56 protein-coding genes and 1 riboswitch (2 of these 57 cut by a window edge) are annotated in these 57671 nt (G+C 52.7%); of the genes, 8 read left to right on the top strand and 48 right to left on the bottom strand.

Annotated elements, in window-relative coordinates; genetic code table 11:
- The 10 genes from BCV73_RS09880 to BCV73_RS09835 form a co-directional block, all read right to left on the bottom strand.
- Window positions 1–86, bottom strand: partial view of an alpha/beta fold hydrolase gene (locus BCV73_RS09880; protein WP_256992799.1) — the 5' end (the start) only. 958 nt of this gene lie to the left of the window's left edge; the window shows 86 of its 1044 coding nt (coding positions 1–86); it begins with the start codon at window positions 84–86; the stop codon falls past the left edge of the window.
- Window positions 87–258: 172 nt separating this feature from the next.
- Window positions 259–2328 carry a GxGYxYP domain-containing protein gene (locus BCV73_RS09875; protein WP_089546951.1) on the bottom strand — a complete coding sequence of 690 codons (2070 nt, stop codon included), beginning with the start codon at window positions 2326–2328 and terminating at the stop codon, window positions 259–261.
- Window positions 2329–2640: 312 nt separating this feature from the next.
- Window positions 2641–3528: a Vgb family protein gene (locus tag BCV73_RS09870; RefSeq protein ID WP_089546950.1), complete on the bottom strand. Its 888-nt coding sequence runs from the start codon at window positions 3526–3528 to the stop codon at window positions 2641–2643.
- Complete coding sequence (locus BCV73_RS09865) at window positions 3518–4183, bottom strand: Vat family streptogramin A O-acetyltransferase (protein ID WP_089546949.1); 666 nt, start codon at window positions 4181–4183, stop codon at window positions 3518–3520. Before BCV73_RS09865 ends, BCV73_RS09870 begins: the two co-directional genes overlap by 11 nt.
- Before the next feature lie 369 nt (window positions 4184–4552).
- Window positions 4553–5212 (bottom strand): spermidine synthase, encoded by a 660-nt coding sequence (locus tag BCV73_RS09860; RefSeq protein WP_244169170.1) that lies wholly within the window; start codon window positions 5210–5212, stop codon window positions 4553–4555.
- A gap of 12 nt (window positions 5213–5224) precedes the next feature.
- Window positions 5225–5830 (bottom strand): DUF2087 domain-containing protein, encoded by a 606-nt coding sequence (locus BCV73_RS09855; RefSeq protein WP_076169394.1) that lies wholly within the window; start codon window positions 5828–5830, stop codon window positions 5225–5227.
- Window positions 5831–6075: 245 nt separating this feature from the next.
- Window positions 6076–6909, bottom strand: a complete 834-nt coding sequence (locus BCV73_RS09850; protein WP_089546948.1) for an alpha/beta fold hydrolase — start codon at window positions 6907–6909, stop codon at window positions 6076–6078.
- Window positions 6910–7000: 91 nt separating this feature from the next.
- Window positions 7001–7420, bottom strand: a complete 420-nt coding sequence (locus tag BCV73_RS09845; protein ID WP_089546947.1) for a MarR family winged helix-turn-helix transcriptional regulator — start codon at window positions 7418–7420, stop codon at window positions 7001–7003.
- A gap of 76 nt (window positions 7421–7496) precedes the next feature.
- A complete protein-coding gene (locus tag BCV73_RS09840; RefSeq protein WP_089546946.1) occupies window positions 7497–8513 on the bottom strand; it encodes a sensor histidine kinase in 1017 nt (338 codons plus the stop codon).
- Window positions 8510–9181: a response regulator transcription factor gene (locus BCV73_RS09835; protein WP_076169397.1), complete on the bottom strand. Its 672-nt coding sequence runs from the start codon at window positions 9179–9181 to the stop codon at window positions 8510–8512. The genes BCV73_RS09840 and BCV73_RS09835 overlap by 4 nt, the downstream gene beginning before the upstream one ends.
- 198 nt (window positions 9182–9379) lie before the next feature.
- Here BCV73_RS09835 and BCV73_RS09830 point away from each other — a divergent pair, with 198 nt between their 5' ends.
- The 3 genes from BCV73_RS09830 to BCV73_RS09820 are packed head-to-tail and all read left to right on the top strand — an operon-like array spanning window position 9380 to window position 12860.
- Complete coding sequence (locus BCV73_RS09830; RefSeq protein ID WP_089546945.1) at window positions 9380–10123, top strand: hypothetical protein; 744 nt, start codon at window positions 9380–9382, stop codon at window positions 10121–10123.
- Window positions 10124–10165: 42 nt separating this feature from the next.
- Window positions 10166–10933 carry an ABC transporter ATP-binding protein gene (locus BCV73_RS09825; RefSeq protein WP_089546944.1) on the top strand — a complete coding sequence of 256 codons (768 nt, stop codon included), beginning with the start codon at window positions 10166–10168 and terminating at the stop codon, window positions 10931–10933.
- Window positions 10920–12860, top strand: a complete 1941-nt coding sequence (locus tag BCV73_RS09820) for an ABC transporter permease (protein ID WP_179231942.1) — start codon at window positions 10920–10922, stop codon at window positions 12858–12860. Before BCV73_RS09825 ends, BCV73_RS09820 begins: the two co-directional genes overlap by 14 nt.
- A gap of 77 nt (window positions 12861–12937) precedes the next feature.
- Here BCV73_RS09820 and BCV73_RS09815 read toward each other — a convergent pair whose 3' ends face one another.
- The 5 genes from BCV73_RS09815 to BCV73_RS09795 form a co-directional block, all read right to left on the bottom strand.
- Entirely contained in the window at window positions 12938–14746 is a 1809-nt protein-coding gene (locus BCV73_RS09815; RefSeq protein WP_143811844.1) for an LTA synthase family protein, read from the bottom strand.
- A 178-nt stretch (window positions 14747–14924) separates the two neighbouring features.
- Window positions 14925–15905 (bottom strand): aldo/keto reductase, encoded by a 981-nt coding sequence (locus BCV73_RS09810; protein WP_089546941.1) that lies wholly within the window; start codon window positions 15903–15905, stop codon window positions 14925–14927.
- 150 nt (window positions 15906–16055) lie between these two features.
- A complete protein-coding gene (locus BCV73_RS09805) occupies window positions 16056–16970 on the bottom strand; it encodes an SDR family oxidoreductase (protein ID WP_089546940.1) in 915 nt (304 codons plus the stop codon).
- A gap of 213 nt (window positions 16971–17183) precedes the next feature.
- Window positions 17184–18134 carry an AraC family transcriptional regulator gene (locus BCV73_RS09800; RefSeq protein ID WP_089550184.1) on the bottom strand — a complete coding sequence of 317 codons (951 nt, stop codon included), beginning with the start codon at window positions 18132–18134 and terminating at the stop codon, window positions 17184–17186.
- A gap of 81 nt (window positions 18135–18215) precedes the next feature.
- Window positions 18216–19226, bottom strand: coding sequence for an oxidoreductase (locus BCV73_RS09795; protein WP_089546939.1), 1011 nt, complete (start codon window positions 19224–19226; stop codon window positions 18216–18218).
- Window positions 19227–19447: 221 nt separating this feature from the next.
- Here BCV73_RS09795 and BCV73_RS09790 point away from each other — a divergent pair, with 221 nt between their 5' ends.
- Window positions 19448–19882, top strand: coding sequence for an Lrp/AsnC family transcriptional regulator (locus tag BCV73_RS09790; RefSeq protein WP_076166974.1), 435 nt, complete (start codon window positions 19448–19450; stop codon window positions 19880–19882).
- A gap of 69 nt (window positions 19883–19951) precedes the next feature.
- Window positions 19952–20323 (top strand): hypothetical protein, encoded by a 372-nt coding sequence (locus tag BCV73_RS09785; RefSeq protein WP_089546938.1) that lies wholly within the window; start codon window positions 19952–19954, stop codon window positions 20321–20323.
- On the opposite strand, the gene BCV73_RS09780 is transcribed toward BCV73_RS09785, so the two are convergent.
- The 9 genes from BCV73_RS09780 to BCV73_RS09740 form a co-directional block, all read right to left on the bottom strand.
- Entirely contained in the window at window positions 20320–20802 is a 483-nt protein-coding gene (locus BCV73_RS09780) for an NUDIX hydrolase (protein ID WP_089546937.1), read from the bottom strand. The two genes, BCV73_RS09785 and BCV73_RS09780, sit on opposite strands and share 4 nt — an antisense overlap.
- Before the next feature lie 87 nt (window positions 20803–20889).
- On the bottom strand, window positions 20890–21762 hold the full coding sequence (locus tag BCV73_RS09775; protein ID WP_089546936.1) for a sugar phosphate isomerase/epimerase family protein: 873 nt from the start codon (window positions 21760–21762) through the stop codon (window positions 20890–20892).
- A gap of 24 nt (window positions 21763–21786) precedes the next feature.
- Window positions 21787–23070: an alpha-L-fucosidase gene (locus BCV73_RS09770; RefSeq protein ID WP_089546935.1), complete on the bottom strand. Its 1284-nt coding sequence runs from the start codon at window positions 23068–23070 to the stop codon at window positions 21787–21789.
- A 235-nt stretch (window positions 23071–23305) separates the two neighbouring features.
- On the bottom strand, window positions 23306–24808 hold the full coding sequence (locus BCV73_RS09765; RefSeq protein ID WP_089546934.1) for a carboxylesterase/lipase family protein: 1503 nt from the start codon (window positions 24806–24808) through the stop codon (window positions 23306–23308).
- 191 nt (window positions 24809–24999) lie between these two features.
- On the bottom strand, window positions 25000–25815 hold the full coding sequence (gene thiD, locus BCV73_RS09760; protein ID WP_089546933.1) for a bifunctional hydroxymethylpyrimidine kinase/phosphomethylpyrimidine kinase: 816 nt from the start codon (window positions 25813–25815) through the stop codon (window positions 25000–25002).
- A complete protein-coding gene (thiM, locus tag BCV73_RS09755; RefSeq protein WP_481855789.1) occupies window positions 25812–26660 on the bottom strand; it encodes a hydroxyethylthiazole kinase in 849 nt (282 codons plus the stop codon). Before thiM ends, thiD begins: the two co-directional genes overlap by 4 nt.
- A complete protein-coding gene (gene tenA / locus BCV73_RS09750) occupies window positions 26657–27355 on the bottom strand; it encodes a thiaminase II (protein ID WP_089546932.1) in 699 nt (232 codons plus the stop codon). Before tenA ends, thiM begins: the two co-directional genes overlap by 4 nt.
- 139 nt (window positions 27356–27494) lie before the next feature.
- A riboswitch (TPP riboswitch) is annotated at window positions 27495–27599 on the bottom strand.
- 134 nt (window positions 27600–27733) lie between these two features.
- Window positions 27734–28060: a YrdB family protein gene (locus BCV73_RS09745; RefSeq protein WP_089546931.1), complete on the bottom strand. Its 327-nt coding sequence runs from the start codon at window positions 28058–28060 to the stop codon at window positions 27734–27736.
- A 105-nt stretch (window positions 28061–28165) separates the two neighbouring features.
- Complete coding sequence (locus BCV73_RS09740; protein WP_089546930.1) at window positions 28166–28888, bottom strand: class I SAM-dependent methyltransferase; 723 nt, start codon at window positions 28886–28888, stop codon at window positions 28166–28168.
- Window positions 28889–29045: 157 nt separating this feature from the next.
- Here BCV73_RS09740 and BCV73_RS09735 point away from each other — a divergent pair, with 157 nt between their 5' ends.
- Complete coding sequence (locus tag BCV73_RS09735) at window positions 29046–29366, top strand: hypothetical protein (protein WP_076167006.1); 321 nt, start codon at window positions 29046–29048, stop codon at window positions 29364–29366.
- Between the two features lie 141 nt (window positions 29367–29507).
- Here BCV73_RS09735 and BCV73_RS09730 read toward each other — a convergent pair whose 3' ends face one another.
- From BCV73_RS09730 to BCV73_RS09690, 8 genes are all read right to left on the bottom strand, one after another.
- Entirely contained in the window at window positions 29508–30437 is a 930-nt protein-coding gene (locus BCV73_RS09730) for a serine hydrolase domain-containing protein (RefSeq protein ID WP_179231941.1), read from the bottom strand.
- Window positions 30438–30591: 154 nt separating this feature from the next.
- Window positions 30592–32151, bottom strand: coding sequence for a response regulator transcription factor (locus BCV73_RS09725; RefSeq protein WP_089546928.1), 1560 nt, complete (start codon window positions 32149–32151; stop codon window positions 30592–30594).
- Window positions 32129–34033 (bottom strand): sensor histidine kinase, encoded by a 1905-nt coding sequence (locus BCV73_RS09720; protein WP_256992798.1) that lies wholly within the window; start codon window positions 34031–34033, stop codon window positions 32129–32131. Before BCV73_RS09720 ends, BCV73_RS09725 begins: the two co-directional genes overlap by 23 nt.
- A 91-nt stretch (window positions 34034–34124) precedes the next feature.
- Window positions 34125–35831 (bottom strand): type 2 periplasmic-binding domain-containing protein, encoded by a 1707-nt coding sequence (locus BCV73_RS09715; protein ID WP_089546927.1) that lies wholly within the window; start codon window positions 35829–35831, stop codon window positions 34125–34127.
- Between the two features lie 84 nt (window positions 35832–35915).
- Window positions 35916–36740, bottom strand: a complete 825-nt coding sequence (locus BCV73_RS09710) for a carbohydrate ABC transporter permease (RefSeq protein ID WP_084203839.1) — start codon at window positions 36738–36740, stop codon at window positions 35916–35918.
- Window positions 36741–36823: 83 nt separating this feature from the next.
- Window positions 36824–37789, bottom strand: a complete 966-nt coding sequence (locus BCV73_RS09705; RefSeq protein WP_089546926.1) for an ABC transporter permease — start codon at window positions 37787–37789, stop codon at window positions 36824–36826.
- Between the two features lie 230 nt (window positions 37790–38019).
- Window positions 38020–39006: an iron-hydroxamate ABC transporter substrate-binding protein gene (locus BCV73_RS09700; protein WP_089546925.1), complete on the bottom strand. Its 987-nt coding sequence runs from the start codon at window positions 39004–39006 to the stop codon at window positions 38020–38022.
- Window positions 39007–39588: 582 nt separating this feature from the next.
- Window positions 39589–41022, bottom strand: a complete 1434-nt coding sequence (locus BCV73_RS09690; protein ID WP_089546923.1) for an MFS transporter — start codon at window positions 41020–41022, stop codon at window positions 39589–39591.
- A gap of 128 nt (window positions 41023–41150) precedes the next feature.
- On the opposite strand from BCV73_RS09690, the gene BCV73_RS09685 reads away from it, so the two are divergent.
- On the top strand, window positions 41151–41528 hold the full coding sequence (locus BCV73_RS09685; protein ID WP_234489216.1) for a winged helix-turn-helix transcriptional regulator: 378 nt from the start codon (window positions 41151–41153) through the stop codon (window positions 41526–41528).
- Between the two features lie 74 nt (window positions 41529–41602).
- Here the strand turns inward: BCV73_RS09685 and BCV73_RS09680 are convergent, their stop codons facing one another.
- The 13 genes from BCV73_RS09680 to BCV73_RS09620 all read right to left on the bottom strand — a co-directional run bounded on the left by BCV73_RS09680 (window position 41603) and on the right by BCV73_RS09620 (window position 52298).
- A complete protein-coding gene (locus BCV73_RS09680; RefSeq protein WP_089546922.1) occupies window positions 41603–42001 on the bottom strand; it encodes a hypothetical protein in 399 nt (132 codons plus the stop codon).
- Between the two features lie 39 nt (window positions 42002–42040).
- Window positions 42041–43225 carry an MFS transporter gene (locus BCV73_RS09675; RefSeq protein ID WP_076167037.1) on the bottom strand — a complete coding sequence of 395 codons (1185 nt, stop codon included), beginning with the start codon at window positions 43223–43225 and terminating at the stop codon, window positions 42041–42043.
- 155 nt (window positions 43226–43380) lie between these two features.
- Complete coding sequence (locus BCV73_RS09670; protein WP_076167041.1) at window positions 43381–44139, bottom strand: TrmB family transcriptional regulator; 759 nt, start codon at window positions 44137–44139, stop codon at window positions 43381–43383.
- Window positions 44140–44182: 43 nt separating this feature from the next.
- Complete coding sequence (locus BCV73_RS09665; RefSeq protein ID WP_076167044.1) at window positions 44183–44971, bottom strand: alpha/beta fold hydrolase; 789 nt, start codon at window positions 44969–44971, stop codon at window positions 44183–44185.
- 66 nt (window positions 44972–45037) lie between these two features.
- Window positions 45038–47044 carry a Na+/H+ antiporter gene (locus BCV73_RS09660; protein ID WP_076167048.1) on the bottom strand — a complete coding sequence of 669 codons (2007 nt, stop codon included), beginning with the start codon at window positions 47042–47044 and terminating at the stop codon, window positions 45038–45040.
- 191 nt (window positions 47045–47235) lie between these two features.
- Entirely contained in the window at window positions 47236–47541 is a 306-nt protein-coding gene (locus tag BCV73_RS09655) for a spore coat protein (protein ID WP_076167052.1), read from the bottom strand.
- Entirely contained in the window at window positions 47538–47729 is a 192-nt protein-coding gene (locus tag BCV73_RS09650) for a hypothetical protein (RefSeq protein ID WP_076169411.1), read from the bottom strand. The genes BCV73_RS09655 and BCV73_RS09650 overlap by 4 nt, the downstream gene beginning before the upstream one ends.
- Before the next feature lie 51 nt (window positions 47730–47780).
- Window positions 47781–48917 carry a zinc-dependent alcohol dehydrogenase gene (locus BCV73_RS09645; RefSeq protein WP_089550180.1) on the bottom strand — a complete coding sequence of 379 codons (1137 nt, stop codon included), beginning with the start codon at window positions 48915–48917 and terminating at the stop codon, window positions 47781–47783.
- The gene (locus tag BCV73_RS09640) at window positions 48917–49303 is read right to left on the bottom strand and encodes a spore coat protein (RefSeq protein WP_076167055.1); all 387 of its coding nucleotides are present in this window, start codon (window positions 49301–49303) and stop codon (window positions 48917–48919) included. The genes BCV73_RS09645 and BCV73_RS09640 overlap by 1 nt, the downstream gene beginning before the upstream one ends.
- 13 nt (window positions 49304–49316) lie before the next feature.
- On the bottom strand, window positions 49317–49562 hold the full coding sequence (locus BCV73_RS09635) for a spore gernimation protein GerQ (RefSeq protein WP_076167058.1): 246 nt from the start codon (window positions 49560–49562) through the stop codon (window positions 49317–49319).
- A 166-nt stretch (window positions 49563–49728) separates the two neighbouring features.
- Window positions 49729–50712: an aminoglycoside phosphotransferase family protein gene (locus BCV73_RS09630; protein WP_089546921.1), complete on the bottom strand. Its 984-nt coding sequence runs from the start codon at window positions 50710–50712 to the stop codon at window positions 49729–49731.
- A gap of 193 nt (window positions 50713–50905) precedes the next feature.
- Window positions 50906–51802, bottom strand: coding sequence for a class I SAM-dependent methyltransferase (locus tag BCV73_RS09625; protein WP_256992797.1), 897 nt, complete (start codon window positions 51800–51802; stop codon window positions 50906–50908).
- A 211-nt stretch (window positions 51803–52013) separates the two neighbouring features.
- The gene (locus BCV73_RS09620; RefSeq protein WP_089546919.1) at window positions 52014–52298 is read right to left on the bottom strand and encodes a hypothetical protein; all 285 of its coding nucleotides are present in this window, start codon (window positions 52296–52298) and stop codon (window positions 52014–52016) included.
- A gap of 238 nt (window positions 52299–52536) precedes the next feature.
- On the opposite strand from BCV73_RS09620, the gene BCV73_RS09615 reads away from it, so the two are divergent.
- Entirely contained in the window at window positions 52537–54123 is a 1587-nt protein-coding gene (locus tag BCV73_RS09615) for an ATP-binding protein (protein ID WP_076167073.1), read from the top strand.
- A 125-nt stretch (window positions 54124–54248) separates the two neighbouring features.
- Here the strand turns inward: BCV73_RS09615 and BCV73_RS09610 are convergent, their stop codons facing one another.
- The 3 genes from BCV73_RS09610 to BCV73_RS09600 form a co-directional block, all read right to left on the bottom strand.
- Complete coding sequence (locus tag BCV73_RS09610; RefSeq protein WP_084203727.1) at window positions 54249–55097, bottom strand: carbohydrate ABC transporter permease; 849 nt, start codon at window positions 55095–55097, stop codon at window positions 54249–54251.
- A gap of 84 nt (window positions 55098–55181) precedes the next feature.
- Window positions 55182–56039, bottom strand: a complete 858-nt coding sequence (locus tag BCV73_RS09605; protein WP_373319022.1) for an ABC transporter permease — start codon at window positions 56037–56039, stop codon at window positions 55182–55184.
- A gap of 189 nt (window positions 56040–56228) precedes the next feature.
- Window positions 56229–57671, bottom strand: the 3' portion of a protein-coding gene (locus tag BCV73_RS09600) for an extracellular solute-binding protein (protein ID WP_089546917.1). The gene runs 171 nt beyond the window's last position; only the last 1443 of its 1614 coding nucleotides appear in the window; its start codon lies off the right edge, out of view — the gene reads right to left on this strand; its stop codon occupies window positions 56229–56231.

Here is a 57671-nt window from a genome sequence, read left to right as displayed (position 1 = left end):
CCTTCGGAAGCTGTTATACGAAGCAGCCTCGCATTTTTTTGTTGATTTCTTTTCCGCATCACGATTTGAACCAAAGCATTGCTCATATGAATTCCCCGCTTTCGTTTTATAATGAGTGAGTAACTCACTCATCTTTAATCATAAAGATAATGGATTCCCGGATCCATTGTCAATAGGTATATGAAATATTATCCTTGATGAAATGCCAAAAGCGGCCAACGCCATTTCGCGTCGACCGCTTTTATTATTGTCATTGGTTTACGGCTTTTTCGGCAGATGATTCGCCTCCCGAATGAGGGAGAAGTATTGATCCGCCAGCACCGGCTGGTATTCCGGTCCGAGCGAATCCGTCAGCTTCACCACATCGGTCGGCGTCATATTCCAGGCCAGCAGCCCGAGGGATACGAACAACGGAGATTTGCCATCCCACTTTGCTTTGGCGTCCGCCAGAATCTTTTGTCCGTCCTGTACGGTACTAATGCCCTGGATCGTCGATACCGGCAGGTTTCCATTCAGGATCTCCACGCCGAAATGATCTTCCCAGCTCAGGAGCAGTCCGTTTGGACGATAATTGTCCTCATAAGCTTTGACGACCGAGTCGCTGAGCGGAACGTTTTGGTTCGCAACGCGGTTCAGTACGTAGGGTACGGTCATTCCGGTCTTTTTCAGGTAGGAGGACGTCTTCTTTAGGAATGCAGGCAGCGTATTCTCCGGCCAAGCGTTCGGGTAGAAGTACCCGCCGCCGGAAGGTCCGGCGATCAGCTGGTCATTCGCCGTTGCCGTGCTTCTGTAGTAGTTCAGCATAGCCGGTGCCCCGTCGTACAGCATCGGACTGGACGTCCAGTTGATCGGCACTTTGCCGCGGTTCGGATCATCCCACAAATTGCGCATCCGGTGCTGGTTATACTGGAAGTTGTCGCCTTCGCTGAAGGTGTACGTCACATAAATTTTATTTTCGAGCTTTGGTGTCTTGACCTTGTCGGACGGAAGCGGCCCTTGGCCTTTGTTCTCCGTACCGGAAAATACGGTCAGATTACTGAACCAGTCGGCAGCAAGAACGTAGATGCTGTGGTTCGATAACAGCTCTACCCCGTTGAACTCGCCTTCAGTATCGTTGCTAAACCAGCCGAGGTATGGTGTTCCTGCAGGAACATCGGCAAGGATCTTATCAAACAATGCCTTTTGCTCAGGCGTATTGGTGCCCAGCCAGAATACCATCGCCTTGTTGGCGACCGCATAATCGCGGAGATAGCCGTACGGCTCTTTCTGTTCCGATGAAGGCGGAGCTTCGTTGCCCGCAAGCACCTTAAATTGGTTCCACATGTCCACCGAAGCGGTCAACGACTTCGTACCAGCAGGTACTTTAAATTCGTAGACAAAGTACCGCCCGTTGTCTGCGAACCGGTGTCCACCGCTTCCCTCGGAAAGCTGCGAGCTTTGAGCGTCGTACAGGAACGGCTTCTCATCGTCGGTTCCGGGCACGAACTGGGCGATCGTCTGGCCATCAGCCTTCACGGTCACTTCATGAACGGCCGATCCCCATCCGTCCTGCTGGAACGCATCCTCAAAGCGGAGGTATACCGCATCCGTACCCAGGAAAGACGTCAAATCCAGGTCATAGATCTTGCGGTTCTTCGCATCCCGCTCCTGCGTCTTCTCTTCAGCCACCACTTTGAACGACTGCGGGAGTCCCGGAGGCAGCTTCACCGACACATCCGGGCTCAGCCCGATCAGCATCCGGTGCGTCGTCTGCTTCCACAAATTTTCGTACTGCCAGGTGTAGGCATCCAATTTATCCTTAAACTTGCCCTGCAAATCATCGAGCACTTTCAAGCCGTAAGGAGCTGCGGTCAGCTTGGCGCTGAGCTCCGGGCTGGCGACCACCGCATCCTTCAGCCCGGCAAGCGTTGTCGCCACATTAATGCTGTCCGGCACTTTCGGATCATAGACGATGATTCCCTTCACTTCTTTTTTAAAATCGCTTACCAGTTCCCAAGGATCGTCATGCACCGTATAAGGCACCTTGAGATCGTTCAGCCAAGTCATTTTGCCTTCTTCCTGGCTCTCCAGCAAATAAATTCGAGGCTGGTTTCGGTTGACGATGCCCTGGAGGGTCGCCAGCATGATCTTGACGTCTCCGGGGGCGTCATAAACGTCCGCAACGTCCAGATGCTTCACCTTAGCAAAGCTTGGAAGCGCTTGCGATTCCGGCCATTTGATGCCGCTGGATGAGGATGAGGGGTTTGCCGCCGGTTCGGCGGACGCGCCCATGGAGATGGACAGTGCACAGACCGCAGCGAGACAAACCGTGGTGAACTTTCGAAGCATGAACAATACACCTCAACTTTACGCTGATTTGGTTGGCAATTGAAAGAAACACCCTACTCCCGGCCCGTATTCGAAACCTCGCCATGCTGAACGCCGAACGGAATCGAGGTTCTCCATTGCTGTTATACAATCTATATTTAATATATCTAATATTGCTTTACAAGGCTTTCGACAAAAATAGTTAAAAAATTAGTACTCGTGGAGCATCCACTTAGTCCATTATTCCGAATAAACGGACAGAAAAAGATATGTCATTTTCATACCAAAAAGCCTCAGGTCACGGATGATCCTGAGACTTTTGCTTCGCACTCTTTACTTGATCGTCAATCGTCCAAGACGATTGCATTCTTCGGCAAACCACACCGTGCCGTCCGCGGCCACAGTGATGCCATGCGGTTCCGACCCCTGTGTCGGAATGTCATATTCGGTCAGTTTACCGTCCACGGTGATGCGGCCGATCCGGTTCGCACCCCATTCCGTGAACCAAAGGTCCTGGCCGATTCCGGACGTGATCGCGTGAGGCTTCGCCCCTTCGGTAGACAGCGAATACTCGCTTATCTCACCGTCCGTCGTGATTCTGCCGACCCGATTCCCGGCGATCTCCACAAACCACAGCGCGCCGTCTGGGCCCGCCGTAATCCCCACCGGTGCGGAACCTGGCGTTGGAAGCGCATAGTGAGTCACTGAACCGTCTGTGTCGATGGTGCCGATCCGATTCCCTTGGTTTTCCGTAAACCACAGCTTCCCGTCACTGCCTGTGGTGATGAACGATGGAAAAGCACCCTCATGAGGAAGCTTGTACTCGGTCACTTCACCCCCAGAGCTGAGCCTGCCGATCCGGCCGGTCATCATCTCGGTGAACCAGATCGCCCCGTCAGGCCCTTCAGCGAGACCAAACGGCGCACAGCCCGGGTCGGGCAGCTTATACTCCTTGAACGCTCCACCTGGCGTCATCCGGCCGATTTGCCCGGCATGATATTCATTAAACCAAAGATCCCCGTTTCGGTCGCACAGGATCGACATCACCCCCGCATTGGGTGTCGGCACGTCAAACGCGGTAAACTCGCCATGCTCATTCCGGGCTCCGATCCGGTTCCTTTTCTGCTCCGTAAACCACACAGTCCCATCTCTGCCGGCCGCAATACCGTACGGCCCCGAGTCCGGCAAAGGCAAGGCGAATTCCACCAATTCAATTCTCATTTGACATGCCTCCTTCCTGCAGCATTGGCTTGCCCATCTGCCGCAGCAGATCCATGTCGCCGCTGGCAATGGCGCCCATGAACCGCTCGATTTCTTCGATGTCGTGATCCCACCAGCGGATCTCCAGCAGCTCGGCGATCACCTCGGGTGCGTAGCGCTTGTGGATTTCCTTCGCCGGGTTGCCGCCGACGATGGTGTAAGGCTCGACGTCCCTTGTCACAACGGCTTCGGCCGCGATGATCGCTCCGTTGCCAATCTTCACGCCTGGCAGGATCGTTGCCCTTCGTCCGATCCAGACGTCGTTTCCCACAATGGTATCCCCCTTGATCGGGAGCTGATCCAGTGTTGGCGTGTGGGCTTCCCAGCCGTTTCCGAAAATATTAAAAGGAAACGTAGAGCCGTCCATCCGATGGCTGCCTCCATCCATCATAAAACGCGCCTCACCGGCAATCGAGCAAAACTTGCCGATCATTAGCTTGGTTCCGAGAAATTCGTAATGATATAGCACCTGATCTTCAAACGACTCTCCATTGATCGCATAGTAGTAAGAATAATCTCCCGCGATCAGGTTCGGCATCGTGATCACGTTTTTGATAAACTGCATATTGTTATCCCCGGGTATCGGATACTTCGCGTTCGGATTAGGACCTGGCATGCAAGTCACTCCTTTCGATTGTTCAGCAGATTGGATAGCGTGTTCGGTCGCCTCATTGCCACACAAAAAAGCCCCCTGTCCCGATGTTCAGGACAGGAGGCTGTATACGCATGGAAATCCGCTGAATCCTCTCGTCAAGAGGGTGCGCCATGATCCCGCATTTAAGAAGCACATGCCCAACCAGCATGACTACTTAAAAAAGCCCGCACGAATCCTATCCTAAACATCGTTTCAAACGATTGTTTTGTGTGGATAGGATTAGTAGATCATTGGCCTAAGGTCACCCTTTCATGACTTGAATGCCCTTAATCTACCATATCGCAGTCACATGTTCAACCCTTTTTCCATAAAGCGCTGCACGATTGCAGTTTAAGTTTTGGCTATGTACACCACATCAGGCTCGACGTTCCGCGGCTGCTCGATGCGAATTTCTTCCACGCCGGCAAAACGGGACTCGAGGAGCGCCTTAAATGCCGGAGACGCCGAAGCACTCCAGAAAGACATGACGCCTCCGGGATTCAGCAGGCGGGTAAGCGCCTTAAGTCCCTCCGGAGAGTACAAGCTTTCGTTGTTCTGAAACACCGTCCAATCCGGCCCGTTATCGATGTCAAAACATAGCGCATCGAACGTCTCGTCGGTCTCGGATATCCATTTCAGCAGGTCGGCGCATACGACCCTCGTCTTTGGGTGGGACAGCGCGTTTCCGGAAAATGGCGCTAAATAAGTCCGGTTCCAGGTGATGACCTGGTCTTCGATTTCCACGACAGTGACTTGACCGGTTTGCGGATGATGCACCGCCTCTCCCAAAGAATAGCCGACACCTAAGCCTCCGATCAGCAGAGTCATCCCGTCTTTGGCGCAGGCATCGATGGCCGAACGGACAAGCCTTTTTTCCGACTCGCCGTTATAGGTGGCCATGAGAAACGTACCGTTACTGATCAATTCGTATTCGCAGCCCCGGCGCTGGAGCTGAATTTCGCCGCGCGGGGTATCGCAGCGTTCCACAACTTCCAATGGGTCTACTAGCACGTAACCGCCTCCCTAGAGATACTCCCATTTCTCCCACATTTCCACCGGATTCAACTCATAGATTTCTTTTTCACGATACAGGTAGTGATGCATAATGAATTCCCTGCGGATCGTGGCAAAATCGGGATGATACGTTTTAATGAACTCGTTGATTTCCTTCTCCGTATATTTTCGTCCCATATCCAGGTTTCGCACCATAAACTCAAGCACAATCAGCTTTTTCTTGAGCTGTGCCGGGATGTTCTTCAGCCGGCCGTCATCCATGATGAAGCTTTTGAGCACGGTGTCCCGAAGCTTCTCGTTCTTAGCGGACAACTGCGGCCCGGGCTGATCCTCCTGGGGCTCATAATTGCGGATCAGCTTCAGCAGCTGTCCTTCCGTACGCTCGATCATGTCCTGCGAAATCCGGTAGTACGACACGTTCTTTTCCCGGCGCTCCATGACAACCCCGACTTCCTTTAATTTGGCGATATGATGCGTGATCGTCGCAGGGGTGACACCCAGCTTCTCCGCAAGGGTCATTCCGTTGATTTCTTCTTGAGACAGGAGCACCAGAATCCGAATCCGGTTCCGGTCGGCTAAAGCCTTATAATAATTGACCAGTTTATCGAGCTGCAGAAAAACCACCCTTTATATGCGTATTAAATTTAATGTTTATTAAATATAAGGATAATCAATATTTTCGCTTCCGTCAAGAAAAGCGCTGGGGAAGCTCCTCTGTCCATAAAGCTTGCAACGGTTATTTATCAGGATCGGGCTATTGCTGGAAAAGGTACCTTCCAGAAAAAAAGACCCCCTATCGGGAGTTTGGTCATTGTGAAAATATGCTGTGTTGAAAAAAATCTAGTTTGAACGCATCCTGGTTACGCTCTTCTGTGCTTGGCTTCCTGCTCTTCGGTTACCCGATCAAGCCATTCTTCCACCAGGACGTGGAATAACCTGCTTTGTTCGATCTGCAGATTATGGCCAGCCCGATCAAGCATGACGAAGCTTGCCCGCGGATACTCGTTCGCAAACGCCCACTGATTCCGGTAACCGACGATATGATCCTGCCGGCCGGCCAGAATAAGCACGGGCTTCACATAAGGGGTGTCCAGCTTCTCCATTTCAGGCGAGAAATCATAACGCTGGCGTAAACGCTCCAGAAACGGCCGATTAGCTTTTTTGAGCCCGGTCACAATTTCCCGTTCAAACCGGCTCCAATTGTACTCGTCCTGTACCGTATGCATTCCGCTAAATTCACCCGCGTACGGATGGTTCAACTGCGACATAAACTCTTCATCCTGGGCAATGAGCTGAAATGCCGGCGCGTCGTGCTTCGCCTGTCCCGCTGTTGGACAGATCAGGAGCAGACCCTCGATTTGATGCTGACGCTTCTTGAGCAGTCCTCTGGACAAATAGCCGCCGTAAGATTCTCCAGCCAAAATAAAAGGCTCATCCCCCAAAATTTCTCCAACAAACTCATCGAGCGCCTCCAGCATATCATCCGTACTCTGGATACCGTCTGTAACGGTGCTGTCCCCCATTCCCGGCAAATCCGGATATACCCTTTTCCAGCCGGATTGGCTCTTGAACACCGGTTCCATACATCCCGTCATGAGGTGATGATCACAGGAAAACCCATGCAGCAGCAAAACCGGCTTGCCGTTGCCGTGAATCTCGTAGTGAATCGTCGTATGTTTTTGCTCGCATTTCATAAAGAATACCTCCTCACTATTTACATAGATATCTATATATTACAGTGTACCGAATAATTACATAGATGTCTATATATTTGCGGACGAAGCATTAGAACCTCTTGAATATTTGCTCCAACAGGGATTCAAGCTGAACCTGCTCCTTGTCGGAAAGTCCGCCGTATATGGTCTCGTTGAGACGGGCGGATACTTCCTGGAACACCGGCTCCAATTCTTTTCCTTTTGGCGTCAGCGAAACCAGCGTCATGCGGCTGTCTCCCTTGCTCTTTACTTTACGGACGTATCCCAGCTTCTCCAGTTTGTTTACGAGCACAGTGACCGTCGGCTGCGTCCGGTCGATTTTTTCGCTCAACACGGTTATGGGCTGCATGTCTTGGATATACAGCGCCCACAAAATATCCCCGTGTGAGGAGACAATGCCCTCGATGCCGCGCTGTTCCAGTTCCGATATGATCATGGCGTTAATGGCGTTGCGGATTTTGCTGAACATCGTGGCTGCGTTTTTTTTCATCCTAATCCCATCCTGTTTCTCAAATTATATTAAAGCTCTACGAGAAAACTTATGAATAACCGGCTATATATGTCCGCTATTCCTGCTTAAATTTATGAAAATGCAGCGTAAACGCAGTCGACTCGCCTTCGGCCGAATCAACCGTCAGGCGGTGGCTGAGCTTCAGGGCCATCTGACGGGCCAAATAGAGCCCCATACCCGTGGATTTGGCTTCGGTTCTGCCCGTTCCGCCCGTAAAGCCTCTATCAAAAACACGCGGCAGATCCTCCGCCTTGATACCCATCCCCGTGTCTTCAATAACCAGCCGCTTCTCGGCGGCATCCTCCTCATAACGGAACAGGATGCGGCCGTTCTCGCCGGTATATTTGAGCGCGTTAGATACGATCTGGTCGATCATATAACCCAGCCATTTGCCGTCGGTATGAACGAAAAGCGGCTTGCCGGCCATCAGAAACTGGATTCGCTTGTTTATGAACAGCTTGGCGTATTTCTTGACGCTTGCTTTAATCAGAGGCTCCAGCGCGGTTTCGGTAATCAAGTAATCCCGGTTGAACGAGTCGATCCGTGAATAATAGAGTGCTTGCTCCACATAATGATCGATTTTGTCGATCTCGTCCTCCAGCTTGTCCATGACAGCTTCCGCATTGTGAGTCATACCGTTCTCCAATAGGAGCCTGGACGCGGTAATCGGCAGCTTTACTTCATGAATCCATGACATGATAAAGTCTTGATGATCCTTCTTCTCATGAAGCTGCTGCTGCAGCTGGTCAGAGTGCAGGCGTTGAAGCCGCCTGGCCCATTCATTAACGATTGCTTGCTGCGGATGCTGCGGTTCGGGAAGGAGGGCTGTTACTTCCTCCATTTTACTGATCTTCATTTGCTGAAGCATCTGATAGTAAGGTCTCCGGTAATAGTAGCCGATCACCACGTACAGCGCGGCACCGGCAAAACAGATAACATTCAAATATACCATGTTTCCTATTCCGGAAGAGCCGTCCGAATCCAAATACATAAACAGCGTCACAACAGTCATCAGCAGGATGTAGAACGCGATAAACCCGCTTTTGACCTTTACATAGTCCACAAATTTCATGGTATCAGATACCCTTGTCCCTTCTTGGTCACAATATAATCCTTCTTCCCGAGGTCAGCCAGCTTCTTCCGGATTCGGACAATATTCACGGTAAGCGTATTATCGTCAATAAAACTTTCGTCTGCCCACAGGCTCCGCATCATCTTCGTTCGTCCGACGATCGTGCCTGCATGCCGCATCAGCATGTTCAGGATGATAAATTCGGTTTTGGTCAGCTCGGCCCGATGCTCTCCGACGGACACATCCCCATCGTTCAGGTTCAGCAGTACGCCTTGATGCTCGATAACATGGGTTTGTACATCAAGGTAGGAGTACACTCTTCGCAGCATTGCGTTGATCTTGGCCATCAGCACGTCCATATGAAAGGGCTTCTGGATAAAATCGTCCCCTCCCATGTTCATTGCCATCACCATATCCATCGGCGTCGTCCGCGAGGACAAAAAGAGGATCGGTACCTTGGACACCTCCCTGATCCGGCTGCACCAATAGTAACCGTCGAACTTTGGAAGGTTGATATCCAGAATGACCAGTCCAGGGGCCTGTTCACTGAACAAAGACATCACTTGTTCGAAATCGCTGACCAGGATCGGTTCGAATCCCCATTTCGCAAGCGAGTCCCCGATCATCTCCCGGATTACGGGTTCGTCTTCCACGACTAAAATTTTCATGTTCATCCGGTTCATCCTTTGCTCACGCACTTATATCGTATCCTTATTGTAAACGACATCTTCCCCTGCCTCCAGCTTTTCCGCCCAATGTGACAAAATCGTTAGGTTCTTCCTAATACCGTAAGCTTTGATGCATTTTGACTCCTTTATAATGAACACTACCGGGCTTGGTAACAGCAAAGAACAAGGAGAGATTTTATGCAAGGACATGGTAAAATAGCGCTGACCTCAGCAGTGTCGAAGCAGAGATTTCCCGGAACGTGGGCCGGGGGAATCGCCTTGATCGTTTCGCCTATACTGCTTCTGGCAGGCATCCTGCTCCGCTCACCGTATCACTTTTTCTTTCCCGACCAGTTGGCAGCTTATGACGAGCATCCGCTGCAGATGACGGCTTCGTACAGCCTGTTCGGGGCCGGGATTATCATGCTCTGGCCGGCAGTCCTGCTGCTGGTCCAGTCGATCGGCGTTTCGAAACCGCGCTTCGCGCTTTGGGGCGGATTATTCGTCATTTCAGGCCTGTTTGCCCGCACCTTCCATGCAGGAGTCGACCATCTGGCTTTTCAGCTGGTGAAAACGGGCGGCGTTGGTCAGGCGGTGAACACGGTCGGAGATGCGTACGGTGCCTTCCACATCTACAGCACTTTTAATCTGGCTATCATCTTAGGATGGATCGTGCTGGCCATCGGCTCTTACCGTTCCGGAACGCTCGGCTTGTTCCAATCCGCAGCACTGGCACTGGCCAGCGCACTCCCGCTCGGCGTTTTGAAAGGAACGACGCCATGGTCCATCGCGGCAGCCGGAGGGCTTGCCGTCGCTTTTATTCCGTTCGGATGGACCATACTGCGCAGCATCCCTTTTCCCGGATGGTTGAAAATAGGAGCCTGGACGCTGATCGTTTGTGTCGGGATTTCCCTGTTCACTTTGTTCGGCCGCATGGGTTAATGAAGTCTAATAGAGAACCCCATTAAGGAGGAGACACAATCAATGAATGTTGTCATCGAAGGCAAACAAATCTCCAAAGTATACGGCTCGGGAGACAGCGTCATATCCGCCCTGCAACACATCGACCTAACCGTCAAGGAAGGCGAAAGCGTGGCTGTTATGGGACCGTCAGGTTCAGGAAAGACGACGCTGCTCAATATTTTGGCCACCATCGATTCCCCGACCTCGGGCGAGGTGGTGATCGACGGATACAACATTCTGAACATGAACGAAGAGCAGCTGTCTTCGTTTCGCCGAGACCGGCTGGGCTTCGTGTTTCAGGATTACAACCTGCTCGACACGCTGACAGTTAAGGAAAATATCGTGCTTCCGCTGGCCATTGCCAAAATGAATGTCGGACAGCTGGAGCAGCGGGCAAGCGAGGTTGCGGTCCGGTTCGGGATCCAGTCGATTCTGGACAAATATCCGTACCAGATATCGGGTGGGCAGAAGCAGCGCACCGCCGCTTCCCGGGCGATCGTGACGAAACCCGCGCTGCTGCTGGCCGACGAGCCTACCGGGGCGCTCGATTCCAAATCGGCGACGGACTTTCTGGAGAGCTTGAAGGAACTGAACGAACAGGAAGGAACTACAGTTCTGATGGTTACCCATGACGCCTATGCCGCCAGCTACTGCAAGCGGGTGATTTTCATCAAGGATGGAAGCCTGTTCACCGAATTGGTCAAGGGAAGCCAGTCGCGCAGGGACATGTTCAAAAAAGTGCTGGATGTACTGGCCGTACTGGGAGGCGGAGCCATTGACGCTGTTTGACGTAGCGAAGAAAAATATTCAGGGGAACGTCAAAAATTATTTAATCTACCTGCTGTCCATGATTTTCAGTGTCATGATTTACTATATTTTCGTGTCGCTTCAATATAGCCAGGCCATTGCTGAAGGACTGCAGTCCTCCGAAAGCCTCCGGGCCATTCTGTCCCAGGCATCCGTCATCCTGATCTTGTTCACAGCCGTATTCGTATGGGGCTCGAACGCCTTCTTTACCCGAAAAAGAAAGAAGGAGGTTGGTTTATATGCTCTGCTCGGAATGCGGAGACAAACGATCGCCCGGATGCTGTTCTATGAAAACCTGATCATGAGTCTGGTTGCCTTGATCTTAGGCGTCTCTCTCGGCACCCTTTTATCAAAGCTGTTCACAATGATTTTACTGAAGCTGCTGGATAACCCGGTCCGAGCCGGGTTTGAAATTCACATCGGGGCCATTGGTCAAGTAACATTGGTATTTGCGGTCCTGATTCTGATCACTTCCATGCAGGGGTACCGGCTGATCTATAAGTTCAAGCTCGTGGAGCTATTTCAAGCCGAGCGAAAAGGTGAGCATGCACCCCGAATTTCTCGGCTCGCTGCAGGGCTGTCCGTCATCCTCATTGCTCTGGGTTACTGGACTGCTTTTAAACCTGTAAGTACGACCCAAGGTATTCTTGTCAACTTCTCCATCATTTTTATTGGACTAGGCGCAGGCACCTATCTGTTGTTCCGCTCCCTTGTCATTGCGCTCTTACAGCTGTCATCACATCATAAAAAAAGGTATTACCGCGGCATCAACATGATCGGCACTTCCCACCTGCTCTACCGGATCCGCAGCAATACAGTCATGCTGACCACGATCGCGCTGCTCAGTTCCTTGACCTTGTGCGCGGTAAGCGTTGGCTACAGCTTTTTTTATACCCAAAAGCAGAGTGCCGAACAAGAGAGACCGTTCAGTTACACCTATGCAGCTTCTGCAGCTTCGGAAAACGGGCTTGATGCCGCGGCCAGACAGCTCATTCTCTCGGACGCCAAACATCCGGTTATCGCTGAAATCGATCTTCCTGCGATTGCGACCGATGCCGATCTGACCCAGTTTGCCTATCAGCCGGGAAATTACGAGCCAAATGAGGTTCCCGTAAAGCTGATATCTGCATCAACGTATAATCAGGCCGCTTCGGCACTGGGCTATAAAGAACGCCTTCAGCCCACTGGTCGGGATGTTGTCCTCGTTCGCCCATTGTACACGAACCTATCGGCTGATGAGGTACAAGGAAATCGAATATCCATCACCGCTGGGAATGAACAAGAGAGCTTAGAGGTGACTGGGGTTGCTGAAGGACGCATCCTTCCTTGGGGCTATCCGGATCTGTGCATCGTCATGAGCGACGGCCTGTTCAGCCAGTTGAGCAAGAGCCTCAAGGGCAGCACCTATAAAGCCTTTAAAGTCAGGGGCCAGGAAACGACGAAGGAAACCGCAACGGCGCTCATCAAGCTTTCTGGAGACGAAAGCAAAATGGCAACATTCTATCGGCAGTACCGCCAGAATGTGGAGAACGCCGGCATCAACGTCTTTACGCTCGGATTTCTCGGGCTGGTCTTTCTGGCAGCCACCGGGAGTATCATCTACTTTAATCAGTTGACCGAAGCGGAAGCCAGCAAAGGAAGCTACGGCATTTTGCGCAAAATCGGCGTAAGCCGTAAAGATATCCGGCGGTCGGTCGCCAAGCAGGTGCTGTTCGTGTTTGGACTCCCGCTGATTGTCGGACTGGTCCACAGCATCATGATGCTAAAGGCACTTGCCGGCATTAACCTGATCAGCGGCCTGTTCGCCGTTCCGATCCTCCTCTCCGGCGGGGCTTATCTTCTGATCTATCTCGCCTATTATGCGTTTACGGTCAAAACCTATTATCGGACCGTATCGGCACAGCAATAAATATAGCAAAGGGGGATGCCCGTGGTGTATACCATGGGACATCCCCTTCTTCAATCGGTAGGGGCAGCACGCAATCCCTAGTACAGCAAATCCTTGCCGTACTGCTCTCCCTCCAGCATATCGTAAACCACAAGCTTGTAATCGTTCAGCAGCGACTGCTGCTCCGGCGTCAAGGCAGAAATCACGGCGTTATCCTTGCCGATTAACACGCTTTTGTTCAAGCCGGGAATTTCGGACTTCACCTTCTCCAGCAGCTTGTAATACGCCGGCATACTCTGGCCGGACAGCTCGAACACGGTCGGCCCGATAAAAGCGGGACTCATCGTGCCCGGAGACTTGCTGCCGATATCAAAGTTGGCCAAGTAAATCAGCTTCGTCTCATGCTTCAGGCGCGGGTTGTCGTTAAATCCGGCCTGGGCATACACCCCGGAGGACAATGCCGGCAGGTGATCGCCCCAGAACGCGACGATCGTCGGCCGCTGAATCGTCTTCAGCTGTTGGCTCAAGTAAGCCACCGCCTCATCCGTCAGCTTGGTATCATGCGTGTACGTTTCCAGCTCGTCTTTGTATTCCGGTTTGACGCCGGAAACCGTAATCGTGTTCGAACCGTTCAGTCCCTTGGTAAACGGAAAATGGTTTTGCATCGTCACCAGATGCAGGAACGTCGGCTTGCTCGCCGACTTCAGCTCACGGACGGCTTCCTGCACGGCGGCCATGTCGGAAATGTAGCCATTCGGCGTATACCGCTTGGCGTTCGGCAGGTCCTTCTCGCTCGTGAATTGGTCGAAGCCGAGAATCGGATACACCCGATTGCGGTTGTAGAACGTGTCATCGAACGGATGCAGCGCCAGCGCCTCGTATCCCCGGTCCTTCAGAATGCTGACGATGGAAGGCAGTGAGGACATTTTGACAATTCGCTGCTGGTACGGAATCGACCCGTCCTTCAAAAAATACATCGACAGGCCGGTCAGCGCCTCAAATTCCACATTGGCCGTGTTGCCTCCGAACTCAGGGGACAGCAGAAAACCATCCAGCGTCGATTGGGCATTCTGGTGAATAAACTTCAGCGGATCCTCGCTGAACGTATAGGACGGCATCCGGGTCGGATCAAAAAAGGCCTCGTCCATCATATACATAATATTCGGCTGCTCTACCGCTTTGGTTGGCGGCGTATCGGTAGATGTTCCGTATTTTTGCGCGATGGCTTCGATCGCTTCTTTGCTGTAACCCTCCGGTTTTTCGATCAGGTTCTGCATCAGGTTCCCGGCGAAGGCATACACAAACCCATTTTGGGCGTAGTTGACCTTCTGGTTCCATGGAATGTTCTGATACTTCAGCGACGTGGCCAGCGCGTGTTGGCCTCCAACCATTTGAATAAATCCGCCGACCGCAACCAGCGAGATGATGCCGAGCGTGATCCGCAGCGGAAGACGGATCTTGACCTTTGGCAGCTTCAGCATCAGATAGATCAGTGCCGCAACGAGCAGCACCGAGACGATGACCGCTGTAGGCGAAATCATGCCCTTCGTAATTTTCGTCATTTCCTGGGCGTTCTTGATCTGCATCAAATCCCATGGGAATAAAGGCTCGCCCGTTGTGGACAGCTTCTCATAATTGGCGATCCCGAGGACAACGCATACGATAAAAGCGATCAACGCCCCCGTATAGACATTCGGAATGATCATGGCACAGACCAGCAGTACGAAAAAGAAAAACAAACTGCCGGACAAATACAGCCAGTAATATTGGGAAATCCAGTTCAGCACGCTTCCGATATTCATCCCGAGCGAAGCCGCCTGCATGAAGAAGTTTAAAATAAAACCGCCGAGCAGCAAGGAGAAAAGGGTTATCCCCACCCGCCTGGACGGCACAAATAATTGGCGCACGGTATCACTCCCATCTGTTCTCAAGCGAACAGTATACGCCAATTATCTTAAAAAAACATTAAAATCATACGAAAATTTAACATTCTCTTCATACTGACATTACAATTCTGTGAATTAACAAACCCCCACGGAAATACCGTGAGGGTCCATTCATACATATATCTGCTTGCTAACTTTGCTAGAAGCTGTTCACCATCGCATCGATTTCTTGCATTTGTTTAGCAGATAATGGGCCAAGGGATACAGCACCTGCCAGTTCCTCCACCTGCCGTCTCGTTTTAAAGCCCGGAATCGGGATCGCGGCATCGCTTCTTGCCCACAACCAGGCAAGGGCTCCCTGCACCAGCGTCCGCTCGCCGCTCGTCAAAATTTCTTTGATGGCGTCAAGCTTCTCAATGAACTCGGGAAGGGGGCTGCCGTCTTTAAAGTACCTCACCCAGTCATGCCCGCTGCCTCTGACATCCGTATTCGGCAGGCTTGTCTCCGGCCGGAATTTGCCGCTCAAAAGACCCATCGCCAGCGGCGTGTTGTTAATGCTTGCAAGACCCAACCGCTCGCATACGGCCACGACGTCGCGGTTGTCATGGAAAACATTTTGCTCATGCTGAATGGCGGCTGCATGCGACCGGCTGGCGAAAAATTCGGCGTTCTCCGCATCACCCGTGCTCCACCCGTATGCTCGGATAAGCCCCTCCCCACGCAGACGTTCCAGCGGATCGATCACGGACTCCATCTCTTCGCGGGTCAATGAACCCGGGTGAATTTGCAGCAAATCGATGTAATCGGTCCCCAGCCGCCGGAGCGAACGCTCGCAGGCAAAGCGGACATAGGAGGGCGAGACGTCGTAACGCAAATGCACTTCCCTGTTCGCGGCGTCCTGCAGAAATCCGAATTTGGTAGCGATGACCACTTGATCGCGGCGCCCCTTGACCGCACGCCCCAGCACCTCTTCACTATGTCCGGTTCCATAAGCGTCGGCCGTATCAAAGAAGGTAACTCCCATATCCAGCGCCGTATGGATGGCCACCTCCGATTCCGTATCGTCCACCTCGCCCCATCCGTCAGGCAGGCCGCCGAGCGTAAAGTTTCCGCCAATCGCCCAGCAGCCGAGCCCCAGCGGACTTACAGGAATACCGGATGATCCCAAGGTTCTGTTCATCAACATTTCCTCCCTTTCGCTTGTGCATGGCTTCATTATAATAAGCAGAATGGCTTATGATCAGAGCCAATACAGGCGATTTTGGAAGAACCAATTCACATGCAAACTGCCGACAAGGTTTGTCGACAGTCTGAGCCGGGAATGTCCGAGTCATTCGTTTGTAAAGTAGTTCTGATCGATGTCAGCAATCAATCCAGGCTGCACAGGAGACCATCCCAATTGCTCTTGAGTCTGGGTGCTTGAGGCCGGGTTGTCCATCTTTACCATGGCCGCAAGAAAACCAAAATGTTCATCAGCCTTCTCGGGGGAAATGGCTTTTACTGGCACTTCAAGGCGTTGGCCAATGACATTGGCGATATTTTGAAACGGGATTGCTTCTTCGCCGACACCGTGCAGCCGTGCGCCGGCAGGAGCCTTTTCCAAGGCCAACCGGAACAGATGCGAGAGGTCAAGAAGGTGCACAGCCGACCATCGATTAGAACCATTACCTAAGTATGCCGAGAAACCTTTGGTCTTGGCTAGATGGATGAGTGCCGGGATGAATCCATGATCCCCTTGGCCGTGTACGGACAACGGGGGCCGCACCACCGATACGCGCACACCTCGTTGGGCGAATGACAGTGCCGTCTCTTCGGATGGGATCCGAAGCGCTGCGAACGACTGTGAATCCAGCGGGTCCTCTTCCATCGCGAGACGCCCCGGTCTAAGAAGGGCCGTACCGGATGTGACAACGAGGGATCGATTCGTTCCCGCGAGCGCTTCGCCCAACGTCTCGATCGCTCGCCGGTCCGCTTCGGCGGTGTCTATAAAGTTCGTGGTTTCGTCAAAGTTGTTAAAATCCGTGTTAAAAGCCGTGTGAATGACACCTTCCGATGCCTCCGCGCCAGCTTTAAGGCTGTCGAGATCGTGGAGGTTGCCCCGATGCACCTCAACCCCGGCGGCAGCCAATGCTTCAGCCGATTTGTCTGAGCGGGCAAGCCCCACCACATGATGTCCGGCACCCAAGAGTTCTCGGACGACAGCGGAACCGATAAAGCCGGTTGCTCCTGTAACAAAAACACGCATAGTAAAGTCCTCCTAAAGCTGTAAAGTAGTTTAGCTGCTTGCATCTCTTGCGGCGGGGATCTCTTATCCCCTTGCCGCTGATCCAGCGCTAAACCTAGCATACTCCACAGCTCACCCCGATCTTTGCCTGATTCTCGCCACTCTTTGCCTGATATTCTGGTATGCTTCCCGAATCTGATCGAACCCTGGCCTCACCCACACCATACCGTTCGGTCAGTCCGTGATTCGTTCTCTTTGACGCAATCTGGAAACGTCCCTTCTTGGCGGGTGTCCGAAATAAGCGCTGTAATCCCGGCTGAACTGGGAGTCGCTTACATACCCTACAAGCCGGCATGCAGTGGTCGCGTCCATTTGGCGAGATAACATCAGATGCCGGGCTTCTTGAAGGCGCAGCGCCTTTTGGTATTGCAGCGGGCTCATCGACGTGACTGACTTAAAATGCTTGTAAAAAGTGGACACACTCATATGCTCCAATTCCGCTAAGTTTTCAACCTTTATTTGCTGAGAAAAATGGTCGCGGAGCCAAGCAATGGCCTTCACCACAGGCTGCATTTCCGAGTCAGCAAAACCCATTTCGGCAACATGAACGCCGACGGGGCTGCGCAGAAGCCGTATTAAAATCTCATCCACTGCGAGTGGAGCCAGCAATTCGGCATCGCCGGGGTGAAATAGATACTCTATCAGTCTTGACATCGTCCTTACTATGCCTAAGTCTGCGTTAGTGACGTAGCATGCGCTCCGTTCATGAATTGGAGGCAGTCCCTGGGGATACACTTTCAGGACCAACTCGGCGATTCTTTGCGGATCCAGATCCAGTCTGACACCGAGCAGCGGCTCGGAATGACTTGCTTGTGTGGTCTGAACAGCAACCGGCAGGGCCGCGGGTGTCACAAACATATCCGATTGGCCGATTCGATGAACCTCCTTCCCGACCGTGATGTCCTTGGCTCCTTGCACAACGATTCCCAAAGAAGGCGAGTAAAAGGTTTTAACGTTGTCCATATCTACTCTTGAATAGCGTCCGATGAACAAACCAGGGATGCGCTGATCAAAGGCACCGTCATGCGGAGCATACAGGTAGATCAGCTGTATCAGCCGGGCTGTTTCGGCTTCAAGTGTCCCCCTGGCGTCAGGATATGCCGATGGAACCGCATGTTCATTCATTAGCTGCACCGTTTTTAACAACTCCTCATATCATATACTTCCTCCCTTAAAGATAGCTTCGATACTCTTTCATCTCAAGGCTTAATTAGAATGAACACCGACGGCTTCTGTCTCAGAAGTAAAAAAAGTGCTGCGTATATACTCCGGATTGCCCAGCAGCGGCCGACCAATGGCGATAAAGTCCGCCAGTCGATCCGTTAGGATGAACTCGGCAAGCTCTTTGGAGTAAATTTTACCCACGGCAATGATGGGAATACTCACGTATTGCTTTATAATGGAGGCATAGGGTACCTGATATCCGTCGGGCGTCGCGGCGGGATTGACCGGGAGCAGGCCTCCGGAAGATACGTCGACGGCATCGATCAGCGGCTCCAGGGAAGCGGAAATTTTCGCCACATCTACGGGCGTAAGGCCCCCTTCGGTAAAATCGGACGCGGATACGCGGATCAATACCGGATAGTCGCGTCCCACCTCCGAGCGGACGGCTTCCAAAATGTCACGGAGAAACCGGGTTCGTTTTTCCGGCGAGCCGCCATATGCATCTGTCCGGTGGTTGGACAGCGGGGAGAGGAACTGATGCACCAAATGGCCGTGTGCCGCGTGCACTTCGATGCCGTCAAAGCCGGCTTCCAGGCTTCTTCTGGCAGCTTGCCGGAAATTTTCAATTTCGCTCTGGATATCCGACAAGCTCATTTCTTCCGGAATCCCGTATTCGTCGTCGTAGGCAATCGGACTCGGTGCTAGCAGACGAGATCCCCCGTTTCTCCACGACTTTCTGCCGCCATGCGTAAGCTGAATGAAAACCGGCGTGTTTTTGGCGTGAACGGCTTCGACCACTTTTTTCAAAGGGGCGACATGCTCATCTGTAAAGATGCCGATGTCGTTGCTGAAGAGCCTTCCGTTCGGTGATACCCCGGTCGATTCCAGCATGACCATTGCGGCTCCGCCGGCAAGCCGTCCGTAGTGGTTTACGTGATAATCGGTGGCGAACGCTTCGGGCGTCCCCTGGTTCTGCTGCATGGGGGAAACGATCAATCGGTTGCTCAGCTTCAGACGACCAATATGTTTTTCGCTATATATGATGGTTTTCATGGTAAACTCCTCCTAAGACTCTTGTATATGGATTTCTTAACTCCATTGTAAGAGTCACAAGGGCAGCGTTACATACAAAAACCAAGTTATTCCTACCCATATACTTTGAATTTGAAGTTATTCACCGATCCGGAATTTATAATTTGAAGGTTCTGTCCGGAATCTGAATCAAGAGGCTTGCTCTGCCTGGATATGTTCAAATGACGAAAGGAGTTCACTTTATGGACCAAATTGACCTGCGTATTTTAGATATTCTGCAAAAGGATGCCCGTATTTCCATTTCCGAGCTGGGCCGCATGATCAACATGTCCGGTCCGGCCGTGACCGAGCGGATCCGCAAGCTGGAGGATAAAGGCGTCATAGCATCCTACCGGGCGGTGCTGTCTCCTGATAAAATAGGCAAACCGATCACCGCGTTTATTCTCGTGCAGGCCGATCATTGCAACGCATTGACCGAATTCTGCTCCCAGTCTCCCGACGTGCTTGAGCTGCATCAAATCAGCGGTCAATATAATTTTATCCTGAAGGTGGTTGCGGCTTCGATGCAATCGCTGGAGGAGTTCCGGATGGCCTGCAGCAAGTACGGCTTCACGCAGACGATCACCGTGCTGTCAACGACGTTTGATTCCAAAGCTTTTGCACTGGACGAACCATAAGCATCCGCATGAACTTATGTACCGCTAGTACAGCGTTTCGTTGAATGGATAATTGGGGGATGACAGAACATGAAGGATGATGGAAACAAGCCTGTGCCATTTTTCGAGCTTGTAACCCAAGGTACGGGCGATGGATTGAAGCAGCACGACTTGTCCGGTTTGATCTGGCATGATGAAGAAATGACGTTTGATTCGACGTACGAAGCCCAAGTATGGGCCTTGGACGAACCCTATAACAAACTCGGCTGGGAGTATGACGGGTACCGGACGGCCGATCCGAAGATCGCCAGCGCCCTGGTATGGGAGCTGATGAAAGCGAAGACCGCGGGTTACGGCAGGCGTGAGGTGTTTGCCGACGAGCAGCACGTCGATAAAACAACTATTTATCGGGTATGGGTCAAATGGGCCCGCCCCGAGCCTGGAGCGTTACATTCGGATTAAAGCGTTCTCTGCAGCTTAACCTCAAATTCCGGTCTTGTGATGTACTCCATATAATGGATTTTACCGGTAAAGTCCAGGTAAGCCTGATAGCGCAGCCGGATGGCCGGCGCGGTTACGAGGTCGAGCACCTGACTTTTTGGCACCCAGCGGCTGTCTGAAGTTTCTTCGGATGTGCACAGCTCCCCTCCCGTCGGTGTACATACAAAGTCCAGCATCAGCTTGGTCGGAACCGGGGTTTGTCCGTCATGCCACAGGTAGCTGCCCGTATTGGAATAAATCCCGATCAGATGCGACACTTCGGTATCAATTCCGCTCTCTTCCTTGATTTCTCTGGTCAGGGCATCCATCAGGTTCTCACCATTCTCCACCTGGCCGCCGGGAAAAACCCATCCACCGTGCCGTGTCTTGACCAAGAGGATATCCCCGCGGCCATTCTCAACAAAACCTCCGACGGCTCCGATATGCGTAGGCATCGTCATGCAATCAACCTCCAAGTAAATGATTATGTTTCTACAAAAAACAAGGCTGCCGGGTAGGCCCGGCAGCCGCTTCCCTATCGAAGTGCTTTAGACTTCGTCCCAGATCCTCTTCAGGTTTTCAAGGCCAAGCTTCGTGCCCTCGCGGCACTCCTCCATGCCCTCGAACTCCAGCGTAATGTAACCGTCGTAGCCGGATTCCTTGATCAAACGGAGCACCCGCCGAACGTCAATATCGCCCTGCCCGAAGATAGCTCCCCGCAAATAGTTGCCGTGTGAGGTAAGAAACCAGGCGCCGCCTCCCGGATTTTGGTCCGCCGGACGGATATAGAAATCCTTCACGTGCACAAGCGATGCGTAGGGGAGATTCCGTTTGACGCCGACAAGCGGCTGCTCATCGACACAGAGGAAGTTACCGATATCGAGCGTCGTTTTGAAATTGGGACGGTCCACGGCCTGCAGCACGCGCTGAACACGGTCACTGGCCTGAACGCTCATGCCGTGATTCTCGACGGTGGTCGTGATGCCGAACCCCGCCGCATAATCGGCGATTCGCCGGCAGCCTTCGACGATCTGGTCCAGGTTGGCTTCGAGATAATCGATGCCCCGCTTCTCCGGCGGCAGCGTAAATGCTGTCACGTCATGACGCATATGCTTCATGCCCAATCGGTGAACGGTGTCCACATGCCGCTTGATGCGTTCAATTTCCTCTTCAAAGGCTTCCGGCGTATCCTGCACGAAGTTGGCCGGCATCGAATAATTGGACAGCTCGATTCCTTTGGCAGCGGCCCGCTCACGAACCGCATCGGCCAGCTCCGGCTGATCCTCCAGCGTAAATCCGTACGGTACGATCTCCATATGTTCCCCGCCCTGCTCCGCAATCCAGTCGATGACGTCCAGTACGGTCATCTCTCCCGCCTTAATCGCTTGCAAAAGGCTGTATGTACTTACTCCAGGCTTCATTCGCGTAATCCCTCCGGTCTGTTGTTAAATTTCTTCTGTCAGTTCCAGTTCGATGACCGTATCCAGTTCATCCGGCAGATCGCCGCCTGCCAGGTGAATAAACGCGCCGCTGTCCGTATCCGAATATTGATCGGCCATCCAAGGCGTTTCCACGTGCAGCTCGCTGCCGTCCGACAGCAGGCGGGCCTTCTTGATCTTCCCCTTCAGTCCCTGGAAGTAGATCGGTCCGATGCCGCGGTCAAAAATGTGGGCGTACAGCTTATTGCCTTTTTGCGTATACCGCCCCCACTCCGGCTTGGGAAGTGCAGCAATCCCGCAGCCGTAAATGCTGTCCCCGTTCCGGCGCAGCCATTCACCGACAACGGACAAAATGGCCAGGGACTCCTTCGGAATTTCCCCTTTGGCGTCCGGTCCGACGTTTAGGAGCAAATTGCCGTTTTTGCTGACGCATTCCACCAGCGCACGGATGACCTGTCTCGGAGACTTATAGTTTTTGTCCGTCGCATGGTAGCCCCAATGGTCGTTTAGAGTGATACATGCCTCCCACGGAATCGGCTCGCCCAGGTCATTCACGATGCCGCGCGGCGGAATAATCTGTTCAGGCGAGAAGAAGTCACCCGCGTATTCCTCCGGCTCCGCCGCCATAATATTGCCGCCCAAGCGGTTGTCGATGACGATGTCCGGCTGCAGGGAGCGGATCATCCGGATCAACTCGGTGGCGCGCCACTTTTCGCCGGTCATATCATCATATGAGAAATCGAACCACATCATATCGATTTTTCCATAGTTAGTCAGCAGTTCCCGGACCTGTCCGTGCATATACTCCAAATACCGGTCGAATTGCTCCTCCCGGTTCTTGTACGATTCTTCCGCACGCATTGGGTGCTGGCGGTCGCCGAAGGCAGGATAATCCGAATGGTACCAATCGATCAAGGAATAATAGAAACCGACCTGCAGCCCCTCTTCGCGAAACGCATTGACATACTCGCGGATCAGGTCTCTTCCAGCCGGCGTATTCGTTGCCTTGTAATCCGTCAGCTCGCTGTCAAACAAGCAGAAGCCGTCGTGATGCTTGGTCGTCAGCACGGCGTAGCGCTGTCCGGCCGCTTTGGCCGCCTTGGCCCATGCACGCGGATCATACAGAGTCGGATTAAACTCCTCAAAATAGGCTTGGTACTGTTCATTCGTGATGCGCTCCTGGCTCCGTACCCATTCGCCTCTGGCCGGAATCGCATACAATCCCCAATGAATAAACAGGCCAAAGCGGTCGTTCATTAATGTTGCCGTTCTTTCAAAACGCGGATTCATGCCCTATTCGCCCTCCAATAGCTGTTTTCTTGACTTGTGCCGCAGCAAAATTCGACAGACTTGCTTACTGCACTGCCGGACGGCACTCCCTTATTCTTCGTTCCGGCATCCGGGATACCCTTTTATTCAAATTCACTTTTTTCGCACGAAATCTAGTCATCAATGAATACCGTCATGGTTTATGATAAAAAGGTCACACCTGGATTCCCAGGCGTGACCTTTTGGCATAGGAAGTTTAAGTTGTTCTCCTGTCAGACACGCCGGTCAGCATCCGCCGTTTGTCCGCGTCCGGATCACGGGTAACCGCGCTGTCTGCACCGAACACCATCGTCCAGCGTTCCTCCGCATCGTACGCAGGCCACGGCAGAGAAGGCGTTGAGGGCTGTCCGCGCTTGGCAAAAGACGTCCAGGCCTCCTGCATGCGATCCGCCACGCTCCTCATCTCTTCGTTCACCGGCATACCTGCGCCTGCAAGCAAGTCGAGATTGTTAAACACAAACGGAATTTCGGCTGAATGAAAGGCCGTTCCCAGCAGCGGATCGCCCGGCACCATCGCATAATCGTAACGGTACATCCATACCGCCGCATGCGGCAGCTGGGCTTCTGCGAACTGAAGGGCCGACCTCCAGAAGAACAGCTCGGTCATCGCCTGTCGCTGTCCCTCCACGGTGGCCGGATATGCTTCGATCCAGCTCGCCGCTTCCTTCGATCCGGTCACCGCTGTATACGCCCGGGCGTTTTGTTCCTTGGTCAGCATCGGCATGCCTTCCGGTATAAAAAGCGCCCCCTCATCCCGGTTCGTACCAATGATGATCTCGATGCCGGCCGCGGAACCGGCGGCCACCGCTTCCAAGGGCGTCACAGGCAGCAGCTCCCCGTCGACGACCGGCTGGAACAGCATGACGGCACTTGCTCCCGCCGCCTGTTTTAACTCGTCTGCCGCTCTTAGGATATCCTCTGCCGGTACTTCTTGCAGCCGATCCAGCTGATCTTCCGGAATGCCAAGGATATCCAGCAGTCCCTTCGTAAGCAGCCTGCCATGGGAGTCCGAGATCGCCTGGGAAGCCCCGCTCTGCATAATCGCCCGGGTGAACAAGCCTTGTGCCGCAGGCATTGCGAGCAGCGTCGCAATGCTCATACTTCCCGCCGACTCACCAAATACGGTTACCTGCTGAGGATCTCCGCCGAAAGCGGCGATGTTGTGCTTTACCCAGCGCAGCGCTTCGATTTGATCCAGCAGACCGGCGTTGCTTACATAACCGTCTTCGGACTCTCCGGAAAATGGGGAAAAATGCGTAAAACCGAGAGGACCCAGGCGGTAGCTGAGGCTGACGACAATCAAGCCTCCCCGGCGCGCCAGCTCGGAGCCGTCGTAAATGGGAAGTCCGCCGCCGCCCGTCACGAAGGCGCCGCCATGGATCCACACCATGACCGGAAGCGGCTGCGATGCCGGCTCGTCAGGGGCCCACACATTGACGTACAGGCAGTCCTCGGACTGCGGGATCTGATCCCGTTTCAGTCTAAAAGCGCCACCCGTAGGGTTGACGGGCTGCGGCGCAAGCGGTACCGTCATGTCCCCGGATCTGACGCCTGCCCATGGCCGTGCAGGAAGCGGTTTCCGGAAACGCCGCTCGCCGACGGGGGGCTCGGCGTAAGGAATCGCCTTCCAAGTCCGGACGCCGTTCTGAACATATCCTTGAATCAGGCCATCATGAGTACGGATGAGGAGTTGGTCCAATTTCGTTAACATCCTTTCTAGCGTTGGAATCGTTCTACCATTGTAACACTAAAAATTGGACAAAGCCTAACCGAAGCCCGGTGCAAAAAACCATCTATCGACGACCACTTAAGGAAGCCAGCGCCAAGAAAAAAACCTGTCTATATAGACAGGTGCTAATCGCTTGTGAAGCAGGCAGGTATCGGCTGCCTCTATCTTGCCGCCCCTTCCTTTTGGCTGCGGTAGGCCCAATGATTCGTCGGACCGCTCCCGCCGCCAATGCCGAGCGCGTTCTCGATGGCCGCCTGAATGAATTCACGGGCCGTCCGTACGGCCTCGTTGACCGGGTTCCCTTTAGCCAGCTCAGCGGCGATCGCAGCCGAGAAGGTGCATCCCGTTCCATGCGTATGACGCGTGTCAATCCGACTCCCTTCCAGGGTCGAGAAGGATTTTCCGTCGAAAGTAAGATCAACCGCCTTGTCAGACGATTCGTCATGTCCGCCCTTGATCACAACCATCGCCGGACCGTAAGCCGCGATGCGGTAGGCCGCCTCGCAGCGTTCCTCCATCGACCGGATCGCCATCCCCGCGAGCACTTCCGCCTCCGGAATGTTCGGCGTGACGACAGCAGCCAGCGGCAGCAGCTTGTTCTTCAGCGCGTCTACCGCGTCCTGCTGCAGCAGCCGCGCGCCGCCTTTGGCGACCATAACCGGGTCGACGACCACATTCCTCCAGCCAAAAGCGGCTATACGTCCTGCGACGGCCTCAATAATATCCGCGCTGAACAGCATACCGGTTTTGACCGCATCCACGCCGAGGTCGGTGCCCACGGCATCCATTTGTTCAGCTGCCGCAGCCGCAGGAAGCGGATAAACGCCTTGTACCCCGAGTGTGTTTTGAACGGTAATGGCTGTAATGGCCGACATACCGAATACGCCGAGCTCCTGGAACGTTTTGATATCCGCCTGGATGCCTGCCCCGCCGCCGCTGTCAGAACCGGCTACCGTCAATGCTTTCGAGATGCTCATTGCACAAATCCCCTTCCTGCCGACTCCAGAAGAGCGGTAATGGTTCCTTCCTCCAGCGGATGCCGGTCCATTACAGACAACGCGTCGAGGAAAGCGATTTGGAAGCTTCCCGGCCCCTCAAAGCCTGCCCGCTCAAATGCCCGAACGGCCGCTTCACCGTAGTACGCCAAGGCGGCCGCGCCGGCGGACAGCAGATCGGATTCGACTGCTCCAAAGGCGGCGATCACCGATGTCAGCAAGCAGCCGGTTCCGGTGACTTGGGTCAGCATCGGATGTCCGCCCCGGATCAAGTATCCTCTCGTTCCGTCGGTGATCACATCTTCTTGCCCGGTAATGGCGACGAGCGTCCCCAGACGGTGTGCCGCCCGTGCCGCCAAGTCGGCGGGAGCGGATTCCCCGGCCTCCCCTGCGTCGACGCCTTTTATCGCGCCGGATTCACCAATGAGATGGGCAACCTCCGCTGCGTTGCCCCGAACCAGTGATACGCGGACCTCGCGCAAAATCCGCAGCGCAGCCTCCGTGCGAAATGCGGTCGCTCCCGCGCCGACGGGATCCAGGAACACCGGAACGCCATGATCATTAGCCGATCGGCCGGCGATGATCGCCGCTTCCACCAATTCGCTGCTCAGGGTTCCGAGATTCAGGACGACGGCTTGGGCGCCCGGAGCCATATCGGCCACCTCCTCTTTGGCATAGGCCATAACCGGGGAGGCGCCAAGGGCAAGCAGGCCGTTGGCCGTAAAGTTGGTCACGACCACATTCGTTATGTTGTGAATGAGCGGACGCTGCTCTTTTATCCGTAAAGGAAGCTGGATGAGTCCGGACGGAAACATATCGGCGGTCATCGTCCCACCCCTTCCGCTGCAGCCAGGGAAACCGGCCAATCCTCAAGCGTAAACGCCATATCCCAGAACATGTACTCCAGCTGACAGCTGGTCAGAAAATGCTCCATCAGCCGTTTTTTTCTTGCGGGAGGAAGGCCCTCCGCCCATTCGTCGAGCAGCTGCCGCAGCTGTACCGTCACGCCGCTTTCCCGGTCACCGTAAAAGTGCATCCATTCATAAAACGGATGGGATTTCTCCGGCTGGACTTCCTCCAGAAGACGTTGGCCGATTTCCGTATAGGTCCACGGGCAAGGTAACAGCGCAGCTACAATATCTTCTAGTCCCCCCTCGTGGGCGACGTTCAGCATATGCCGGATGTAATGATTGGCCGATGGAGCCAGCGGATAGCCTTGCAGTTCCTCATATGCAACACCGGCGACATCACAAAAGTTTTGGTGGGGATGCGTTTCGCTGTTCAAAATAAACGAAATCTGTTCGTTGAAAAGCGCGGTCGTCTGCCGGCAATCGCATCGGGATATGGCAATGCCATAGATCCGGATGTAGGCATTTAGATATTCAAAATCCTGCTTCACATAGTGAATCAGCTGCTCCTTGGACAATGTACCTTCCGCAATCCCCCGTACAAACGGATGCTTGAAAATCGCTTGATAAATAGGATCTGCCGCGTGTCTCAATTCTTCGGTAAAACGGGCCATGATAATGCACCTCCGTTAATTTTGACGAAAATCGCATGTCGGGGCGCGGGGGAGCCAACACAAAAAAGCCGCCCCGAAATGGAGCGGCCGCTATTTGCAGTGTCATCCTGAATGTAGCTCATCAAGAAAGTTGCGTATGTAAAGGCCTGCTCCACTTCCCTCCGCCGGTATTAACCGGATCAGGTTCAAAGGGTCCAAGCGATCGCTTGTCTCAGCTGCCTCCGCAGCTCCCCTAGTGGATTTTCGTATGATATTTTACAAGTTCATGAATAACTGTAGCTCCGTTTGCCGGTGTTGTCAAACAAAAAAAGCTGCTGGCGGGATACCGGGAAAAAGCTTGTCGATCGTTTATGCGGATCTCCTTCCACCTTCAAGTGTTTATCTTTTCAACGCGTAAGAAAGGATCATCTCGACGATGACGACAGCAGCATAAATGGCAGCGGCCGTTCGATAACCTGATCCGTACAGCGCAGCCGCGGCCAGTCCGAATACGATCAGCTGCAGCACAGCCCGGACGGGAAGCGTCACCGGGAAGGTCGCTTTCGGTGCGACATACATGCCCCAAAAAACAGCAACAACGACCGGCGAACCTATTCCTGCCACGATACGGATCCACAAGGCGGTATCCAGTTTAAATCCCCACAGGCAAAAGGCTGCCAGTGCGCACAGCTCCATTAGAAAAAAGATAAGGTCGATCACAATCATTGCCAAACCCTCCGTTTTGGGCCGGTCAGGGCCTTTGGAATGAAGCCATTCTCAGAGTAAAATTATGCCGATTGTTTCTTGCCTACCGCAGCGACTCTTCCCCTCTCACTCCGGCTTGTGGGCTTTCACAATTAAAAAATGCGGGTGATGCAGAATCCGCTGGTAGAAGTCGGCCGACTCCGGCAGCCGCTCCAGAAACTCGGGAACCGGCCTTGGTTCGACAAGCCGGTCCAGTACAAACCAGCTTGACGTCATATTGACGATTTCCTGCAGGGGTCTGCGGAAGAACGTTACTTCAACGCTGCCTGCCTCTTTCTTCGTCCACCGGTCTACAAGCAGCTCCCGTACAAAATAATCCGGTCTCTTAAAAACGGTAAAGTCCATAAACGGATGGTGCACCGAAAACAATAACGTTCCTCCGGGCTTCAAAACCCGCTGAAACTCACGGAACAGGGGATCCCAGTCTTCGATGTAATGCAGCGTTAGCGAACTGAGAATCAAGTCGAACTTATTCGTACCGTAAGGCAGCGGTTCGCTTAGATCGTGAACCCGAATCTCCGCTTGACTGCCGACTCGCCGTTTGGCCGCGCCCACCATATCGGGGCTGAAATCGATCGCCGATACCGATGCCCCCCGGGAAACGAACTGCTCGGTATACCATCCTGCGGCGCAGCCTGCATCAAGGGCATGGAGTCCGGACATATCCGTTGGCAGCAGCTCCAGCATGGCCGGACGCTCGTAGTATGCATTGGCGCCGCTGTCCGAATCGGTATGCAGTTCATAGTCCTTGGCGAGCTTGGTATAAGCTTCAAGCACCTTCTCTTTCATGCAACCACCTCCGTAGACTCGCTATTCACCACCATATTATACCAACCAACAGAAAGGTTGGATATAAATAAACCAGCTTTATGTAAGCTGTGCATAACTTAATTGCCGCAGGATGCGTTATAAATGACAAGAACAAGTTTGAAGGCGGGGATTGTCTTTGTTAAAAAGCGTTTCTTTTTGGCTCACGTTATGTATGATCCTCACCTGCATACTGGATGCCTCCGGACAGGGTTTGGCCAACATCATACTGATCCGGCTGAATCCCTTGCTTGAAGCCTTGCTGCATGACCCAGTGTATTCGGGGTGGCTGTCCGATAAACACGCTTTCGTAACGAACAGTTACTTTATTCCCTTACGGTTCCCGGCGTATCTTCTCTCCATCGTCATGGCAGTCATCATCGGTGCGGCGGTTGATCTCCTCATTTACGGGATGAAGCGTGGATTGGCTCGCCGTGGCCATCCGAGGCCGACATCATGATCCCTAGATTCTGGTTTTCATGCTCGTACCACTTCCTCATTGCTCATCCAGTAACGGTAAAAGGCTGCCTCACGGCAGCCTTTTACGCTTGATTTATTTGCTTTCAGCGGGTTTCACGCCTCTGAAGGGCAATGCATTTGGCTACAGAACGCTCGTCGTTCCAGCTTGCTGCAGACACTGCAGGAGGGCGTTATTGAAAAGATGCTGGTCGTCTTCATAACGGCTCGTATACTTATTGAGCATTCTGACACCTACGGCCTGATGCTCCGGGTAGACAACCACATGGCATCCTGCCGCTCCGGTAGCGTACAGCCAATCCGAGCGATGATACCACCCCAGTATACGGCGATCGGGATTCATTGCTTTCAACTCGTCGCTGAGCTGATAAAATGCTGACGGAATCAGCTGACGCCCTCCCGCGCTTCCCCGTTTCAAATGCAGGTACCCCCACTTGGCCAAATCCCTGGTGCTCGTATACATGTTTCTTTCATGCCCTTCATGGGATTCCAGACGAACCGTAGCATAGGCTGGATTCGTTGCATAGTCGCAGACAAGACTGGCCGTTGGCGCGGTAGCCCATATGGTTTCCTTGCAGCTGAGCGGCTTTAAAACGCGCTCCTCCAGAAACGCCGCAATAGACTTCCCTGACAAGGCTCTCACTACCTGCCCTTGAATCCCTTCCCTCTCCCATTGCATATCATGAAAAAATTTAGGGCCGGAAGCAGTCGCCAAATCACATAATGTCAACTGCCCCAAATCTTCACCGGGGTAATCGCTCAACACTTCTGCAACCGGGGTGGAGATCGGTACTCCGTTGTCCAGAGCCGCCATAGCCATTGCACAGGAGATATACGTTTTTCGGGTGGAGTAAATGTTGAACATGGAGGACTTCGTAACGGGAACCGCTCCTCCTTTATGATGATGAAATCCATGATATTGCTCATAGACGATCCTGTCGTTGTGTATGACCAGAATGGATGAAGCTGACGCACCGTATTCGGTGCGTGCCTTTCGGACGACTTCATCCAATGGCTCAAATGCTGCTTGGTTAGGAACGCTGTCCAAATTCACATACACTCCTCTTAATGATAATCATGATAGGAATATATGTTCGCCAACATCATATAATTTTCCTGCTGCCCGTTACCTTTTTTATTCGCTTCGTTCCCGGTTTTCAAACCAACACATAACAGCAAGTCAGGAGCCGCCAGCCGGTCTCGGGGGTTCACCTCGGCCTTAGCGCCTCCTGCTGCGAGCGGTATTCGAGCGGCGCAACGCCCTCCATTTCCTTAAAGACCTTGGTAAAATGCTTCACGTTCTCGAACCCGGCCCGCTCGCTGATTTCGTACACTTTCAGGTCCGTGCTGCCAAGCAGCTCCTTGGCTTTACGGATTCGCAGCTTCCGCAAGTAGCTGACAAACGTCTCCCCCGTATACTCCTTGAAAGCTTGGCTGAAATACGAATAATTCAATGAGACATGATTGGAAACGACGGCCATATTCAAGTTTTCATGAAAATGCTCCTCGATATAGACGATGGCCCGCTGAATCTCGCTCTGGTCAAAATGCATCGACCGCATCCGTTTCACATAATCGCTCAGCAGGAAGAGCAGGCTCTCCAGACTATGGAAATAATCATGAAAATGGTTGAAGTTGTACAGATTCCCCACCTGCTTGTGGAGTTTTAAAATGTCGACGGATTCCTCGCCATAGGTTTGAAACACCTGGTCGAATACATGCTCATTAAAAGCATGGCTGATCCCTTCCAGATACCCGATATCATACTGCAGAATCGTCCGGATATCGAAAATATGCTGCAGCAGCCGGCTCAGCTCGGCATCCCGATCCAATCCGAGCAGGTTGGCCGTCTTCCGGATGTCTTCCAGCGGGATGCGGTAATCCGTCCGTTTGCCGGACAGTTCAGTGCTTCGAATGAGTCCCGGTATGTTTTGGAACAAAAAGTACTTCAACGCCCGGCCGGCCTGCTGGTAAGCTTTCTTCACCTCCCCTGCTCCCGCCATCTCTTCGCTGATGCCGGCCCGGATGGCGCTGGACGACTGCCGATTGATTTCCTCTCCCAGCCGGTTGAACGGAGCAGCGGTGTCGGTAAACATTACGAGTTTGCCGTCTTTGTCGTAAAAACGGATATAACGTTCACCCGGAAGCCAGCCGATCATCTGGTCAACATAAGTGGTGAATTCATCCCAGCCGGCTTCCCGGTAGCGTTCCGGGACGAGGACCAGCGCGGCGTATCCGCCCGCATCCAGCCAATCCAGTCCCGCCTGAAGGACCACATCCCGAATGGCGTGCTCGTCCATGCCTTCCTGCAAAAACAAATACTGCAGCCGGCTCACCGCATAATTTTCCTTAAGCGCCTTCGTTCCGCGCAGCTGATCGGCGATTTCCCCCTTGCGGATGCGTTCTTCGTCAAGGCGCCGCAGCGTCCGGAACAGCTCGTCACGAACGATCGGCTTCAGCAAGTATTCCTTCACATTGCAGCGGATCGCCGCTTTGGCATACTGGAAGTCGTCATGACCGCTTAGAATAACCAGATCCGGCCGCGCCTCCTGATCCTGTATACGGTTAATGAGCTCGATTCCGTCCATCACCGGCATGCGGATGTCGGTAATGACCAAGTCTATTTCCGTCTCGTCCATGACTTGAAGCGCCTGCTCCCCATTCGCGGCAAAGTACAGTGCGTAGTCGTCGCCGAATTCGCGGCGAATCATCGCTTTCAGTCCATCCCGGATATTTTTCTCATCATCAACGATTAGCAGATTGCACATGGGCAGGCACACCTCCCGCTAGAATTAGATAAGGCAGCGTCATCGTGACTCGCGTAAAACTTCCTTCGGCGCTCTCCACCCGGATCCCGTGCGACTTCCCGTAAAACATGACGATACGCTGATCGACGTTCCGCAGTCCGATGCCGCTGCTTTCCCCGTCGTTGAGCTCCTTCCGCATTTGCTGATAATCCGCGTCTTCCAGCCGGATCATCAGGTTGATCTTCTTCAGCTTGGATTCGGGAATCCCGTCGCCATTGTCACAGACCTCGATAATGATGCTGTCCCCCGATACATAAGCATGTATAGCGATTTCCAGCTTTTCGCCCTCGGAACGGGAACCCATCCCATGCTTAACGGCGTTTTCGACGATGGGCTGGAGCGACATCTTCAGCACTTCCTGTTCCATATGGACCGGTGGAACGTTGATGTTCAGCACCAGATTGTTGTCATAGCGTATGTTCATGATGGCGATGTAGTTTTGGATATGCTCCAGTTCATCCCTCAGCCGCACATGGTTGCTGGTCCACTGCAGGTTGTAGCGCATCATGCGTCCGAGTGAGGTGAGCGAATCGGATATCGTGAATTGGCCCTCAATTTCGGCGAGCATCTTTAAGTTTTCGAGAGTATTGTACAGAAAATGGGAGTCGATCTGGTTTTTGAGCGACTTCAGCTCCGCTTCCTTAGTCGCCGCCTGGCGGTTCACCGCCTCGACGATCAGCTCATTCATCCGTTTGAGCATCTGACGGAAATGGTGGGCCAATTCCCCGATCTCATCCATGCTCGTAATGTCAATTTCGAAATTAAAGTCGCCTTTGCGTACTTTTTTCATCGAATCGCGCAAAATGTTCAGCTTTTTCAAAATCAAGGAATGCAGGATATAGGACGTGGCCGACAGCAGGGCGATCAGAATAATCGTGGCAATGATGATCGTATTCCGCCGTTTGCTGACGTCCGACAAAGCGCTTTTTAGCGAAACGACGTTGAACAGATAGCTGTCCAGCGGCTCCATATCGCTCGGAATGCACAAATATGGCGTCCCGTTATAGGTAAAGGTAAACTCGCGGTCCGTCTTCTTGCCGTGCTTAGCGAACTCGTCCATAATCGTTTCAACAGGGAGCGTTTGCATCAGGCTCAGGGACGGGTTGGTAAACGCTTTGCCCTCCCGGTTCACCACGATCATTTGTGAGCTCGTATCTTGTACGCTGCTGAAGGTTTTCATAAAAAAGTTGTTCAGCTCCATCGTCACCTCCAGGATGCCGTTATGCTTATCGTTCGGATATTTGATCTCGCGCAGCAGCGTGACAAAATCGCCGACCTGATCGCTGGCCACCGTGCTGTTCTTGATCACGTCCTTATTCGTCGCGCTGATCTCCCACCAGACCAGTCCGTTGCGCCGAAGAACCGTCTGGTACCAGGGCTTGTTCTTGATTCGGGATTCTTTGAAAATGACCGGCCAAAACTCTCTCACGTTCGGGTTTTCCGAATACAGCCGGATGTTGGCGATGTTCGGATTGTTAAACAGATAGTACTGAAAGCTGGAGAACGTCTTCATCTTAAAATCGATCAAATCGGCCGTATCCAGCTCCTCCCTGCTCTGCAGATACTCATTGATCTCGCTGTTGGAGATGGCCAGTTGGGCCGTCCGTTCCATCACCTGCATGTTGTTGGCCACGTTCGTTTTCTCGATCTCCAGAATATATTGGTTTTTCTTGGTCAAATCTTTGATCGTATTCAGGTATACCCCGTTGAATAAATACCAGGAAACCAGGGTGATCGGGATCAAAATAATACAGATAAACGATAGGATCAGCTTCAATTGAATCGGCATCCGGCCGATGGCGGTCGACAGCCTGGCCATTCGATTCCGGGCAAGTTTGATCATAGCCGCAAGCACCACCCAGCCCATTTATGGTAATAAGCCTGAAAATCCGCGAGCAAAAAATCGCGGATTCCAGGCCTGTGTCAGAAGGCGCTTATTTGTTGAGCGCTTCCAGTTTTTTAACGTTCTCTTCGTATGCTTTTTGGCGATACGCGTCAATTTTGTCCTGTTTGTTCTTGTTGCGGTCTTTGATGTAGTTGTTCCACATCTCGTCGAATTCGGCATCCGATTTGGCCAGCAGCAGCTTCGGCAGCAGTTTGCCCCAATTCCGTGCGTTTTTGCTGCCGGCAATCCCCTCTTCGGATGTGCTCGGCGGATCCAGATTGTCGAATTCGGACATGCTGATCGATTTGCCCTTCGTCCAATCCGCCATCTGTTTCTGCGGATCGACGCCCGGCGGTGCCCACTGCAGGTTCATGTTGGTATCCATCAGCATCCAGTAGGTGTAAGACGCGCCGTATTTCTGGTCAAACGCGGTACGGTCCGTATTCAGGAGCTTCACGACATCCGGCAGGAACTGGTCTTTGCCGTCGATGTTGTCGTAGGTCACGCCCTTTTCGCCGAGGAACAGGTCCTTGTTGCCTTCCTCGCTGATCAGGTAGGTCAGGAACTCGATCGCCCGCTTCTTGTCCTTCACGTCCTTGGAGATCAAGGTCAGCGTCCATCCGGAGATGCCAGGACCGGAGAGGGTCGGCGCGTCCTTCTTGGAGTTGGCCGGACCGTTGATCGCGATGTACGCAGAATTCGGGTCCTTCTGGTACAGCGACATGTTCTGCGCATCAAAGTCGGAGCGCTGGTATAGCATCGCGAAGTAGCGGCCCTGTGCGATTTTTTCTTCCATTTGCGGACGCTTGTCGATGAAGATGTCCTTCGAGAGCAGTCCCATTTCGTTGGCTTTGCGGAACGTCTTCAGCCATGAGATGTATTCGGGATCCAGGCGGCGGTCATACAGCTTGCCGTCCTTCTGCTGCGGGATTGCCAGGAAGTTCTGGAGATACCCTTCGAGCGAATAGTTGCCGGTCTCGCTGAATTCATGCAGTCCGAGCGGAATGAGCGGCTGGCCGTTCACTTCCGGGAACTTCTCCTTCGCCAGCTTGAGTGCGTTCAGGAACCCTTCCGGCGTGCTCATATCCGGGCTGCCGATGGCTTCATACATGTCCTTGCGAACCTCGAACGTTTGGTTTGACGTGAAGTTCGAGCCGTACTTTTTGTAATCTTCAGGAGAGGACGATGCGTTCGGGTATCCGTAGATGTTGCCGTCCGGCTGCGTGTACCATCCCAGTTTAGCCGGGTCGGCTACTTTGAAGAAGTAAGGATCGTATTGATCGGCCAGTTCGTTCAGCGGAAGCACGAGCTTGCCCTCGATCATCTTCTTGACGGCTTCCTCGCTCCAGCCGAGCGTGATGAAATCCGGCAGCTTGCCTGAGGCGATCATGGTGTTCAGCTTCTCGTTCTCATTACCCGCCGGAACGATAAAGTTGATGCTGACGCCCGTCTTCTTGGTGACATATTCGGCAGTCGCGTCGCCGCCCCATTTTTTATTGAACCACGAAAAGTTCATGTACCAATCAAACGTGATTGGCGCGTTGTCCGACTTCCAGCCCGGCTCATCCGGATTCGGTTTGGCTTCCCCGCCGCCCGTGGACGACGTGTTCTTCGCATCCGTGCTTCCGCTTGTCGCGGCGGTGTTTCCGCCGTTTGTCTCGCTCTTGCCGCCGGAGCAGCCCGCAAGGGACAGCGCCATCGTGAACACGACGGTCAGAGCGATCATGGAAGTCATGAGTCTGCGCGATTTGCTCATGGATTCTAACCCCTTTTCTTTCGTTAATCTATTAACACTCCCGCCAGGCGGGACTGATAACCATGAATTAACCCGGATTCCCGGTTACTCCTTGATCGATCCGATCATGAAGCCTTTTACAAAATACTTTTGCAGGAACGGGTACACGAAGACGATCGGCGCGGTGGTAACGACCATGGTAGCCAGCTTCAGCGATTGGCTCGTCACCGACACCGCCATGCCGCTTGGCATGGATGCCAGCATCTGGTTGGAGCTTGACTGCGCAACGACGCGGTACAAATACGTCTGGATCGGCTGCAGGTTCGTATCATTAATGAAGATCATCCCGGTAAAGTAATCGTTCCATTGGTACACCCCGTGAAAGAGGGCGATTGTCGCCACCACTGGCATGGATACCGGAATGATGACTTTGTAGAAAATTTTAAAATCGTTCGCCCCGTCGATCTTCGCCGCTTCTTCCAGTCCCGGAGGAATCTCCCGGAAAAACGACAGGAAGATGATCAGGTCGAAGAAGCTGAATGCAGCAGGTAGGATATATACCAGAAAATTGTCCAGCAGATGCAAATCCCGGATCAGCAGGTAATACGGAATAAGGCCCCCGCCGAAGAACATCGTCACCGTGCCGATGAACATATACAGCTTGCGTCCGACAAGCTCCCTTCTGGAAAAGGCATACGCCACCATCGCGGTAAAAAATACATGCACCGGGGTACCGATCAGCGTCTTGGCCACCGTGACCCCCATGGCCGTCATGATGCCCTCGCTGCGGAACACCGCCTGGAAGCTGTCCAGGCTGAACTGCCGCGGCCACCAGTAAATGCCGCCCCGCATCGCGTCCGCCCCGTCATTAAATGCGTTCACGATGACGTACCAAATCGGATACAGCGTGACGAAGCAGACGATCAGCATCAGCACGGAGTTGAAAATTTCAAAGATCGCGCTCGAAGCGCTTTGGCGTTTGAATGAATACACGAAGAGTCACCGCCGTCCCATCAGAATAAGGAAGTATTGTTAAGCCGTTTCGTAATGCTGTTGGCTCCAAGCAGCAGCGCGAGAGCGATCACGTTTTTGATCAGTCCGACCGCGGCCGCGTAGGAGTACCGGCTCTCTGCCAGACCAACGTTGTATACGTAGACGTCTATGACGTTGCTTGACGTTTCGTTCAGCGAGTTGCGCAGCACGAGAATCTGGTCGAAGTTGGAGTTCAGGATGCCGCTGACGGCCAGAATGAACAAAATGGAAATCGTGCCTTTGATCGAAGGAAGCGTAATGTTCCACATTTTTTGCAACCGGCCCGCCCCATCGATCGTAGCCGCCTCGTACAGCTCCGGAGATACGCTCGAAATCGCCGCCAGGTAAATGATCGCTGACCAGCCGATCTCCTTCCAGATGTCGGAAGTGACGACGATGGACCAGAAGTATTTGGGCTCGGCCAGGTATGTAATCGGCTGATCGATCAGGTGAAGCGCCATCAGCACCTTGTTGACGATGCCCACATCCGCCAGCCAGGTGGCGAGGATGCCGCCCAGAATGACCCAGGACAAAAAGTGAGGCAGGTAGGAAATCGTCTGAATCCACTTTTTGAACACGATCGAACGGATTTCGTTCAGCAGGAGTGCGAACAGGATGGGCAGCGGAAACCCGATTACCAGCTTCAGGAGGCTCATCCCGAGCGTATTTTTGATCACGTATCCGAGACTGTCGTCCTCCAGGAATTCCTTGAAATGATCCAATCCGACCCACGGAGCCGAAGAGATCGAGTGAATAATGTCGAACTCTTTAAAAGCAATGATGACCCCGTACATCGGGATATAATTGAAAACAATCATCCAGGCGACGCCCAGCAGAGCCATAATCTGCAGATAGCGCTGGCCCACAATTTTCCGCCACAGCTTCTTCTCTTTCGCCTTCTCGGCGGCAGGTTCCCACTCGGCTTCGATACCGGCCCTTGCGTTCATGTTCTGGAAAGCACCCCGTTTCTGAAATCTCTTATGTAAGCCCTTTCAGGTACTAATTATAGGCGGCGGTTCCTATGAAAAATAGTCTTCAAATTTTAGTTAAGGTTTCTAAATTTCAGGTGGCATCCGGTGGAGAAGACAGAAAAAAGCCCCGAATCCGACAGAAAGTGCCGGAACCGAGGCTTCTAAACCTTAGTTTCTAATGTAGGGCGTTACAAGTATTCATTGATTTATTTGACGACGTTGGATAACACGTCATCGATGATTTGCGTATTGGCGATCGTTCCCGAGTACAGCCAGCTGGAATGATCGTCGAACTCATACACATGGCCTTCCTTGACGGCCGGGATGTTAGCCCATACCGGATCCTTCAGCAGCTCATCCTTTGATACGCCGCGGCTGTTGACGATAAACAGATAATCGGCGTCCATTTGCGCGAATTTTTCCAGCGAAACCTGGTTCCAGCTCGCCGTGCCGGTTTTGGACAGTTCTTCTACCAATTTAGGCTTCGCGAGTCCCAAATCATCATACAGCACCGAGCCGCTGGACAAGTGGTCGCTTGACACGTAAATGTCTTTGCCCGTCACCCAAAGTGCCGCTGCCGTGTGCGTGCCGATGGCCTTCTGAAGCTGCTCCTTGGCGTCCGCCGCTTTCTTATCATAAGTTTGAACGGCTTCCTCTGCTTCCTTGCTCTTACCAAGCACTTCGCCAACCGCCTTCAGTTCTTCGCGCCAATTGTTGCTCTTCTCTTTACCTACGACGTAGGTCGGAGCGATCTTGGAGTACTGCTCGTATTTGTCGTCCGTCGCCATGTCCGCACTGCTCAGGATGATCAGATCCGGCGTAAAGCTCATGACGGCTTCATAGGGAAGGTCGTAAGAGATTTCCGGAATGCCGTTCAGCTGATCTTGCAGGTAATACTGCACGGAACCTTTGCCAGTCGACCACTGGGCAACCGGTTTGACGCCAAGCGTCAGCAGATGATCTTCCAAATAGGATGCGATGATCCGCTTCGGATTCGCTGGCACTTTCACTTCATGACCAAGCGCGTCCGTCAGCACGCGTTCCTGCTTGGTATCCGCGGTGCTGTTACCTCCTGCCGCTGCCCCCGAATCCGTTGTGTTTGAATTGCCGGCTTTATCGCCGCAGGCGCTGGCCAATACGGTAAAGCTCATCAGCAGCGCGAGCAGCAGTGATCCTTTAAGTTTGAGTTTCATGATGGTATGTCCCCTCCACTGGTTCATTCTATCTAGGCTAGAGTCTCATTATTTTTACGAAAACCTATATGTACATCCATGGTCCATCCGGTTTTACGTGAAAGATTTCTCTTTAAGTATCATATGTGATAATGAATCTCATTATCAAGTGTTTTTTTCGTGACAGTGACCCGTCTTTGGGTATACTTGGTATAAAATCACCCACAGGAGCGAGAAAGATGAGAAGAAGCGGTGCTTTATCATTGGGGGTTGCCCTTGTCTGCTGGACTGCGTTTATCCTCCTCATGACAACCCCAAACCCCACGTTCGGATTTGGGCGTCTGATTCGGTTCGAACCTTTCGTTCTTCTGATCATAGCCGCCACCCTGTCTTTTCTTTGGGGCATAGCCGGATTTTACCCTGGCGGGAACCGAAAGCAAATCATTCTCTCATTGGGCACTATACTGTTAAATATGATGCTGATCTTTTGCCTCTTGTACATCGTCTTCATCGGAAGGCTTATCTCTGAGGTCTAGAATTCTGTATATCCTTCCGATGAAGCCCTTAAGCTATCCTTTAGTGCTTCAAAGTCAGCCCTTGCTCTCATTTATGGAGTCGAATCAAATTCATTAAACCAATCAGCACAGCCGTGCCTAGGGCAAGTAGGACCCACAGCGCGTCTCTGAACGCAGTAACGTACCCGTGGTGATCCGCCAGAGTATAAAACACACCGCCCAATATCGCTATCCCTAATGCCTGAGAGATTTGGGTCATCGTTGTCAGAATCCCCGAGGCAGCCCCTGAATCTTGCTGGCGGATCCTGAAAAGTATCGTTTGAAGCAGCGGGGGAGCAATGACTCCCTGGCCGGCTCCCACAAGGAGCATAAGCAGATACAGCAGCGTTTTGCTTACATGTTCTCCCGATTCATATAATAGGCCGATCAGCGCAAGATCGCTGACGAGCATTAGGATCGCGCCCCAATATACGACTTTTTCGGAAAAAGCCTTGACCAGCTTTTGGGCAAGCATGGATGATGCGGCGAACCCGATTCCGAGCGGCAGAAAAGTTAAGCCTGATGCCAGCGGCGATAGTCCCAGCCCCTGCTGAAGAAACAGGACGAGAACAAAGTATAAGCCGGCGTTGCCGGAATAATAGGCTAATGTCACAAGCAGACCTCTTGTAAAAGCAGGGTATTGAAAAAGAGACAGCTGAATGAAAGGTACCCTTCCTTTCTTTTTCACATGGCGTTCATAAGCCAGACCGAGCGAGATGACAAGTGCCGCCAATGCCAAGGATGCATAGGTCCACCAGGGCCATCCCGACTCTCTTCCGCTGATCAGCGGGTATATCAGGAGCAGCAGCCCCACTGTGATGGACGAAAGACCGATGATGTCCAATTTGACGACGGGCGAATCCGAGCGTGATTCTTTTAGTACGATCATGGATCCGACGATTGAGATGATTCCGAATGGAATATTAATAAAAAATACGTTCCGCCATCCCAGTCCTGCGATGTTCCATTCCAGCACAAAACCACCTATCACTTGCCCGGCAACGGATGCCAGACCGATCACCCCGCCGTATATGCCCAGCGCAATCCCACGCTCTCTTCCGGTGAAATGGACCTGAATGGTCGATAGAACCTGCGGAATCATCATGGCTGCCGACATGCCCTGGAGTACCCGCGCGGCAATCAGCAGCTCAGCACTTGGGGCCATGCCGCAAAGAGCGGACGCAATGGTGAAACCTGTCATTCCCCAGAGAAACATCCGTTTTCTCCCCCAATAATCGCCCAACCGCCCGCCGGTCACCAATAAAACAGCATAAGCGATCGTATAGGAAGTCACCACCCATTCAACTTGCCCGTCGGTTGACGAAAGGCCTTTTTTAATATCGGATATCGAAACATTCACAACAAATACGTCAAGAATTGCCATAAAGGTCGCAAACAGGATGACGGTCAAGGACCACCAGCGGTATCCCGCTACAGAAGGTGAAGCTGAAGCTTGTCGGCCTGTTAAAGCTTGATTTTCCATATCCTTTTCTCTCCTTTAGTCCATGTATGCAGCTGCTGATCTGATTATATGTGCTAAAATGAAGAGAAGTAAGTACGCACATTTTTGTGGTACAGTATACTTCTTGTAACTTATGAGGAGGGATCGGGTTGAAGAAAAATCCGGAATATGGCGTACTCCGCGCCGAATATCTCCAGGGCTGCTCCGTTGAAGTCGCCTTGAATATCATTGGGGGCAAGTGGAAGGGAATGATCCTGTACACCCTTCTGGACGGCACCAAACGCTTTAACGAACTGCGTCAGATCATTCCAGGTATTACGCAGCGCATGCTCACACTTCAGCTTAGGGAGCTGGAGGACTGCGGAATCGTCCAAAGAGTGGTTTATCCTGAGGTCCCCCCAAGGGTGGAATATTCGCTGACCGAGTTCGGCCAGACGATCAAACCGGTCATTCTGCAGATCAGGGAATGGGGCAGTTCTTATAAAAAAGCGATGGGCGGCCACCTTAAACAATCCAACTCCAACTAAGCACCGATTAAGATACCCCCTTATGCTAAAACACTCCACCATTGCACAAAAAAAGGAGGGATTATTCCCCTCCTTCATCCGTTGATCAATACCGCAAACGCCTCATACGGCCGCAGCCGCATCGCTTCGGATGGAACGGTATCCGGATAGACGGATACCATTTTCTGTCCGCCTGTTATTCCGTCACCCCGGAATGCCGCCTCCTCCTTGTTCATATTCGCTACGATCAGCAGCCGATGCTGATCCATGCTTCGTTTGTAAGCAAATATATCAGCATCTCCCACGTCAACCAATTCAAAGCTTCCGCTCTCAAGCAGCTCGTGAATGACGGGGTCTTGGGCAAACCGCCCCAACTCTTGGTAAAAGCCGTCTGCTTCTTCATCACCGCCGGTCACAGGGCAGATCCGACCCTGCATCAACTGAACGGTCAACGCCATGCATTTGGCGGGCTCCATATTCCACTGTTGTTCCATTGACATTCCGCTGTGCCGCCACTGCGGAATTCACCTCCATCATGATGTTTCCTGGACGCCCGCAGCCGCACGGGACTCGACCCGGCGCTTTTTCCATGTAATCGACAGCACCGCGGATCCCAATGCGAGCAGGACGAAAATTACGCCAACCCAGGCGTTGTAATACACCGACGATCCTTCGATCACCATGCCTCCAATCGCCGACCCCAGCGCAATACCGATATGGGATGCCGAGCTGTTCAAGCTCTGCTGGATGTCCGGCGATTCCGGTGCCGCTTTGATCAGGTAGCTCTGCATCGAAGGAGAGATCGACCAGCTGAGCATGCTCCAGACGATCATCACGATCAGGCAGACATACACCGAAACCGTAGATACCGGCATCAGCAGCATGGCTACGGCAAACACGCTGACAATGGTCAGAATGCTTTTCTCAGGCCCAAACCGGTCGGTGACCCAGCCCCCTGCCCCGCCGCCAAGGACAGCCGCGATGCCAAAAATAAAATAAAACAGGCTGAGCATAGAAGGACTCAGGTGCAGCGTCTCCTGCAGAAACGGCGTCAGATAAGCATATAAGGTCAGGTGACCGGTCAGCATCAAAATCGTAATCAGCTGGCCAAAAATGATTTTGCCGTTTTTCAAGGATGCCAGCTGCTTGCGCAGCGGCACGGTCTCGCCGGGAGGCGTTTTGGTAATAAAAATTTGCACCGCGATGAACGATATAACGGCCAGAATGGAAATCATGACAAACGGAGCACGCCATCCAAAAGCGTTGCCCAGCATCATGCCCACAGGTACGCCCAGTACGAGGGAGCCGCTCACTCCCATAAAGATAACGCCGATGGCCCGGGCTCTGTACGCCGGTTCCGCCATCTGGGAGGCCATCGTGATAGACAGCACGGTGATGAGCGCGGCGCTCGCTGCCGACAAAATTCTTGCGATCACCATCATCGTAAAATTCGGGCTGACGACCGAAAGCACATTGCCGGCAATGAAGACCAGCAGGGCGCATTGGTACAGCAGTTTACGTTCGACCCTCGAAGCTGCCGCCAGCAGCACAGGCCCCGATACGGCAAATACCACGGAATATAAAGTGATCAACTGCCCGGCTGTGCTCACCGAAATATGAAGGTCCGATGAAACGAGATCCAGCATCCCCCCGACGATCAGCTCCACCATTCCGGTCACGAAGCAGGCGATCGCTAGAATGTAAATTTTAAAATTCATGCAGCATGTAACTCCCCTCTGTAAAAATCTCTCTGTTCCATGTCTTTTATGGTTACTACTGCAATGGTAACCTAATTCAAAATGAGGATCAACCCCTATTTTTTGCATACAAAAAACGGATGGATCCGGGTCCACCCGTTTTTCACGTGACGCGCTTAATATTTCAACTGAAGCAATTCCGTCATAATCTCCTCGTCGTTCAGCAGAATATCATTGTATTTGCCTGTTATTTTCGCCAAAAGCAAATCGTGATGGAAATAGTCCGTAAACACGCGCACGAACGGCTGTGACTGGGTCTTGATCGCCTGCCACGAATCATTCTCCACGCCGGCAAATACGACCTCGCGGTCGTCTACAATCAGCAGCCTGAACCGCTCCAGCATGACATGCTGCTCGCTAGGCTTCATCGGGACGATCTGGGGCAGGCCATCAGGCGTATCGCCAATCACGACACCTTCCACTTTGACGCCATTTTGCTGCTTGTCCAGCAGGATAGGCAGATACTTGTGGAAATCGTCCTCCCACGCCGAAAACCGGATCGAGCGCTCTGCATTCTCCATCATCTGCTTTAACTGGGATCCGATCGATGAGTCTGCCTTCAAGCTCCAGACATGGTCGTCGATGACCGCTTTCTGAACCTTATGCTGCTCCAGCTCCTGAATGTCCGACTGAAACTCTGACGTTAATTTCTCGATCACGAGCGGAAGTGGCAATGCGGTATACAGCTTCTTTTTTTCCGAAACGGATTCCAGCACCATCCCCTTCTCCACCATCCGGGAGATCACTTCATATATCTTCGCCTTGGGCACGCCGGAATGCTTCACGATCATCGTGGCGTCCATCGGCTGCTCCGCCGACGCCAACGCCTCGTACACCTTGCTCTCATATTGTGAAAATCCGAATTTATGTAACATGACTTTTATCCCCGCTCCCCTTGCTGCTTGGTCGGTGCAATCTTCAGCTTTGTTCCGGAGGCGCAAGCAGGAAGCTTCTTACCGTTTCGTCAAACCGCTCCGGCTCCTCCACATGCGGCGCATGCCCGGAATGAAGGAATTCCACGTACCGCGCTCCCTTAATGGCATCCGCGATTTCCCTGCCCCACTCCGGCGGATTCAGACCGTCGTATTTCCCGCTGATGATCAGCGTCTCCGCCGTAATCCGGCCATAATCGGGACGGAAATCAAACCCTTCAAGTGCCCGGTTGGAAGCGGCGTTCTGCTCCTCCGTCAAGCTTGTTCCACCCTCTTGAACATGCTGCATCCACGCTCCGACCAATGAGAGATTGTGAAACATGTACCGGCTTAAATGCTGCACCTTTGCCGGGGTATCCATACCTTCCAGTTCCTCGGCATGCTCGCTGAATAAACGGGCCATCGACGAGGTCCTGCCGTTGGACTTGGGCGTGACAAGAACCAGCTTCTCCACCCGCTCCGGAGCGGCAATGGCGACTCCTTGTGCGATATAGCTTCCCATCGATCCACCCACCAGGTATACCTTGTCCAGCTTCAGGAAATCCATCACCGCAATGACATCCCGGACATGATCCGAGAGACGGTATTCTGCCGGCTTATCCGACAGGCCATGCCCTCTGGCATCAATGGCAATGACGCGAAAATCAGTGCTGAACGAGTGAATGGCGTGTTCCATCGAGTGAACGTCCAGGCCAAGCCCATGCAATACAATTAGCGGGAAGCCGGTTCCTTCATCGACATAATGGAGCTTGATCCCGTTAACGAAAGCTTCCATACTTTTCCCTCCCCAACCGGAATGAGCTTATTTTACCATTCTCAGCAGGGAAGGCAAAGCAGCTTTCTATGCATGCTCCCCTTCCTCCTCATGCACGGTTTGCGATTCAAACAGATGCGCCTCATGATAATTGACATCCAGCCTTAAATTGTTGGCCAGCGCCCGGCTGATCTCACCCGCTTCGAACAACCGTTGAATTTCGTTCCGCTCCGACTGGATGGCCTTGAGCTCAAGCTCCCGGCGGACCGCATCCATCTCTTCAGCCCGCTCCTCGTGTGCAGGTTCCTGTGTCAGATGCAGCTCCAGCCCGCGGTAATCGGCAATAATCATGGCGATGGTATCCCGGTTGCCCGATGTCTCGAGCCCCTTAACCCGCTCTATCGCAGCACGGATCGCTTCCAGCTTCAGCGCCTTATAAGCATTCCACTTCGGGTGGTCTGGTGTCATGCGGGCTTTTTTGTGTTTGCTGCCTTGGAACAGCCGGGTGATGGCCGACCATCCAACGATCAGCAGCTTCTTCACCTTGAAACGGGTGGACAGCAGCAGCTCGACCCGCGATACCGTGGCCTTGAACCGATCCGCAAGTTTTGGCGAAATCCGCTCTTCCTGCAGCCACCGGTCCGCGGTTTCCTTCTCCGCCTCGAGCGCCTCCAACCGGATTTCCACAGCCTCTTTCCATAATCTGTTCATTTCCGCACGATCTCTGAATCTGCACATCTGCAGCCTGCGGGAATACGCAGCGATCAGCTCGATAGCCTGCTGCCGGTTTTCATCGTTTTTCTCCTCTTTGACTGTTCGTAGACCCGCTTCAATGACACGGATGCGCGCTTGTCTCTCGGCATCCTCCGCAAGAGCGGGATCCACCTGGGGACCGCGGGTCAGGATGGGCAGTAACACGCTGGCGCTGATCAGGGTCAGCAGAATGACGCCTGAACAGATAAAGAGGATCAAATCCCGTTCGGGGAAAGGACTGTTGTCGGCCAGTGTCAACGGAATGGAGAAGGCCGCCGACAGCGTCAAGGCTCCCCGGACACCGGACAACGCTGTCAGCACGGCGGAACGGAATTGGCGGTTCGATGCCCATACCCACACAAAGCGAAGGACCATTAATACCAGCGTAATCAGAACGATATAGGCAATGGATTGGCCGTTATTGTATGCCTTGTCCTGCCATACCGTCCGGACAACGCCGGGAATTTCAAGTCCAAGCAGCAGAAACACGAGACCGTTCAAGGAGAATAGGATGACCGACCACGTGCTGTCGGAAACGATGCGCAGGCGCGCTGATCCCGTCCTCATCCGGTCCCGTTCGATCGCATGGGTTACACCGGCAGCAACGACGGCCAAAATACCGGACAGGTGAAATTCTTCAGCAATCCAATAGATCAGAAACGGTGTCAAAATAATAATCAGCACATGCAATGTGACATCTTCCATCCCAAGCCTGCGCAGCAGCATGCGGAGCCAAATCGCCAGGAAGCCGAGCAGCGCTCCGACCACAATCCCGCCGACCGCGATCACGATAAAGCTGCCAATCGCCCGCGGCAGGGAGAAATGGCCGGTGACGGTTGCGGCAATGGCAAAATTAAAAGCAACGAGGCCCGAAGCGTCGTTCATCAACGCCTCACCTTCGAGCAGGCGCATGATGCGGCCCGGGAGCTTCACCCGGCCGGACAGCGAGCCGACGGCCACCGCATCGGTCGGCGACAGAATGGCCGCCAGCGCAAAAGCCGCCGACAGCGGGATGGCCGGAATGAGCCAGTGAATAAACGGCCCTGCAATCAGCACGGTGGCAAACACGAGGCCGAGCGCCAGCAGCAGAATGAACGACCGCAGCTGCCACAGCTCGTCGCGGGGTGTCATTTTTCCATCATTAAAGAGCAGAGGCGCGATGAAGAGCAGCAAGAACAGTTCCGGATTTAGCGGTACATGATGTACGCCGGGAATGTACGTGACCGCGACGCCCAGCGCAATCTGGATCAGAGGCACCGGGACCGCCGGGGTAAAGTGATTGATAACGTTCGATATGCCGATCAGAATTAGAAGAACGATGACCATCAGTAACAGTTCCATAGTGATTTCCTGCCTTCTTTCTGCCAAATGTCGATATGGCTAACATTCCCGGAAGGGGGATCATTCATGAGTTGAAGTCAGCCGATCCGGCAGGGATAAATCATGATAGCAAAACCGGCTGTACGACACAGCCGGCTGTATGTCTAATGCGTATGCAGTTACCGATAAGATGCCTGATATAAATCAAGCTGTTACGGCGTGGGAAAAGGAATGCTCTGCGCGGTCCGGATCTGCTGCAGATCGACACGCAATTGCTCCTGCACGCTGAAAGGATGGTACAGTCCCTTGGCGATCGCGTATTTGGTAATCTTCTCATGCGTATCGATCGCCTGTTCCAATTGCCGCTCCAGGATGCCTTTGATTTCCGGAGTGACGCATTCGGTTACGGCCATCGCCAAATTCCGGACGCCGCTCTTGGCGGTGACTAGAAAGTCCATGGCAATCACATCGTCGGTTAATTTGTTCATGCCGGTCATGTATTCCAGTACGGGATTCATTGCAGCGTCTCCTTTCCTTTGTTCAGAACGGCTGCAAGCTCGGCCAGCTGATCGGATGACATCGCGGCATCCTGCTGGAGAATGAGCTTGAGCTCAGGATCTGTGACCAGCGCCTGCATCGTTTTGGACTTCGTCATGCAGACCGTCTTGAAGGCGGCAATTTCATGCGCCTCCAACAACTCATGCATGGCATACGTTGGATTTATCAAGAACTTCACTCCCTTGTGTTATCAAGTACTTTACGGCTTTAAAATAACCTTGATGCAGTTGTCCGTCTTCGTATCGAACATTTCGTAACCGCGTTTGGCTTCGCTGAGCGGGATGACATGCGTAATGATGTCGGCCACGTCGACTTTGCCGGTCGCCACCAATTCATACATATAAGGCATATAGTGTATGACCGGAGCTTGTCCGGCGCGGATGTTCACATTGCGCTGCATGATGTCCCCTAGCGGGAATCCGTTGTAACGGCCGCCGTACACGCCTGTAATTTGAATCGTTCCGCCCTTGCGAACGGCCTGGGAGGCGATGACCAAGGCGCTCATGGTGCCTCCTTGCAGCTTTAAGCCGCTCGCCAGAAACTCGAGGTCGCTCATTTTCCCGTCCATGCCCACCGCGTCAATGACCACGTCGGCTCCGCCCTTGGTGATTTCCTTCAGGTATGCACCAACATTGTCTTGCTGCTCGAAATTGACGGTCTCAACATGATTGTTCTTTTTGGCATGCTGCAGCCTGTAATCCACATAGTCGACGGCGATGACCCGCTTCGCCCCTTTGAGCCAGCAGAATTTTTGCGCCAGCAGTCCAACCGGTCCGCAGCCTAGCACGACTACGGTATCCCCCTGCTTGACACCGGCGTTGTCTACGCTCCAAAAGGCGGTGGGCATCACATCGGCGATTAGAGCAAGGCTCTCATCCGGCCGCTCGCTGTTTTCCGGAATTTTGAAGTGCGTGAAATTGGCGAATGGAACCCGCAAATACTCGGCTTGCCCGCCCGGATAACCGCCGGTCGTTCCCGAATAGCCGAAATACGCACCCATGTCCCCGTTGTCGTTCGAATTGTCGCACTGGCTCTCCAGATGATTTTTACAGTAAAAGCATTCGCCGCAGGCAATATTAAACGGGATAATGACCCGGTCGCCTTTCTTCAGCTTGGTGACTTCGGGCCCGACTTCCTCCACAATCCCCATCGGTTCATGACCGATGACGTAATCCTCCTGCAGATTGGGAATCATGCCGTGGATCAGATGCAGGTCGGAGCCGCAAATAGCGGTGCTGGTCAGCTTGACGATCATGTCATCCGGCTTTTGGATTTTCGGATCGGGGACGTCCTTGACGACGACGTTTTTAACCCCTTGGTACGTAACGGCTTTCATCATGCTCGGCCTTCCTCCATATGCTCATCGGGCGTCCGGTCGAACATCCCTTTGCGCGAAGTATCTGCGGGGAACAGGTTCATCCCGGCAATCATGGCTGTGTTTTTGGCCGACAGCTGGTCCAGCTGGTACTGCTCGTGCAGCTCATACGGGTGAAACCATTTCTTACGGATCATCAGCTCGGTGATTTCCTGATGGAGGGCAATCCCCTGCTTCAGCTGCTTTTTCAGCAGTTCCCTCGCTTCTGTGGATACGGTTTCGGTCAGGGCAACCGCGGTATTACGAACCCCTTCCTTCGCACGCATCAAAAAGTCCATAGCAAAAGTCATATCCGCCATCTCCGGCATGTTGAGCGAATTGATCGGATCCAAATCATCGTTGTTCATCAGAGTATCACCTTCAATTTAGGATGGGGGCAGGCTTGCTTTCCGGGACAGGAGCCTGAAAAGGAGCTCGTTCATAAACCGCCTTCAGCTCGTTGATGGCCTGCGTGGACTGTTCAACGTCCTTTTGCATCAGCACTTTCAGTTCTTTGTCAAAAACCATCCCCTGCATCAGCTTCGATTTAGCGACACAGAGCGTTTTAAAATTCAGCACTTCATGAAGATCGATCGATTCATGGGGTGCCAGCGGAAAATCCTTCATGTTTGACCTGTACCTCCTTTATTTAACGATGTCTGCAAGGATAGGTTATCCTCCTGTGTATAGCTTGATTCAGTTTTCCGCGGCACTCCCGGGATCATAAAATTTGCCTGCCGGGTTGCTCCTCACAAAAAAGAAGCCTCTATTAGAGGCTTCCACAGTTAATCGGTTAATGGAATGTTTTATTAACATATTTCAAGGCGCACTTCAGATGGTGATCCACGATACCCTGGGCAAGCTGCCGGTCGGGAAAGCCGCGGTGAAGCAGTTTTAAACCGCCTCCGATTAAAGAGATATGGTGGTGCAGGCGGTAGAAGGCCATCCGGTCGGGATCCAGATGGTCCTGACGGAAATACCGGTAATGCTCCCCGAACCGAAACTCGAGAAAGCTGTGCTCATGCTCAATGTCGAAATAGGTTACACCCTCAATATCGATCAGATACGGCTCCAGATTCGCATTCACCAGAATGTGGTCCGGTCCAAGCTCGCCATGAATCAGTCCGTAAGATGTCCTTGGACGAATTCGCGATGAACATTCCTGAAGGACGGACATGAGCCCCTCTTGAGCAGCCGCAATCTCAGGCAAATAAGAGGCTGCATACGTGATCTGCCTGAGGGCATTGTCCACCAGCTCCTGCTGGCAGGACTTCCGCGGAGGCTTGGTTTGGCCGGGCCGCCCGTGCACATCTCTCGCGCTATCGTGCAATTTGGCTACCATCTCCCCGATCTGCCGAAACAATCGCTGCTGCTCCGCCGTATCCGGGTATGCAAAATAGTCTTCCGCTTTGCCGCCCCCAATTCGTTCGACAAGCGCATAATCAAACGCATACTCCCTGCGCTCCAGATTAAGGTTATACAGCTCGGGTGTGGGAATGCCCAATTGGGTTAATACGCGGTTGTTCTCGCCAAACAAGTCGGCTCCATAGGAGCGCATATCATGATCCGAATGTTCGATTTCTTCCCGAAAGTAATTCATGGATAAATCCCAAACGTACAGCATACAGGAAAAACCGTTCAGAAAATCGAGCTGATAGACGACCTTCTGTGCCCCTCCGTTCAGCCGCGTAATCTGCGAGATCGCGTAACCCGATCCGAATACCTGCTTGGTATAATGCGTTAAATCCGCCTCGGAAAGATGACATGCATTTTCCATATTGTTTCCCCGTTTCTATGATTGGATTGCCGGCATCACCAACTATACCCCAGTCCCCTGCTGAAAATATAGACTGTTTCTTTCGGTTCTGTTATGATGTTGAATAAGGTCTGGTTAAAAATGGTCGTACGTAAAAAGAGCTGTCCCGGTAGGTCAATGAACCTTGGGAACAGCTCTTTTTTGCAGCACGGGCTTATCGGACTACCGTGCCGAATGTAATTTTCATGCTCGGCGCATGGGCGAACGCAATCGACGGCGTATTGACTTGGGATAACAGGTCCTCGGCGATATAGAGCCGTTCTGCTTCCTCCTTGGTTAGCCCCCGCTCAATCAGCGCTTGAATAAAGTCTTCCTCCTGACCCGGGCATTCAAACTGCAGGTTGCTGAACAAAGCCCTCGTCTCCTCGGAATCCTGGGCTGGGTCGTAATAGTTCACCTTATCGCTGATTCTGCTCTCGATTCGGCGCAGCCCCAGCTGTGAAAAGTAAACCGGAAGCTTCATGCCGATGTTGGCGTCCTTCCCGGTCCGCAGAGCATCCTGTTCATGCAGCTTCTGAAGCAGGCCAAGCGGCATGACTTCCGTAGATAAAACATCATCAAAATAATAGCTCGACATGGAAGCACAGCCGTGAGGCTCGTAACAAATGACCGTTCCTCCGTCCTTCACACTTTCGGTCATCTTGGCCAGCAGCTGCAGGGGATCGGATCTATGCATAAGCACTGCGTGCGATACGGCGACATCAAAGGCGCTGCCCAGGTCAGCATCTGTCAGCTCCGCCCGAATGAACTCGGCCTTCCAGGGCAGGTGAGCGTACAGCTCTTTGGCCGCCCCAATCTGTCTTGCTCCCGGATCGATCCCCGTATAGGTTGAGCCTTCCGGCAGGTGCGGAAGCATCATCAAGCCCAGCTGCCCGTAACCGCAGCCGAAATCGACGATCCGAACCGGAGTTTCCCATTTCCAAACCGATTTGACCAAAAACGCGATGTAGTCGTCATTATAATAAAGACTCATTCTCCGGCGCAAATACCCCATCTTCTCATCCCAATCATAAGACTCCACTGCTTCACACTCCCCGATTGTTCTGGTCATCTATACTGATACACAGTCAACAATAGTGGATATCCCGGTAAAAGTATAGCTTTAAAGTGGAGCCTGTGGGATATTTTTATGTTGCTTTGTCCGAATGAGCATCGGTTGACGGTCGGTAGCCTTAACAAGCGCTGTAAAGACGCAAAGCCCGGCAGCTCAGGATTTATCCTGAAGCTCCCGGGCTTTGCATTGTTCATGCTCTTTGAATCGTTCACGAAAGATTCAATGCGAGCACCGGCACGCCGACGCCCAGTACCCACAAGAGCGGAATCGAATTCACGATGACCGCCGCTCTCTTCCTCTTCTTGTAGAACGCCCAGGCCATAATGGCACAGGCAATGGTGACGAGCGGGTAAACGCCGATCACGGACACCAAGGCGATGGCCGCTCCGCTGATTCCACTGTCAAACCCCATGAACGAAATTCCCCAAATCAGCAGCCACGGAACAAAACATAACACATAGATGATCTGGCTGATGACAAAATACGTCCGCATGACACTCCCCCTGGTTTGCGTTCGTGCCGGATCCTTCCGGCATCCCTCCACACCGAATTCATCCGGCGGGCTATGAGGTCATTTATACCATAAAATCTGTTTTCTCCATAGGAGAAAAAAAATCATGATCATTTCCAAGGCGACACGGAAATTCGACATTGTTTTCATAGCCTATCCGATATAATGGCAGTAGATAAGGGCTTACTGAAATTTTACTTTTTTCCCTAGGAGCATAAACATGATCGTAAAACAGACAAGACACGTCTTGATTCCTTCCTTAACTACATTTATCATGTTATCTTCCATTCTGTTGGGCAAAGCCGACAGCATCTTTCTGCTATTTCTCTCCGGAGCGATGCTGACAGGGGTCATGATTTTTTTCGCCGAGTCCAGCAGCCGTTCCTTGTTTCTTCAATCCGTAAGCCTCGCCTTCTTCCATTGGAGTTCCCAGCTCAATTGGACGCAAATCATTTACTTTATATTAATTATTATGGAAACCCGAAATACGAGAAACTTGAAGTATACGCTGTCGCTGGCATTTGCTTATTCCATGTTGTATACCGTCATCCGGCTAAGCTATCTCCCCTGGGACCGTTACAATCTATTGGTTTCGGTCTACGATCTGGTTAGTCTCGTATTAATCGTCCTTGGAATGCGTTATCTCGTCACAACCGAGATTGAAAGAAAACGGCTTTTGAGGCGAAACCAGTTTCTCGCATCGCATGATCCGCTGACCGGTTTTTTGAACTACGACGGTTATGTCAGTGCCGTCAACGAATTGGTTGAAAAGAAAAAATCGCCGTTTGTGCTGATCCTGCTGGATTTTCAGGACTTTAAAAGCCTGAACAAGGAAAGCATCCGCGGCGGCAACGAAATTTTGACGAGAATATCGCTCATCATCCGGACTTACTTCCCGAGCGCCTTCGCCATTTCCCGTTATGCCGGGGACCGGTTCGCCATGGTGATCCCGGATACCGATGGATCGCTTGGACAAGCCCAGGATATTCTTGAATCGGGCAAGCTCGGCTACGAGGTGACTTACAGCACGGCCCGGTTTCCACGGGAAAGCACAACCTCGCATGATATTATCATGCTGGCCGAAGACCGGCTGTTTCAGAAAAAGAGGATGCTGTGGCTGAAGCGGGAGGAAGAAATGTTCCGAAGCGAAAAGCTGAAAATTGTCGGCGAGCTTGCTGCGGGCATGGCTCATGAAATCCGGAATCCGCTCACAACGCTGAAGGGCTTCATCCATCTGTCCAAATCACAGTCGTACAATATCGGGCCATGGGTCGATATCATCACCAACGAGATCACGCGTATGAACGAGCTGACGGCGGAGTTTCTGCAGTTTTCCAAGCCCCATCTTGGCAACATCCGGCCCGAGCCCATCTCGCATTGTGTGGAAAGAGCGAGAAATTTAACCGAATCGCAGGTGACTTCCAGAGGGCACAGCATCAGCATGGAGAATGTCAGCGATTCCGTCATGGTTGAAATGGAGCGGGATAAAATCGTACAAGTGCTGATAAATCTGGTGCGCAATGCCATCGAGGCAATGGAACAGCCGGGTCATATCCATATTCAGGTGCAGCAAACGAATTCGGTGGTAACTATTGACGTGTCCGATACGGGAAAGGGGATCCCCGAAGACCTGCTCCCTAAAATCTTCGATCCGTTCTATACGACCAAGGAAGAAGGAACCGGCCTCGGCCTATCCATCTGCCATAAAATCATCCAGGACCACAACGGCACGCTCACAGTCAAAAGCATGGAATCCGAAGGATCCGTCTTCACGATTACGTTGCCGGTATTGACCGAAGGAGCTTAATCGTCGATCCCTGACATCGAAACGATTCTAAAGGTCCGATCATTATGATGATTCGATGATACAAAAGCCGCCGGGCACAGCTGCCCGGCGGCTTTATTCATTCGTGCTGGCGTGAACCCGCTCCGCTAACCTTTGACCGAGCCGATCATGACGCCTTTTTCGAAGTACTTCTGTATAAACGGATACACGATAAGAATCGGCAGTGTGGATACGATGATCACCGCATATTTGACCTGGTCCGCATACTGCTGCGCATACCCTCCGGCAGCTCCGCCGGAGCCTGCTCCGGATGAAAACACCTGGTTGGACAGCAGGATGTCCCGCAGCACGATTTGCAGCGGCTGGAGCGAATTGCTCTGGATATAGATGAGTCCGGTAAAAAAATCGTTCCAATGGGCGACTAAATAATACAGGGCGATGACAGACACAACCGCCTTGGAGAGCGGAAGCGCGATTTTTACGAAAAAAGTGAAGTGACTGCAGCCGTCCATCGAAGCTGCTTCATGCAGCTCTTTCGGAATGGAGTGCTCAAAGAACGACCGTGCGATAATTAAATTGTACACATTGACGGAAAACGGGATGATAAACACCCACATCGAATTGGTCAAATGCAGCTGCTTCATCAGCAGGTAGGTTGGAATCAGGCCGCCGTTAAAGAACAAGGTCACCACGAAGGCAAACATGATAAAGCGGCGGGCGCGGAACTCTTTCCGCGACAAGACATAGGCGGCCGGCAGCGTAAACAGCAAGTTTACCGCCGTACCCAGCACCGTGTAAATGATCGTGTTTTTGTATCCCGTCCAAATGCGGGCATCCTTGAAGATTTCCTGATAGCCAAAAAAGCTGATATGTTTGGGATACAGCGTCACCTGGCCTGTCGACACCAGCGATTGATCGCTGACGGATGCAATCACAACGAAGTACAGCGGATAGGCCACGATCAGAAAAATCAGCACGCACAGGGCGGTTACCATGACTTGAAACAGAACATCTCCCGCACTCCTGCGATTACGATGTGTAAGTATCAATACTCCATGCTCCTTTCGGGATCGCCGTCTCTACCACAGACTGATGTCCGAGCACCGCTTGGCGATCATATTCATGACAAACAGGAAGATAAAGTTGATGACGGTATTAAACAGTCCGATGGCGGCCGAATAGCTGAACTGGCTGCTGATAATACCGATTTTGTACACGTAGGTGGCAATGACTTCGGAAACCGGCAAGTTGAGCGGGTTTTGCATCAGAAATACTTTCTCGAAGCCCGTTCCCAGGACGCTGCCCATGCTGAGCACGAATAAAATAATGATCGTCGGCACCAGGGCGGGGATGTCGACATACCGGATCGTCTGCCAGCGGCTTGCTCCGTCCATCTTTGCGGAGTCGTACAGCTGCGGATCCACGGTGGACAAAGCGGCCAAATAAATAATGCTGTTCCATCCGCCATGCTGCCAAATTTCCGATAGTACATATACGGGAACGAACGTCTTGGTCGACCCCAGCAGGTTGACATCCCCAAGGCCAAGCCACTGCAGCAGGTGCCCGATGATTCCCGAGTTCGGCGAGAGCAGCACGCTCAGCAGTCCAACCATGACGACGGTCGAGATGAAATGCGGCAAATACACGGTCGTCTGGAGCGTTTTCTTCGCCCGCTTCATCCTCACCTGATTGATGAGCAGGGCCAGAATAATCGGCGCGGGAAAGCTGAGCACAATCGTCGCCACGCTGATGACCACCGTATTTTTCATCAGATCCACGAACATATAATTTTCAAAGAACTGCCGGAAGTAGAACAATCCCCTCCACTCTCCGCCGGTCAGCCCCTTAGTGAAGTTATAATCGCGGAAAGCCAACTGAATGCCGTACATCGGGATATAGTTGAAAATAAAAATAACGACAACGGCGGGCAAAATCATGATCCACAGCTGATAGTCCCGCCTGAACGTATTCAGAACGGTTTGTTTGCGTGCTTTGGACAAAGCAGCGGCCTGCTTTAATTTGGGGCCGGATCGCGATATCATGACCAGATTACCTCCTTGCAGTGCTTGCATGCTAGATTATCCGGCCCGGATGCAGGGAGTCTGCACCGGACCGGGGATCGCGTTTCACAGCTTGCTTTTATAGTCGTCATAGTATTTCTGCATAATTTCGATATTTTTCAGGAGCCCTGTCTTTTTGCAATTTTCCACATAGGCATCCCACTCCTTATCCACTCCGCCTTTGGTGATCCACTGCGACCATTTGGCCAAGGCCATCGGCACAAGCGCCGTGTTGGCGAGAGCCATCGTGCTGTTGTCCACCGCGCTGTATTTAATAAACAGGTTCGGGAAAACATCGTTGTCCTTATCGATGGAGTCCAGCACCTTCTGCAGCGGCTCCGTTTGCTTGCCGACCGACTGCATGTCTGTGCCCAATGTCAGCTTCAGCGAGTCGGCGATATACATCGGTCCGTTATCGGCCCAGGTGGAGGTCCATTTCCAGGTTCCCGGATCCATGGCCTGATCCTGCGGCGGCAGTACGGCAAACGATCCGTCCCCGTTATCCTTGATGTTCGTACCAAGCGAACCGAAGAGCACCTGCATGCTGACCTCGGGGTTGTACAATTCGTTGATGAACTTCATTGCGGCTTCCTTATGCTTGGAAGCGGCGGACATTTGAACGGTATTGGTACCGTAATTCAGCGTGTTGTAATCGTACGACCACGACTGCTGAACGGTGGAATCGGCTGTAAATTTCAGCGGCGCCATAGGCGTATACTGCGGACTAACCTCGTTGCCGAAACGGTCGGTGACCTCCCAGCCCCACGTAAAGCCAACGGTAGCCGTATTTCCTTTGCCCCTCGCCACGGATTGGTACTTAGTGTAGTCCTGGGTGAATACTTCGGGATTTATCAGACCGGCGCTGAAGCATTTGTTCAAAAATTTGACCAACTCTTTGTAACGGTCGTCGATGAAGAAGTTTTTAACTTGGCCATCCTCTACAAAATATCCGCTGCCGCTGCCGTCGGACAACGTAATCCCCTCGCTGCCCAGCAGCACGGTCGGCATAAAATAACCGAATGCGACGGTTCCCGTCGGGGCAAAGTCCATCGGGATCTCATCGTTCGGATCTCCGTTTCCGTTGGCATCCTTGTCCTTAAACGCCTTCAGCACGTTGAACAGCTCATCCCATGTCGTGGGCATTTGGAGCCCCAGCCGGTCCAGCCACTCCTTGTTGATAAACTGCCGGGTCGCCGTATCGGGCCAGAACCGCTGATATTTGGGCAGTCCGTATATTTTGCCGTCCTGCTGCGTGGCAATGATTTTCGTTTCGGGTTTGGCGTCGAACATCGCCTTGACATTCGGAGCATATTGATCGATCATTCCGGACATGTCCTGGAATAACCCCGGAAACTGGGCGAAATCCGAATCGGTAATGGAGTTCACGCCAACGATCAAATCGGGAATATCCCCGCTGGCCAGCATGGCTCCCTTCTTCTGATCCCAGTCGGCGGACACTTCCTGCCATTCGATATCCACCCCTGCCCTCTCCTCCGCATCCTGAAGCCA

Origin of the sequence: Paenibacillus sp. SSG-1 (genome assembly GCF_002224835.1) — a bacterium.
Classification (GTDB): domain Bacteria; phylum Bacillota; class Bacilli; order Paenibacillales; family Paenibacillaceae; genus Paenibacillus_AQ; species Paenibacillus_AQ favisporus.
This window is presented reverse-complemented; position numbering and strand designations above follow the sequence as displayed.

Excerpts from the sequence above, each read along its gene's own strand:
- BCV73_RS09875 (WP_089546951.1), bottom strand. The coding sequence starts at position 2,328 with ATGCTTCGAAAGTTCACCACGGTTTGTCTCGCTGCGGTCTGTGCACTG.
- BCV73_RS09870 (WP_089546950.1), bottom strand. The coding sequence starts at position 3,528 with ATGAGAATTGAATTGGTGGAATTCGCCTTGCCTTTGCCGGACTCGGGG.
- BCV73_RS09865 (WP_089546949.1), bottom strand. The coding sequence starts at position 4,183 with ATGCCAGGTCCTAATCCGAACGCGAAGTATCCGATACCCGGGGATAAC.
- BCV73_RS09850 (WP_089546948.1), bottom strand. The coding sequence starts at position 6,909 with ATGAAATGCGAGCAAAAACATACGACGATTCACTACGAGATTCACGGC.
- BCV73_RS09845 (WP_089546947.1), bottom strand. The coding sequence starts at position 7,420 with ATGAAAAAAAACGCAGCCACGATGTTCAGCAAAATCCGCAACGCCATT.
- BCV73_RS09840 (WP_089546946.1), bottom strand. The coding sequence starts at position 8,513 with ATGAAATTTGTGGACTATGTAAAGGTCAAAAGCGGGTTTATCGCGTTC.
- BCV73_RS09835 (WP_076169397.1), bottom strand. The coding sequence starts at position 9,181 with ATGAAAATTTTAGTCGTGGAAGACGAACCCGTAATCCGGGAGATGATC.
- BCV73_RS09830 (WP_089546945.1), top strand. The coding sequence starts at position 9,380 with ATGCAAGGACATGGTAAAATAGCGCTGACCTCAGCAGTGTCGAAGCAG.
- BCV73_RS09825 (WP_089546944.1), top strand. The coding sequence starts at position 10,166 with ATGAATGTTGTCATCGAAGGCAAACAAATCTCCAAAGTATACGGCTCG.
- BCV73_RS09810 (WP_089546941.1), bottom strand. The coding sequence starts at position 15,905 with ATGAACAGAACCTTGGGATCATCCGGTATTCCTGTAAGTCCGCTGGGG.
- BCV73_RS09805 (WP_089546940.1), bottom strand. The coding sequence starts at position 16,970 with ATGCGTGTTTTTGTTACAGGAGCAACCGGCTTTATCGGTTCCGCTGTC.
- BCV73_RS09800 (WP_089550184.1), bottom strand. The coding sequence starts at position 18,134 with ATGAATGAACATGCGGTTCCATCGGCATATCCTGACGCCAGGGGGACA.
- BCV73_RS09795 (WP_089546939.1), bottom strand. The coding sequence starts at position 19,226 with ATGAAAACCATCATATATAGCGAAAAACATATTGGTCGTCTGAAGCTG.
- BCV73_RS09790 (WP_076166974.1), top strand. The coding sequence starts at position 19,448 with ATGGACCAAATTGACCTGCGTATTTTAGATATTCTGCAAAAGGATGCC.
- BCV73_RS09785 (WP_089546938.1), top strand. The coding sequence starts at position 19,952 with ATGAAGGATGATGGAAACAAGCCTGTGCCATTTTTCGAGCTTGTAACC.
- BCV73_RS09780 (WP_089546937.1), bottom strand. The coding sequence starts at position 20,802 with ATGACGATGCCTACGCATATCGGAGCCGTCGGAGGTTTTGTTGAGAAT.
- BCV73_RS09775 (WP_089546936.1), bottom strand. The coding sequence starts at position 21,762 with ATGAAGCCTGGAGTAAGTACATACAGCCTTTTGCAAGCGATTAAGGCG.
- BCV73_RS09770 (WP_089546935.1), bottom strand. The coding sequence starts at position 23,070 with ATGAATCCGCGTTTTGAAAGAACGGCAACATTAATGAACGACCGCTTT.
- thiD (WP_089546933.1), bottom strand. The coding sequence starts at position 25,815 with ATGAGCATCTCGAAAGCATTGACGGTAGCCGGTTCTGACAGCGGCGGC.
- thiM (WP_481855789.1), bottom strand. The coding sequence starts at position 26,660 with ATGACCGCCGATATGTTTCCGTCCGGACTCATCCAGCTTCCTTTACGG.
- tenA (WP_089546932.1), bottom strand. The coding sequence starts at position 27,355 with ATGGCCCGTTTTACCGAAGAATTGAGACACGCGGCAGATCCTATTTAT.
- BCV73_RS09745 (WP_089546931.1), bottom strand. The coding sequence starts at position 28,060 with ATGATTGTGATCGACCTTATCTTTTTTCTAATGGAGCTGTGCGCACTG.
- BCV73_RS09740 (WP_089546930.1), bottom strand. The coding sequence starts at position 28,888 with ATGAAAGAGAAGGTGCTTGAAGCTTATACCAAGCTCGCCAAGGACTAT.
- BCV73_RS09725 (WP_089546928.1), bottom strand. The coding sequence starts at position 32,151 with ATGTGCAATCTGCTAATCGTTGATGATGAGAAAAATATCCGGGATGGA.
- BCV73_RS09720 (WP_256992798.1), bottom strand. The coding sequence starts at position 34,033 with ATGATCAAACTTGCCCGGAATCGAATGGCCAGGCTGTCGACCGCCATC.
- BCV73_RS09715 (WP_089546927.1), bottom strand. The coding sequence starts at position 35,831 with ATGAGCAAATCGCGCAGACTCATGACTTCCATGATCGCTCTGACCGTC.
- BCV73_RS09710 (WP_084203839.1), bottom strand. The coding sequence starts at position 36,740 with ATGCTGATCGTCTGCTTCGTCACGCTGTATCCGATTTGGTACGTCATC.
- BCV73_RS09705 (WP_089546926.1), bottom strand. The coding sequence starts at position 37,789 with ATGAACGCAAGGGCCGGTATCGAAGCCGAGTGGGAACCTGCCGCCGAG.
- BCV73_RS09700 (WP_089546925.1), bottom strand. The coding sequence starts at position 39,006 with ATGAAACTCAAACTTAAAGGATCACTGCTGCTCGCGCTGCTGATGAGC.
- BCV73_RS09690 (WP_089546923.1), bottom strand. The coding sequence starts at position 41,022 with ATGGAAAATCAAGCTTTAACAGGCCGACAAGCTTCAGCTTCACCTTCT.
- BCV73_RS09680 (WP_089546922.1), bottom strand. The coding sequence starts at position 42,001 with ATGGAACAACAGTGGAATATGGAGCCCGCCAAATGCATGGCGTTGACC.
- BCV73_RS09675 (WP_076167037.1), bottom strand. The coding sequence starts at position 43,225 with ATGAATTTTAAAATTTACATTCTAGCGATCGCCTGCTTCGTGACCGGA.
- BCV73_RS09670 (WP_076167041.1), bottom strand. The coding sequence starts at position 44,139 with ATGTTACATAAATTCGGATTTTCACAATATGAGAGCAAGGTGTACGAG.
- BCV73_RS09665 (WP_076167044.1), bottom strand. The coding sequence starts at position 44,971 with ATGGAAGCTTTCGTTAACGGGATCAAGCTCCATTATGTCGATGAAGGA.
- BCV73_RS09660 (WP_076167048.1), bottom strand. The coding sequence starts at position 47,044 with ATGGAACTGTTACTGATGGTCATCGTTCTTCTAATTCTGATCGGCATA.
- BCV73_RS09655 (WP_076167052.1), bottom strand. The coding sequence starts at position 47,541 with ATGAATCCCGTACTGGAATACATGACCGGCATGAACAAATTAACCGAC.
- BCV73_RS09650 (WP_076169411.1), bottom strand. The coding sequence starts at position 47,729 with ATGCATGAGTTGTTGGAGGCGCATGAAATTGCCGCCTTCAAGACGGTC.
- BCV73_RS09645 (WP_089550180.1), bottom strand. The coding sequence starts at position 48,917 with ATGAAAGCCGTTACGTACCAAGGGGTTAAAAACGTCGTCGTCAAGGAC.
- BCV73_RS09640 (WP_076167055.1), bottom strand. The coding sequence starts at position 49,303 with ATGAACAACGATGATTTGGATCCGATCAATTCGCTCAACATGCCGGAG.
- BCV73_RS09635 (WP_076167058.1), bottom strand. The coding sequence starts at position 49,562 with ATGAAGGATTTTCCGCTGGCACCCCATGAATCGATCGATCTTCATGAA.
- BCV73_RS09630 (WP_089546921.1), bottom strand. The coding sequence starts at position 50,712 with ATGGAAAATGCATGTCATCTTTCCGAGGCGGATTTAACGCATTATACC.
- BCV73_RS09625 (WP_256992797.1), bottom strand. The coding sequence starts at position 51,802 with ATGACCAGAACAATCGGGGAGTGTGAAGCAGTGGAGTCTTATGATTGG.
- BCV73_RS09620 (WP_089546919.1), bottom strand. The coding sequence starts at position 52,298 with ATGCGGACGTATTTTGTCATCAGCCAGATCATCTATGTGTTATGTTTT.
- BCV73_RS09615 (WP_076167073.1), top strand. The coding sequence starts at position 52,537 with ATGATCGTAAAACAGACAAGACACGTCTTGATTCCTTCCTTAACTACA.
- BCV73_RS09610 (WP_084203727.1), bottom strand. The coding sequence starts at position 55,097 with ATGGTAACCGCCCTGTGCGTGCTGATTTTTCTGATCGTGGCCTATCCG.
- BCV73_RS09605 (WP_373319022.1), bottom strand. The coding sequence starts at position 56,039 with ATGATTTTGCCCGCCGTTGTCGTTATTTTTATTTTCAACTATATCCCG.